The sequence below is a fragment of the Nocardioides zeicaulis genome (genome assembly GCF_042432345.1).
Lineage (GTDB): Bacteria > Actinomycetota > Actinomycetes > Propionibacteriales > Nocardioidaceae > Nocardioides > Nocardioides zeicaulis.
The window spans coordinates 1,416,481-1,464,388 of record NZ_JBHLXH010000001.1; the positions used below are offsets into that span (position 1 = coordinate 1,416,481).

Consider the following 47,908-nt stretch of genomic DNA (forward strand, 5'->3'; position numbering starts at 1 on the left):
ACGGGTGCGTCTCGTGCTGCTCCTCGCCGGCTCCCTCGCGATCGCGGTGGCCGAGGCCCTCGCCGTGGTGGCCGTCCTGCCCCTGATGGCGCTCGCCACGGGCGCCTCCGCTGAGGACAACAAGGAGCTGCGGATCCTGTCCGGCCTCGTCGGGGACCCGCCCACGTCCACGCTGGCGATCTACGTCGCAGGCCTCGTGCTCGCTGGTTTCGTGGTCAAGGGCCTCGGCTCGATGGCGTTCCGATGGTGGTCCATCGGGTTCATCATGCGTCAGTCGATCCGTACGTCGACAGGGTTGCTGAACTACTACCTCAAGGCGCCCTACGCCATGCACGTCCGGCGAGGCGCGCCGGACCTCCTGCGAGTCCTCAACGAGGGCGCCGGCGGCGTCTACACGGCCGTCGTGCTCGGCTCGGTCTCGGCCGCCACCGAGGCCATCACACTGCTGGCGCTCACCGTCACCCTGCTCGTGGTCAACCCACTCGCGACGCTGCTGGTAGGGGCCTACTTCGCGCTGGCCGCCTGGTTGCTGCAGCGCAGCCTGAAGCGGCGCATCAGGACCGCTGCCACGGTGCTGCTGGAGGAGGCCCGGGTCTCGACCAAGATCACCCTCCAGTCGCTCGGCGGGATCAAGGAGATCCAGCTCCGGCACGAGCAGGACATGATGGTCGACGCCTACCGCGCCAGCCGCACCCGTGCTGCTGCCGCCCAACGGACCAGCTCGTTCCTCGGCGAGCTGCCGAAGTACGTCCTCGAGATCCTCTTCGTCGCCGGCATCGGCCTGATGACGGTGCTGGCCTACGCCCAGAACGACCCGCAGCAGGCCCTCGGCACGATCGCCCTCTTCGGCGTGGCCGGCTTCCGGATCCTGCCGAGCATGGTGCGCTGCCTCGCCTCGCTGACGCTGGTGCGCTCCGGGATCCCGGCGCTCGACCTCGTCGAGGCCGACCTCGCGCTGGCCAACGAGGAGCCGGAGACCGAGCAGGCAGCGGCCTTGCGACTGCCGCTGACCCGCGACCTCGTTCTCGACCGGGTCAGCTTCCGCTACGACGGGTCCGCCCGCGACGTGCTGCGCGAGGTGTCACTGCGCATCCCGGCAGGTTCGTCGGTCGCGTTCGTCGGATCGAGCGGCGCGGGCAAGACCACCCTGGTGGACCTCGTCCTCGGCTTCCACCAGCCCACGAGCGGCGCGATCCTCGCCGACGGCGTCGACGTCCGCGGAGACCTGCCTCGCTGGCGCGCCGGGCTCGCGATGGTGCCGCAGGACGTCTACCTCCTCGACGAGTCGCTGCGCGACAACATCCGCTTCACCGCGGCACCCGCCCCGGAGCCTGACCACGACCTCGACCGCGCGGTGGCGCAGGCGGGCCTGGCCGACGTCGTCACAGGCCTCCCGGACGGGCTCGCGACCGAGGTGGGCGAGCGGGGCGCCCGCATCTCGGGCGGGCAACGGCAGCGCGTCGGGATCGCCCGCGCGCTCTACCGGCGCCCCTCGCTCCTGGTCCTGGACGAGGCGACGTCCGCGCTCGACAACGAGACCGAGCACAAGATCGCGCAGACCATGACAGCGCTGCGGGGCGAGGTGACGCTGCTCGTGGTCGCCCACCGGCTCTCCACGGTCAAGGACTGCGACCTCATCGTGTTCCTCGAGGACGGCCGGATCCGGGCGCAGGGCTCGTTCGCCGAGCTCCGCGAACGCGACGAGGGCTTCGCCCGGCTGGTGGCTCTGGGCTCACTCGACGGCTGAGCCGACCAGGTCGAGGAGGTGCTCCACCCGCGCAGCGAAGTCGTGCTCGAAGCAGTGCTCCTCCATGAAGGCGATGCCCGCCTCGCCGGCCCTCTGCAGCTCCTCCGGCCGCTCGGCCAGCTCCTGGACCTTCCTAGCCAGCAGGTCGTTCCGCCGCAGGGGGACCGTCCAGCCCAGCCCCGCCACGTCCACCAGGTGGCGGAGCGCGACGTTGTCGAAGCCGAGGACCGGCACCCCCATCCCGGCAGACTCGAGGTAGGTGCCCGCGGGGTCGGACTGCACGTGGGGAAGCAGCATCAGGTCGGTCGACCCACTGACCGCGGGGCACCACTCGCTGGCGAAGTCGAGGCTGCCGTGGAACGTGACGTCGGGGGCGTCGGCCCGCAGCCCGGCGAGCATGGGACCGTCGCCGTAGACGTCGAGGGCCACGTCGTGGCCCGCCGCGCGCAGGCGCCGGTGGACCTCGACGGCGTGCTCCGGCCCCTTGATGGGGAGCAGCCGCCCCGAGAAGGCCAGTCGCAGCGTCCCGTCCGGGGTCCGGCCGGCACGGCGCTGCCGGGCCTCCTGCACCTCGGCGAGCCTCAACCGGCTGTCGTAGACGCGCAGCGGAGCGCGGCTGTGCGGGGCGTACGCCTCCCAGGCGACCTGCCCGTTGCACTGCACGCCGTCGGCGCGCGAGACCAGGCGCTGCAGGCGCGGCGTGAGCCGTCGGAAGCCGACCTCGGCCCGCAGCCGGTCGACCGGGCCCACCGGCGAGGCGAGCAGCATCTCCAGGCGGGATCGACCGGTGTGCTCGGCCGCGAGGACGGTCCGGTGCGCGGCCCCGATGAGGTCGGCGTGCCGCTCGTCCAGCGGGAGCACGGCGGCGTCGGTCGCGCGGGACCGCAGCGTCCCGGCGACGTCCGAGGTGGTCACCACGTCGTAGGGGAGGGCGTCCAGGTCGAGGGCCACGGCGCCGAGGTTGGAGTCGTCCGCGACGTCAGCCGGGGTGCCGACGACCGCGACCTCGCCCGGCCACAGCTCGGCATACATCGCCATGCCGTCGGCGAACTTGGCGGTGGTGCGGAACAGGCCGTCGCGCAGGTCCACCGGACCGGGAGGGACCACGACCAGCAGCGGCACCGGGCGAGTGTAGCCGTCAGGACAGGGGCGGGCCGGCCAAGCGGCGGGCGCGCAGCTCACGGTCCAGGGCCCGCCAGAGGTGGACGTGGTCGAAGTGCTCGAGGGCGTGCGCGGTGGACCGTGCGGCCAGCGCGCCCCGACGACCCGGGTCGTCCAGGAGCGCCCGCACGCGCGCCCGCAGACCGTCGGCGTCACCGACCTCGGGCATCTCGGCGGTGACGGTGTCGGTGAAGTAGTCCTCCATCGCTGCCGTGCGGCTGACGACCACGGCGCATCCGGCTGCCGCGGCCTCCATCGCAACGGTCTGGCCCGTGGGGTAGGCGAGGTCGTGGGTCGGGACGACGACGACGCGGGCACGGGCGAGCAGGTCGCGGTACTCCGCGTGCGGGACCGTCCCGAGCACGGTCACCTCCCCGGGGAGGACCTGGTCGGCGAAGCGGTCGGGCGGGGCGACGACCTGCGCCCGGGTGCCCGTTCCGGCCAGGGCGCGCAGGAGCGTCGGGTAGTCGCGTCCGCGGTCCCACCCGACGGACAGGACGTCGATGTCGCGCTCGCGCCCGGCGGCGGTGGCGAGCGCCGTGGTGTCGATGCCGAACGGGAGGAGGGCGAGCCGCGCACGGGGCACCCCGTGAGCGACCAGCACGTCGGCCTGGTTGCTGCTGAAGAAGCCGACGACGTCGCAGGCTGCGAGCATCCGCTGCAGCCGACGGCGGCGCACCTTGTCGGCCGTGCGGAGCTCCTCGGCGGCCCAGCAGAAGATGCCGACGAGCGGGCGCCGGGCCAGGGGGGACCCCGGGACCCGGGATGCCAGCGCGGGGTAGGCGATGTTCGGCTCGAGGTAGGCCAGCACCACATCTGCGCCCCGTGCCGCGCGGAGACCGGGCTGCCCCACCTGCACGCCCCACCGGTGGTGGACCACGTCGCGCACCTTGCCAGGGACGCGGCCGGGCGGCGGGACGACGAGCTCGTAGCCGAGGCCCTCCATCGTCTCGAGCCCGTAGGGCTGCGGCTCGGAGCGTGCAGCGGTGCCGTTGAAGACGAGCAGCCTGGTGGTCACTGGTAGTTCCGCAGCTCGGGCAGGACGCGCTCGTCGTGGAGGACGTGCTGCTGGTGCTTCCAGGTCAGCGGCGCGACGACGTGGGCCAGCACCTCGGTCCACCCGAGCGGGTAGCCCGGGTTGTCCCCGCGCACGTTGCCCGGGTGGGCGGCCAACGCCGCGTCGTTCTCCTCGAGCACCTCGCAGACGCGGTCCCACCACTCCTGGGTGATCGGCGTGCGGCTCCGCGCGACGAGCCCCCCGTAGCCCAGCAGCTGGCGCGACGCCGAGCGCAGGTCCTGCTGCAGGCACCCGCCGACCAGCGGGACGTTGAGACGGTGGCGCTCGGTGTAGCCGAGGAGCCACGCGTCCGAGGCCTCGAGGCGGTCGAAGGCACCGGCCCACGCGTGGAGCGGACGCTTCACGTCGCTGTAGCCGCCACCATGGACGTGCAGGAGGTAGGCCCGCAGCACGTCCGAGCGGTGCACCAGCGACAGGTTCTCGTACTGCGGCGGCAGGGCGAGGTCGGGCACGAGCCACTCGCCCGTGTTCTGGGGCGTCACCAGCACGACCTCGAGGTCGGCGTTGACCCGCCGGATCTCGGCCAGGCTCCTGGCTCGTTGCTCCGACATGTCGTTGTCGCCGGTCCACACGACGAAGATCCGACGCGGCACCGGCTCGCCCAGCTCGACGGGTCGCGCCGGGACCGTCCGTCCGAGCCACGTGTCGGCGTAGTCGTCGGAGGGGAAGGCGCGCGGGCGTCGCTGCCGCCACGCGTGGAGCGGCTCCAGGAGCGGACCGCGCCACTGCGGGAACCCCCAGCGCGCCCGCTTCGCGAACACCGCCGCGTGGTGCTTCGCCGACTGCAGACGACGCACCGTGCCGGGTGGCAGGGCGGACCTCGTGCGCGCAGCGATCCGCGGGACAGGGCTGGGCATGCGCCGATCGTAGTGATCGGGGCTCCGGCCCGGGCTAGGCTGCGCGGCACTCCCGCCGACCAACTCGAGGCCATGACCCCGTCGCACGCCGCACCTGCCAGCCTCCCGACTGCGTCCTCCGACGTCTCGGTGGTCGTCCCGCACTACGGCGACCCGGCTGGCGTGACGGCCCTGGTCGCCCGGCTGCGCGACGAGCCCGGCGTCGCCGAGGTGGTCGTGGTCGACGACTGCTCCCCCGAGCCTCTGGGCCGACTGGAGGGAGCGCAGGTCGTCCGGCGGGCGACCAACGGCGGGTTCGGCGCCGCGGTCAACACCGGCGTCGCCGCCACCCGCGGCGACCTGCTGCTGGTGCTCAACAGCGACGTGGACTTCGAGCCCGGCTTCGTGCGACGACTCGCCACTGCCGCAGCGCCGTGGCAGCCGGCGCTGGCGGGGCCGGCCGTCCGCACCGGTGGCGCCGTCGAGCACACCGCGCGCCGGTTCCCGGCCGCTCGCTACCAGGCCGTCGAGCGGGTCCGCGTGCTCGGCCGCTTCCAGGGCGCCGACTGGTGGGCGCGGTCGATCGGGCAGGACCTCCGTGCCCGTCCCGGCAGCGACCGCCCCGTCGACTGGGTCGCCGGGGTCTGCCTGTTGCTGCCGCGCTCCGCCTTCGACCTCGTCGGAGGGTTCGACGAGCGCTACTTCATGTACGCCGAGGAGGTCGACCTGCAGCGCCGGCTCGCCGACGTCGGGATCCGACGGGTCTACCTCGGCAGCGTCGTTCTCGACCACGTCGGCGGGGCGTCGTCCGACCCCGCGCGTGCGCGCACGTGGCTCGCGCAGTCGCGCACGACGTACGCCGCCAAGTGGGGCGGGCTGGGTCGGTTGAGGGCGCTGCTGACCGGCGTCGCGCTGGTCAACGCCGCCACCGCGGCCGTCCGCCGCGCGGCCGGACGTCCGGTGCACCCGGCACGAGAGCTGGCCGCCGACCTCCGGGACGCGTGGGAGCGACCTCAGCGCGCGAGGTAGTGGCGCCAGACCGAGCGCTCGTCGCGCTCCCCCGGCTCGCCCCACTGGTCGAAGCACTCGACGACGGTGAAGCCGGCGTCACGCAGCTGGGCGACCTGGTCGGGCGGGGAGACGTAGTAGGTGAGCAGGGACCAGTCGTGCGCGTTGTCGTTGACGAGCACGTGGTCGGGCCCGACCACCTCGCGCCGCCGCATGCGGCGCCGCCGCCGGGTGTGGAGCAGGGCGTGAGCGCTCTGCTTGAGCATCGCGCGTCCGGGCCTGCCCGTCTGCCAGGGCAGCTTGCCGAGCAGCGCGTAGTCGCGGTTGTGCGAGGAGAACACGAACGTGCCGCCCGGCACCAGGACGCGGCGCACCTCCGCGAGCACCCGGCGACGACCCTCGTCGGAGACGTAGTCGATGCCGTTGAACGAGAAGAGGACCAGGTCGAAGGACGCGTCACCGAACCGCGACAGGTCGCGCGCGTCGCCCACCGAGACGTCCACCCCGGGGTGACGGGCGCGGCAGGCCCCCACGAGCTCGGGCGAGTAGTCGATGCCGGCGTAGGAGGCGACCCGCGGCGCGAGGTGGCCGGTGGTGCGCCCGGCGCCGACGCCGATGTCGAGCAGCCGCACGCCGGAGAGGTCCCCGACCCGCTCCAGCACCCGGACCTCGCCCTCGTGCAGCTCGTCGTGGGCGGCGTACTCCTCGACGATGCCGGCCCGGCGGTAGGTCGCCTCGTTCAGCCCCTCGAAGTCGCTCACCGGGCCGACCCTATCCGCGTTCCGCCCTACCGTCCGGGCGCCCGCCGATAGAGTCACGCTCCATGACCCGGGCATCGATCGTCGTCCCCTCGCGCGGCGGGTCGGAGCGTCTGCCCGTCCTCATGGAGTCGTTGCGCGCACAGACCGAGCAGGACGTGGAGATGGTCGTCGTGCTCGACGGCGACATCGACGACTCGGCCGCCGTCGTCGCCCGCCACGCCGCCGACCTCCCGGTCCGCTCGATCGTGTTTCCGGAGAACCGCGGTCGTGCGGCCGCGCTCAACGCCGGCTTCTTCGACAGCCGCGGCGACGTGCTGATCCGGGCCGACGACGACCTCGAGCTCGAGCCGGACTTCGTCGCGCACCACGTCCGCCTCCACGAGGAGGCGCGGCGCGGGGTGATCGCGATGTGCCGCGACGTCTTCCCGCCCACCCCGTACGCCCGCGCGTACGGCATCGAGGCCGACGAGGCGATCCGCTCCACCGCGTTCGCCACGCCTCCCGAGCGCACCTGGCAGTGGTGGTCGGGCAACGTGTCGACGACGGCCGACGACTTCCACCGCGTCGGTGGCTACGACGAGGACTTCCGGGCCTACGGCTGGGAGGACATCGAGTGGGGCTACCGGCTGCACCTGCTGGGCCGCGAGATCCTCGTCGCGCCCGGCTTCACGACCCTCCACCACGGACCGGTGACCAGCACGGTCGAGCGTCTCGAGCGTGCCTACGCGTCAGGCGCGGCCTTCGCGAAGTTCGTCGAGAAGCACGGCGACGTGTGGCCGGACTCCACCTCCGAGCGCTCGGTGTGGAACACCCTCGTCGCGGGCGGCGCGCGCCTGGCCACGGCCCGCTCGGTCTCCGCCACCGGCCGAACCCTCGACCGGGTGCTGGACCGACTCCCCCACTACGTCGCGCACAAGCTCGTCGCGCTCGCGCTCCAGGCGTCTGCCCGCGGCGGTCGCACCCGCGGCGGCCGCTGAGTCATGCGGGTCCTCCTCGTCAGCCCGCGCTTCCACGGCTACCACGACGCCATCGCGACGTCCCTCGCCGAGCGCGGGCACCTTGTCACCACCCACCTCTACGACCACCACGGCGGCGTGGCGGGGCGCGGCTGGCACCAGCTGCGCCACCAGCTCCCCCAGAGGCTCGGCGCCGGGAGCCAGGCGCTGGTCCGGGAGCAGACCACCCGTGCGGTCGAGGCGGTGCGCGGGTCCCGCGCCCAGGTCGTCGTGGTCGTCAAGGGCGACACCCTCGGCCCCGACTTCTGGGACGCGATCGACGGTCTGCCGCGGGTGACGTGGCTCTACGACGAGATCCGCCGCACGCAGTGGACCCCCGAGCGCCTCGCCGCCATCGGACCCGTCGCGACGTACTCGGGGCACGACACGACCGACCTGCGGGCGTGCGGTCTCGACGTCCGCCACCTGCCGCTGGCCTTCGACCACCGCCTGGTCCCTGAGCCGACCGCCCTCCGCACCCCCCAGGTCACCTTCGTGGGCGCCCTCTACCCGTCCCGCGAGGCGATCCTCGCGCTCCTGCACGAACGCGGCGTGCCGGTCCGCGCCTACGGCCGGGACTGGTCCTCCCACCCGGTCGACCGCCTGCGCACGTGGCGGGTCGCCACGCCCGACCTCCCGGCGGAGCGTGACGTGTCGCGGGCCCGGGCCTACGACGTGATGACGGCGTCGGCCGCGACCCTCAACCTCCACGGCGACCAGGACGGCTTCACGATGCGCACGTTCGAGGCGGCGGGTGTCGGCGCCGTCGAGCTGGTCGACCGCGACGACGTCGGCAAGCTCTACGAGCCGGGCACCGAGGTGCTCACCTTCTCCGGCGGCGAGGAGCTCGTCGAGCTCTGCCAGCGGGTGCGGGCCGACCGCGACTGGACCGCCGCGATCCGCCGCGCCGCGCGGGCGCGGACCCTGGCCGACCACACCTTCGACCGGCGCGTGGCCGTCCTGGAGGACCTGTGGGCGACGGCCTGAGGCACCCCGCCGACCTCGTCGCCTGGCGTCGCTGGCACGAGTCGCGGCACGCCGTGCGCTTCGCGGTGCGCAGCGCCCGGGCACGTCTACGGCCCCGGGGACCCGAGCTCGTCGAGCTCCACGTCCCGGCCGAGGGGGCGGACCTCCTGGTCGCGGTCGAGGCCACTCACGCGAGCTTCGCCGGCGCTGTCGTCGCCCCCCTGGCCCACCTCCCGGCCGACCGTACGGCCGTCGTGGCACCGGCGGGCTGGACCCCGCCCGACGGGTACGACGGGCACCGGCGGAGCACCGTCTCGCTCGACCGCCTCGCCGGCCTCGTCTCCCCGCGCGCCGTGCTCGCCGCCGGGCACTACACGCCCATCGGTGAGGCGGCGTTCGCGCTCTCCGAGGCGCGGGGGCTGCCGTTCCTGGTGTCGCAGCACGGCGCGCTGACGCCGCACGCCCCTCCCCTGCCACGCGCCGCCCACCTGCTCGCGTGGACCGAGGCCGACGCCGGCTTCTGGACGACGGGGCGCCACGACATCGACGTGACGGTGACGGGCAGCCAGCTGCTGTGGAACGCCGGGCTCGCGACAGCTGCCGAGGCTGCGCCGCCGACCGGCGGAGCCCCCGGACCGCTCACCTACCTCGGCCAGGGCCACGCCGCCGAGGTCTCCCGCGCCCGGCTCGCCCGGGCGGCGCTGTCCACCTGCCGCGAGCACGGCGCGGTCTACCGACCGCACCCCTCCGAGCGCGACGTGACCTCGCGCGCCGTGCTGCGTGCGTTCGATCGCGCTGGCGTCCGGGTGGTCACCGACGGGCCGCCGCTCGTGGAGCTGGTGGCCCCCGTCGTGAGCGTGTTCTCCACCGGCGTGCTCGAGGCGGCGGCCCGCGGACGCGACGCGTGGGTGGACTTCCCGCGACCTCCCGCGTGGCTCGGCGAGTTCTGGGAGCGTTACGGCATGCACCCTCTCGGCGACTCCCCCACGCCCGCGCCCGCCCGCCCGGAGGTCGAGCCGGCACGCCGGGTGGCGCAGGCCGTCGTGGAGGCGGCGTCATGACCCTCTGCGTGATCCCCGCCCGTGGCGGCTCGAAGGGCGTGCCGCGCAAGAACCTGCTCGACGTCGGCGGCAAGCCGCTCATCGCGTGGACGATCGAGCAGGCGCTCGCGACCCCCGGCCTCGACGTCCTGGTCTCGACCGACGACGAGGAGATCGCCGAGGTCGCCCGGTCCGCCGGAGCCTGGGTGCCGTGGCTGCGCCCCGCGGAGCTGGCGCAGGACACCACCCCCACCGAGCCGGTGGTGCGCCACGCCATCGGGGCGGTGACGGCCGAGCGCGGCCGCCCCGACGCCGTGATGCTGCTGCAGGCCACGTCGCCCGTGCGCCACGACGACACCCTGGCGCGGGCGCTCGCGGAGTTCGCCGACACGGGCGTCGACTCGATGGTCGGGGTGGTGGAGCAGCCGCCGTTCATCTGGCAGGCCGGCGACCCGCCCACCGCGGCGTACGACGTCGCCGCCCGCCCCCGGCGCCAGGACCTCACGGACGCCACCCGGCGCTACCGCGAGACCGGTTCGCTCTACGTCACCCGCACCGAGGTCTACGAGCAGCACGACAACCGTCTCGGCGGGCGGATCGGGCTGTTCGTGATGGCTGAGGACGAGGGGATCGACATCGACACCGAGCTCGACGTGGCGCTCGCGGTGCGCCTGCTGACGGGACGTTGAGCCGACTTCCCACGCCCGACGCGCAGGCTGGTTACGGTGGTACACGTACGTACACCGAAGGAAGGCCCCCGCCTTGATCATCGAGCGTGACCTCACGCCGTACGTCGTCTACTCGGGCGACCCGGTCCTGCGCGCCCTGGAGAAGATCACGGCCAACAAGGCCCGCGTCATCTTCCTGGTCGACTCCCACGGTCACCTCGACGGCGTGCTGTCCGACGGTGACTTCCGGCGCTGGGTGAGCAGCGCGGCGAGCCTCACCACCGACGTGCCCGCGATCGAGGCGGCCAACACCGCCCCGCGCAGCCTCCCGGTCGGCAGCAGCCCCGCGGAGATCGCCCACGCGTTCGGCTCGGGCATCGACCACGTCGCGCTCGTCGTCGAGCGCGGCCACCTGGTCGCCGTCGCGATCAACCGCGCCGACGAGCTGCGCATCGGCAGGCACGTCGTCGCGCCCGACGCTCCCGCGCTGCTGATCTCCGAGATCGGCATCAACCACCAGGGCGAGGTGTCGCTGGCCAAGCAGCTCGTCGACCTCTCGGTCGAGGCGGGCGCCGACGTCGTGAAGTTCCAGCTGCGCGACATGGACTCGCTCTACCGCCAGGGGTCCTCGGGCTCGGGCGGGGAGGACCTCGGCCCGCAGTACACCCTCGACCTGCTCGCGAAGTACAACCTCGACGCCGACGGCCTCTTCGAGGTCTTCGACCACTGCAAGGACGTCGGCATCGAGGTCATGTGCACCGCGTGGGACCCGGTGAGCGTCGACCGCCTCGTCGACTACGGCATCACCTCGCTCAAGGTCGCCTCGGCCGACATGACCAACCACGCCCTGCTGCGCCACATGGCCGCCACCGGCACGCCGATGGTGATCTCCACCGGCATGTCCACCGAGGGCGAGATCCGCGAGACCGTCGAGGTCGTGCGCAGCACCGGCGTCGCGCACGCCTTCCTGCACTGCCAGTCGACCTACCCCGCGCCGTTCAAGGACATCAACCTCGCCTACCTGACCCGGCTCGCCGAGCTCACCCAGGCGCCGGTCGGCTACTCCGGCCACGAGCGCGGGTTCCACGTGCCGGTCGCCGCGGTCGCGCTGGGCGCGCGGATCATCGAGAAGCACTTCACCATCGACCGCGGGCTCGAGGGCAACGACCACAAGGTCAGCCTGCTGCCCGAGGAGTTCAAGGAGATGGTGCAGCGGGTCCGCGAGGTCGAGGAGGCGCTCGGGACCAACGCCCCGCGTGCGGTGTCCACCGGCGAGATGATGAACCGCGTCAACCTCGCCAAGTCGCTGGTCGCCGCCCGCCGCATCGAGGTCGGCGAGGTGCTCACCGACGCCGACGTCGACATCAAGAGCCCCGGCCGCGGCCTCCAGCCCAACGCGTACGACCGGCTCGTGGGCCGCACGACGACCCGCGCGCTCGACGCGGGCGACTTCTTCTACGCCACCGACCTCGGCGACGCGGCGCCGAGGGGTCGCGCCTACGACTTCCGCCGCCCGTGGGGCCTGGCCGTCCGCTACCACGACATCGACGCGATGACGAAGGACACCACCCCCGACTTCCTCGAGTTCCACTTCTCCTACAAGGACCTCGACCTCCCGGTCGCCGACGTGTTCGCGAAGTACGACGGCGGCCTCCCGATGGGCTTCACCACCCACTCGCCCGACCTGTTCGCCGGCGACTTCCTGCTCAACCTCGCCTCCGAGGACGATGTCCACTGGGAACGCTCGATCCGCGAGCTCCAGCGGGTCGTCGACACGACGCGGGAGATGCAGCAGCACTTCACCAGGCACGCCGACGCGAAGGGCGCCACCGAGGGTCCGGTGATCGTCGCCAGCCTCGGCGGCTTCACCACCGACGCCTTCGTGGCCCCCGCGGAGCGCGAGCGGATGTACGCCCGGGTGGCCGAGGGCCTGGCCCGCGTCGACGACTCCGGCGTGCGCCTGTGTGCCCAGACCCTGCCGCCGTACCCCTGGTACATGGGCGGCCAGCTCTACTGCAACCTCTTCGTCGACCCGCGCGACACCGCGGCCTTCGCGGAGCAGTTCGACCGGCGCCTGTGCTTCGACGTCTCCCACTCCAAGCTGTCGGCCAACTACCTCGGCATGTCCTTCGCCGAGGCGACCGACCTCCTCGCACCCCACACCGAGCACCTCCACCTCGTGGACGCGACCGGCGTCGACGGCGAGGGCGTCCAGGTCGGCGACGGCGAGATCGACTGGGCGGTCCTGGCCCAGCAGCTCGACGCCATGTCGCCGGGGGTGAGCTTCATCCCGGAGATCTGGCAGGGCCACGTCAACGACGGCGAGGGCTTCTGGATCGCCCTGGAGCGGTTGGAGCAATGGTTCTGACCGCACCCACGGCCCTGTGGGTCGTCCCGGTCAGCAACCTGGCCGGGGTCGCGCGCCACGTCCTCGACGTGGCGGGCGCCGGCATCCCCGGCTGGCAGCTCGTGTTCCTCACGCCGCCCGGCGACCTGCCGCAGGCGCTGCGCGAGCGGGGCGCCGCCGTCGTCGAGGAGCCGTTCGGTCCCGACCACGGCACCCGGGCGTCGGTCGCCTCCCTGCGCCACGCCGTACGCACCCTCCGGCCGGCGGTCGTGCACAGCCACCTCTCGCACGCCGACGTCGTGGCGGCGCTGGCCGTCGGACCCCGCGGGCCCCGCCTGGTGACCACCGAGCACGGCATCGCGCGCGACGACCTCGTCTACCACCGCTCGGCCGCGAAGGCCCGGGCGATGGCGGCGGTGCACGCGGCGCGGCTCAGGCGGTTCGACGCCGTCATCGCCGTGAGCCGGGCGACCGCAGCGGCGATGCATGACAAGTGGCACCCGCGCACCCCGGTCACGGTCATCCCGAACGGTGTCGACCCCGTCGAGGTGGCCACCCCGCCCCGCGACGGGCTACGGATCCTGTCGCTGGCGCGCCTGGCTCCGGAGAAGCGCCTGCCGGCGCTCGTCGACGGGTTCGCCGTCCTGCACGAGCGTCATCCCGAGGCACGCCTGACCCTCGCGGGGACGGGCGAGGAGGAGCGGGCGCTGCGTGCGCACGTCACCTCGCGCGGCCTCGACGACGTCGTCACCCTGCCCGGCTTCGCCGACCCCGGCGCGGCCATGGCCGAGCACGACGTCGTCGCCATGCTCTCGGTGTGGGAGAACTGCTCCTACGCCCTGCTCGACGCGGCCGCACGCGGCCTCGGCGTGGTCGCCAGCGACGTCGGCGGCAACCCCGAGCTGCTGCCGTCGCGCTGCCTGGTCGACCCCGGCGACGCGGGTGCCGTCGCGACGGCGCTCGAGCAGCAGGGACTGGCCCGTGCGACCCGGCCCGGCCTGGTGGGATGGCCGACGGTCGCGGACATGTGCGAGCGGATCGCCGATGTCTACGCCCCGTTCGAGGCCCGCCGGTGAAGCGCGTCGAGTCCCCGTGGGACCTGCCCGACCGCACCGTCGAGCGGGCCGACGAGGCGGACCGCGAGATCCGGCTCTCCGACTTCCTGCTGATGGCCGTGCTGCCGTTCCGCGCGTTGGAGGTGGCCGGGTTCCCGGTCAACGAGCTCGCCATGGCCGCCCTCGTCGGGCTGTGCCTGTTCCGTCCGGCGCGGGGCAGCGCCAAGGTGCCCGAGGCGGTCATCCTCCTCCTCGGCTTCCTCGTCACGCTGCTCGTCTACTCCGGTGTCGCCAACCAGGTCGACTGGACCCGTCGGGTCGGCCACGTCGTCATCCTGTGCGGCCTGGTCTGGGCCGGGAGCACCGGGCGCCTGTCGCTGCGCTCGACGGGCGCCGGCCTGGGCGCAGGGCTCGTCGCCGCGGTCGCGCTGGCCGTCACCGGCATCGGCGGCGGCGGCTACTCCGGGCGGCTCACCGGCTACCTCGCCGACCCCAACGCCGGGGCGTACTTCCTCGCGGTGCTGGGCGTGCTCGCGGTCTTCCTCGCCGACGAGCGCTGGAAGGTGCGCGCCGCGATCGCGGCACCGATCGTGCTCGGCCTGGTGCTCACCTACTCCCGCACGGGGCTCCTCGCCGCGGCCTTCGCGCTCGCCTGGATGGCCTTCGGCCGGCGCCTCGGCATCGCGGGCGGGGGCCTCGCGGTCGCCGGTCTCGTCTGGCTCGTCGGCAACATCCCCGACGACGTGCAGACCTTCGGCCCGTTCTCCAACCGCTCCGGCAGCGACGCGCTCCGCGAGCGGATCATCTCCCAGGAGCGCGTCGAGATCGCGGGTGCGCCGTGGTACGGCCACGGTCCCGGCACGGCGAAGGTCCGGATCCAGGACCTCGAGTTCTTCTTCCACAACAGCTACCTCGCGACCCGGCAGGAGGGCGGCTGGGGCGCGCTCCTCCTGGTGCTCGCGCTGCTGGCCTTCGCCTTCCTCCGGCTGTCGGCGCGCTCGCGGCGCGGCGACCTCGTCGCGGCCGCCGCCCAGGCCGCCATCATCGGCGTCGCCGTGATGGCCGTGACCCTCGGCGAGGTCCTGCTCGACACCCCGATGGCGATCGCGGTCGCCGTCGCGCTCGGCCGTGCGCTGCGCGACGGACCGGAAGGCGCGCCCGATGGCTGAGCCTGTGCACCTCGTGGCGAACAACCCCGACCTCGGCGGCGGCGAACGGATGCTCCTTCGGCACGCGGAGGCGTTGAGCGCGCTCGGGCGGGAGGTCGACGTCGTGACCGCCGAGGGCGAGCTCGCCGCCACGGCGAGGGCGGAGGGCTTCGACGTACGCCTCGTCGGTGCGCCGGCCCGACCGGCCTACATCCGCGCACTGCGGGCCTGGGACCGGGGACGCAGCGGCCTGCTGTGGTGCCACGGCCTCGTGCCGGCCCTCGCGACCGCCGGGCACCGGCGCCGGATCGTCCATCTGCACCAGCAGCCCCAGTCGCACCCCCAGGCCGTCGCGCTGCTCCTCGCCCGACGCCCGGCTCTCAGCGTCGTCGTCCCCTCCGTCGCGATGACCCGCGACGTCCGGGGCTCCCGGGCCCACCTGAACTGGACCGAGGACCTGCCGCTGCTGCCGCGCCCGGACGCCTCGGGGTCGCTTCGCCTCGGCTTCCTGGGCCGTCTGACGACCGAGAAGGGCCTCCACCTGCTCGCCCGCGCCGCCGGCCGGCTGGCCGAAGGCGGACACGAGGTGGAGCTGATCGTGGGCGGCGACGACCGGCACGTGCCGCAGGAGCGCCGCGACGCCGTGCTCCGCGCCCTGGACGACACCTCGGCCCGGGTCACGATGCTCGGCCACGTCGAGCGCGCCGACGTGCTCGCCCATGTCGACCTCGTCGTCTTCCCCAGCGTGGCCGCCGAGCCGTTCGGTCTGGTCATCGCGGAAGCGATGGCCAGCGGCGTGCCGTTCGTGATCTCCGACGCCGGCGCGATGCCCGAGGTGGCCGGGCCCGACCACCCCTGGATCGCGCGCCACGGCGACGTCGACGACCTGGCGAGGGTCCTGGAGGCCGCCCTGTCGACCGACGCCGATGCAGTACGGGCCGTGACCGATCGAGCACGACGGCGTTGGGAGGCCGAGTACTCCCCGCGGGCCGGCCGCGAGCGCGTACGCCGCCTTCTCGAGGAGCTGGACCGATGACCCGCGCACACGTGGCGATCGCCCACGACTACCTCACGCAGCGGGGTGGCGCCGAGCGCGTGGTCCTCACCCTGATGCGCGCCTTCCCGGAGGCCGCGGTGCACACGACGCTCTACGACCCCAAGGGCACCTACCCCGAGTTCGCACAGGCCGACGTGCGGGTCTCGCCCCTCAACCGGGTCAGCGCCTTCCGTCGCGACCACCGGCTGGCGCTCCCGCTCCTCGCCCCTGCGGCGTCCCGGCTGCGGATCGACGCAGACGTCGTCGTGGCATCCAGCAGTGGCTGGGCTCACGGGTTCGAGACCGCGGACCGCACGCGCACGGTGGTCTACTGCCACAACCCCGCGCGCTGGCTCTACCAGACCGACGAGTACCTCGGCGGGCGCGCGTGGCGCTCACCGCTCGGGCCGCCGGTCATGGCGATGCGCCCCTTCCTCAAGCGCTGGGACCGTGAGCGGGCCGACCGCGTCGATGTCTATCTCGCCAACAGCCGCGTCGTGCAGCGCCGGATCCGCGAGACCTATGGTCGCGACGCCGAGCTGCTGCCGCCCCCGCACGGGATGGACGCCTCCGCACCCCGGGAACCGGTTCCCGAGCTGGACGGGTGGGAGCCCGGCTACGCCCTCGTCGTGTCGCGTCTGCTGCCCTACAAGAACGTCGATGCCGTGATCGAGGCAGTCCGCGGGACCGGGCGGCGACTCGTCGTGGTCGGCCGGGGTCCTGAAGAGGCGCGACTTCGCGCAACCCTGCCCGACAACGCCCGCCTCCTCGGCGGGCTCAGCGACGCCCAGCTGCGCGCGGTGTACGGCGACGCCGGCGTTCTCGTCGCTGCCAGCCACGAGGACTTCGGCCTGGCCCCGCTCGAGGCCGCGGCCTTCGGGGTGCCGGCCGTGGCCCTGCGCGGGGGCGGCTTCCTCGAGACGGTCATCGAGGAGGAGACCGGCGTGTTCTTCGACCGCCCCGACCCCGACCTCATTGCCGCTGGACTGGCCAGGGCGGACCAGGTCACGTGGGACCCCGCCCGGCTGCGGGCTCGGTCGGAGGAGTTCGGTGAGGGTCGCTTCATCGAGCGGATCCGCACCGTCGCACTCGAGGAAGGTGGGACGGGGTGACCATGCGACCCGAGGGCAAGCGCCTGCACCCGTGGCTCGTCGGGGTGGTCGACCTGCTGATGATCAGCATCGCCACCGTGCTGGCGCTGCGCTTCCGCCTCACGTTGTCGGTGTTCTCCGCGGCCGGCGACGTGCTCGAGAACACCGCGCTGGCCAGCCTGTTCTTCGTCGCGACGTGGCTGGTCATGCTGGCCTTCTTCGGGGCCTACGAGCGCGACGTCTTCGGGGCCGGCACCGAGGAGTTCAAGCTCGTCGTCAACGCCTCCTTCTTCACCGGTGCGCTCGTCGCGACGATGGCCTTCCTGATGCAGTACCCGCTCTCGCGCGGGTTCTTCGTGCTGTTCTTCACGATCGGCGTCGCCCTGCTCCTCGTCGGGCGGCTGTTCACCCGCCGGGTGATCCAGCGGCTGCGCAACGCAGGCCACTTCACCGAGAAGGTGCTGCTCGTGGGCAGCCCGATCTACATCGCCGAGGTCAGCCAGGTGCTGGCCCGCGAGTCGTGGCTCGGCTACGAGGTCATGGGGTGCCTGGTGCCGGGGGTCCACGCGGAGACGGCGAGCACCACCACGGGCGTGCCGGTCCTCGGGCTCATCGAGGACGTCCGCTCGGTGGTCGACGAGGTCTCCCCCGACATCGTCTTCTTCACCGCCGGGGCGGTGAAGTCGTCCACGCAGCTGCGCCGCCTGGCGTGGGAGCTCGAGGACAACGCCCACGTGCAGATCATCGTGGCCCCCAACGTCACCGACGTCTCCAGCGAGCGGGTCCGGATCCGGCCCGTCGCCGGCCTCCCGCTGATGCACCTGGGTCGGTCGCGCTCGCAGCTGGCCTCCAACGACGCGAAGCGCGCGTTCGACGTCGTGGGCGCCCTGCTGGTGCTGCTGCTCGTGTGGCCCGTCCTGCTCGGGCTGATGATCTGGATCCGGCGCGACGACGGTGGCCCGGCCCTGTTCCGCCAGACCCGCGTGGGCCGCGAGGGCCGCGAGTTCACCTGCCTCAAGCTGCGCTCGATGGCGGTGGACGCCGAGGCACGCCTGGCCGCGATGGAGGCGCGCGACCACGTGCTCTTCAAGAGCACCGACGACCCGCGCATCACCCGGCCCGGCCGCTTCATCCGGCGCTTCTCGCTCGACGAGCTGCCCCAGCTGGTCAACGTGCTCCGCGGCGACATGAGCCTGGTCGGTCCGCGCCCGCCGCTTCCGACCGAGGTCGAGCAGTACGAGGACGACATGCTGCGCCGCCTCAACGTGCTGCCCGGCATGACCGGCCTGTGGCAGGTCTCGGGGCGCTCCGACCTCTCGTGGGAGGACACGGTGCGCCTCGACCTCTACTACGTCGACAACTGGTCGATGGTGCAGGACCTGCTGATCCTGGCGCGCACGGTCACCGCGGTGCTCGCCAGCCGCGGGGCGTACTGACCCCGCACCGGGCGCAGCGGCTCAGCCCTTGAGGGACTTCACGAGCTTGCGGCGGCCCTTGCCGGCGGTGGAGTACTTCTGGCGGGTCTCCTCCTCGGCCCTGTAGCCGCCGTAGCCGCCGTAGCCCCCGTAGCCGCCGTAGGCGATCGCGGTGGCGCCCTTGACCGGGGCCTTGTTGAGCACGACGCCGAGCAGCCGGCTGCCGACCTGGTCGAGGATGCGCCGGCAGTGCTGGCTCTGCTCGATCTGGGTCTTGCCGGCGGCCTGCACGAGCAGCGCGCCGTCGCAGAACGCCGACAGCAGCCCGGCGTCGGTGACCGGCAGCAGCGGCGGCGCGTCGAGGATCACGAGGTGGTCCTGGGCGAGGTCGTCGATGAACTGCTTCATCCGCAGCGAGCCCAGGAGCTCGCTGGGGTTGGGCGGGATGCGACCGGCGGGCAGCAGCCGCAGGTTGGCCAGGCCGGAGTCGACGATCACGTCGCGCACCTCGACGTCGCCGGCGAGCGCCTGGGTCAGGCCCACCGCGCCGTCGATCTCGAACGTGCTGGCGATCATCGGGCGACGCAGGTCGGCGTCGACGAGCAGCACGGGCGTGCCGGCCTGCGCGACCAGGCGCGCGATGTTGGAGGAGACGGTGGACTTGCCCTCACCGGCGAGGGCGGAGGTCACCACGATCTTGCGCGGCTCGTTGTCGACGTCGACGAAGCGCAGGTTGGTGCGGAGCTGGCGGAACGCCTCGGCCGCGCGGCCCAGGTCGCCGCGCACCCCGCGGTGGCCGCGGTCGAGCGCGTCCTCCTTGGGGATGATGCCGAGCACGGAGGCCCCGGTGGCGTCCTCGACGTGCTTGACCGAGCGGACCCGTCGGTCGATGAGGCGGCGTGCGATGAGGAAGGCGTAGGCCAGGCCGAGGCCGCCCGCAGCGCCCTTCATCGCAGCCTTGCGGTAGTCGGGGGTGAAGGGTGCGCCGGGCAGCTGGGCCGGCGAGACCGGCACGATGCGGGTCAGCGGGTCCTGCTTGGGGTTCGCCTCGCCCGTGTCGACCTCCTGGGCGTACTCGACGACGGCGTCGACGACGCTGGTCGCGAGGTCGCGCGCCTCTTCGGGGGTGCTGCCGATGGCGGTGACGGTGAGGGCGTTGACGTCGGCGTTGACCGTGGCGGAGAAGCGGCCGGCGATCTCCGCGGGCGGGACGTCGAGGCCGAGGTCCTCCACGACCTTCTCGGCCACGGGCTCGGAGTTGACGAGGAAGGCGTAGAGCCCCGCCTTCTCCTCCGCCAGCGCCGAGTTGCCCTGCTCCTCGCCGGCGCTGGTCGCGTTGCCGACGACGACGAGGCCCGACGAGGTCGCGGAGTAGAGCACCGGGTCGCGGGTGGTCTTGGCCATCATGAGCAGCGCGCCGAGGACCGTGCAGCCGACCAGCACCCACACGTAGGCGCGGGTCAGCCGCACGAAGTCCGCGAACGTCATGCCCGCGAGTCTAGGGCGTGCGACGCGCGTGCGGCCGCGTTCGACGACACCCGCGGAGGTCGGCTGGCACGATGGTCGACATGACGGAGGAGGCCGGTCAGCGGGACGCCCCGATCGCCGCCCGCGTCCACCTGGCCCACGCCATCGCCCAGAAGCTCGCCGAGGACGCGGGCGTGGACCTGCTCCACCTCAAGGGTCCGGCCGTCCTCCCCGGGCTGCGCGCCGAGGGCCGCCACTCCAGCGACGTCGACGTGCTCGTGCGCCCCAGCCACCTGCCCCGGCTGGTCGCGGCGCTGGAGTCGGTGGGCTGGGAGCAGCGCACCGACTTCGCCACCGGGTCGGCGTTCGCCCACGCCGCCAACTGGTGGCACGACGACTGGGGCTGGATCGACGTCCACACGATGTGGCCCGGGGTCGGCCTCGACCCGGAGGCGGCCTTCGACGTCCTCCAGCGCGACCGCGTGTGGCGCGAGATCGCCCACTGGGGCTGCCCGGTCCCCGACCGCACCGCCCAGCGGCTCGTCCTGGTGCTGCACGCCGCTCGCTCGCGCGGCAGCGGCGACGTCGACCGGGCCTGGACCGCCGCGACGCCCGAGGAGCAGGACGCCGTGCGCGCCCTCGCCGTCGAGCTGGACGCCGTGGTGGCGCTGGCCGCGGGCATCGGCGAGCTCGAGCAGCACCGCGGCGACCCGTCCTACCGGCTCTGGCGGCACTTCTCCCAGGGCGGCAGCCGGCTCGACGAGTGGGTCGCGCGGATGGCGGCCGCACGGACGCTGCGCGCCCGCCTCGACCTCGTCACGTCGGCGCTGCGGGTCAACCGCGACCACCTCCGCATGGAGCTCGGGCGTCCGCCCACCAAGGGAGATTTGCGCGCACGCCAGCGGGTACGCGTACGTCGCGCGGCCGAGGAGGTCGGCAAGCGGGTGAGGCGCGGATGACGCACACCTACCGGATCGCCGACGACGTGGCGTGGGTCAGCCTCGAGGACCTCGACGTCGGTGACCAGCCCACCGCCTACCTCACCCGCGTGCCGAAGGGCCTGCCGATCATGCTCGAGGGCTCGGCGTGCCTGGTGTGGCTCGCGCTGGCCGAGGGCGGGACGCTGGAGGAGGTGACGGCGGCGACCGCGGCGATGGCCGACCTGGCGGTCGAGGACGTCCGCAACGACGTGTCGGCGCTGGTCGACCAGCTCGTGGTCATCCGCGTCGTCGACGAGGAGTGAGCAGCAGCGCGCCGACCAGCGCGCCGAGGGTGTTGGCCACGACGTCCGCGACCGAGCCGACGCGGTCGAGCCAGAGCCCCTGCGCGACCTCGACGGCCGTCGAGCCGAGCAGCGCCAGCAGCGTCGCGACCCACCACGGCCGGCGCGTCAGCACCACCAGGACCGCCCCGAGCGGCACGAACAGCACGACGTTGAGGACGAAGCCGTAGTGGTGCGGCAGCGCCCAGTCGGGCGCGACCGGCCAGTCGTAGCGGAAGAACGTGTAGAGCCCGACGGTCAGCCGGTTCAGCTCCAGGCCCCACGGCCCGGTCAGCAGCACGACCAGACCGACGAGGTAGGCCGCGGCGAGCGCCCACGCCGTACGGCGACCGCGTGACCTCCCCACGGGCCCACCCTAGAGTTGGCCGGGTGAGCGACGACGGGCAGACGCGCGGGCTGGTCGTCGACGCGATGGGCGTCCCGATCGGCATCCCTGCCACCGGTGACGCCGCCGAGCGGCTCGCGCGCCAGTGGAGCCGCGCGCTCACCCACCTGCCGCCGGCCAGCTCGGTCGACCTCGACCAGCTCGCCGGCCTCGACGACCACGCCCACGACTACGCCGTCACCACCCGCGTCACCCTCGCCGCGCTCACCGCGACCGCCGGGCGCCGCGTCAACGTCCACGCCGGCGCCGTGGCCGACCCGGCCGGTCGGGCGCTGGCGGTGGTCGGGCCGTCGGGCGCCGGCAAGACCACGGCGATCCTGCGCCTGGCCCGCGACCTGGGCTACCTCTCCGACGAGACGGTCTCCCTCGACCACCGCCTCGGCGTGCACGCCCACGCCAAGCCGCTGTCGGTCGTCGCCGACCCGGGCTCCCCCCGCACCAAGGACTCTGTCTCCCCCGACGACCTCGGGCTGGTCGTCGCCCCGACGAGCGCGCGGCTGCACCGCATCGTGGTCCTCCAGCGCGGCGACGACGACGCCGGCCTCGTGCCGCTGCCGGCCGCGCGAGCGATCGCCACGATCGTCGCGCAGACCTCCTCGCTGGTGCACCTCGACCACCCGATGCTCCGGCTGGCCTCGGCGATCGAGGAGTGCGGCGGCGTGTGGGCACTGCACTACCGCGAGTTCGACGACTGGGCCGACGACGTCGTCGGGCTCCTCGACCGCGCGCCCCAGCCGGCCGCGCCCTACGTCCACCACCCGCGCGACCGCGCGAGCCTCGTCGACGGCGGCCCCGGCACCTGGTCGCGCACCGGCTGGAAGGACGCGGTCGAGTACGCCGACGAGCTCGTCGTCATGGTCGACGACCAGGTGCGGGTGCTGGCCGGCCTCGGGGTCGGGCTGTGGCTGTCGCTGGACCAGCCGCGCACCGAGGCGGAGCTGGTCGAGGCGTCCCGGGAGCGGTGGGGCGAGCACCCCGACGCGCCCGCGCTGGTCGCCGACGCGCTCGCCGTGCTGGCCGCGCAGGGAGTGGTCCGGGGCCCGGCCTGACGGTGCACCCCTCGCGGGTAACGTGCGCCACATGACAGCCCGCCGCCAGCTCCCCACCGACGAGGCCCGCGACCTGCTCGCCCTGACCCGCGAGGTCGCGACGAAGGAGCTCTCCCCGCGCTCGGCCGAGGCGGAGGCCACCGAGACGTTCCCGCGCGACGTCTTCCGGCTGCTCGGTCGCGCCGGCCTGCTCGGCCTGCCCTACCCCGAGGAGCACGGCGGCGGCGAGCAGCCCTACGAGGTCTACCTCCAGGTGCTCGAGGAGATCGGCGCCGTGTGGTCGTCGGTGGGCGTCGGCGTCTCGGTCCACGCCCTGTCGTGCTTCGGCCTGGCCGAGTTCGGCACGGAGGAGCAGAAGGCGCGCTGGCTGCCCGACATGCTCGGCGGCGAGCTGCTCGGTGCGTACTGCCTCTCCGAGCCCCACGCCGGCTCCGACCCGGCTGCGATGCGCACCACCGCGCGACGCGACGGCGACTCCTACGTCCTCGACGGCGCCAAGGCCTGGACCACCCACGGCGGCCACGCCGACTTCTACAAGGTGATGGCCCGCACGTCCGACGACCGCAACGGCATCTCCTGCTTCCTCGTGCCGGCCGACGCCGAGGGCCTGTCCGCCGACCCGCCGGAGCGCAAGATGGGACTCACCGGCTCCGCCACTGCGACGATGCGCTTCGACGGCGTGCGCGTCGACGCCTCGCGCCGCCTCGGCGAGGAGGGCGACGGCCTGCGGATCGCGCTCGCCGGCCTCGACGCCGGCCGCCTCGGGATCGCCGCCGTCGCGGTCGGCCTGGCCCAGGGCGCCCTCGACTCGGCCGTGGCCTACGCCCGCGAGCGGGAGACCTTCGGCAAGCCGATCATCGACCACCAGGGCCTGGCGTTCGTGCTCGCCGACATGGAGGCCGCGATCGTCTCCGCCCGCGCCACGATGCTCCACGCCGCGCGCCTCAAGGACGCCGGCCTGCCCTTCGGCCGCGAGGCCTCCATCGCCAAGCTCGTCGCCACCGACAACGCGATGAAGGTGACCACCGACGCCGTCCAGGTCCTCGGCGGCTACGGCTACACCCGTGACTTCCCCGTCGAGCGCTACATGCGCGAGGCCAAGGTCATGCAGATCTTCGAGGGCACCAACCAGATCCAGCGGATGGTCATCTCCCGCTCGCTGGCCAAGGACAACGCCGGCGCGATCGGCTGACCTGCCTGACGTCCCCCGAAGTCCCCGGATATCCGGGGAACTTGCCGCTTCGAGGCCGAAGCATCGCGTACGAAGCGGCAGCTTCGACCGCGAAGTCCGGCCGTTCCGCGCCGGTGGACGGGCCCAGCCCCCTGGTCGTACGTCGCGCAGCAACGCCGGCACGGCACGTGTCACCCCTCGGTGGGTGTTCGGGGCGTGCCCGGCGAGCAACCGTGGGGTCATGGCTACCAACAAGCGCATCGCGTTCCTGACCGCCGGCGAGGGCATCGAGGAGGTCGAGCTGACCGAACCCTGGAAGGCCGTGACCGACGCCGGCCACACCGCCGAGCTGCTCTCCCTCGAGGAGGGTGAGGTGCAGCTGTTCCAGCACCTCGACAAGTCCACCACCCAGAAGGTCGACCGGCTCGTGTCCGCCGCGTCGGTCGAGGACTACGACGCCCTGGTCCTGCCGGGCGGCGTGGCCAACCCCGACGCACTCCGCACCGACGAGGGCGCGGTCGCCTTCGTCCGCGACTTCGTCGGCTCGGGCCGCCCCGTCGCGGCGATCTGCCACGCCCCGTGGACCCTCGTCGAGGCCGACGCCGTGCGCGGGCGCCGGGTCACGAGCTGGCCGAGCCTGCAGACCGACGTGCGCAACGCCGGCGGCGACTGGGTCGACGAGGAGGTCGTCGTCGACGGGAACCTCATCACCAGCCGCAACCCCGACGACATCCCCGCCTTCAACCGCGAGCTGCTCTCCGCGCTCGACGGCTGAGCCGGTCCGTCCACGACGGGGACGGGGGTGTGGCGCACGTCACATCCATGCGGCATGCTTCGTGGGAGCGCTCTCACACTCGGGAAGGCCCCACGATGACACGTCCACACCCCCGCACCCGCCGTACGCCGCTGCGCACCGCCGCAGCCGCCCTCCTCCTCGCCGTCGCCGGGCTCGTCCCGGCGGCGCTCGCCGCACCAGCCGGCGCCGCGGCGCCGCACTCGCGGCCGGCTCCCCCTGCTCCTCCCGCCACCGCCCTCGGCGACCACGTCGTCGTCTTCGACCCCTCGATGCCCACCGCGGAGATCGAGCAGCGGGCCGACGCGATCTGGCAGCAGCAGGTCGACGCCGAGATGTCGTCCGGGAGGTGGAGCCTGCTGTTCCGACCGGGCACCTACGGCTCCGCCGACGACCCGTTGCAGATCAAGGTCGGCTACTACACCGAGGTCGCCGGGCTCGGCGCGTCACCCTCCAACACGGTCGTCAACGGCAAGGTCGAGGTCTACAACCGCTGCCTCACCGACGGCCCCACCCAGCCCTACTGCGTCGCCCTCAACAACTTCTGGCGCTCGCTGTCCAACCTCACCATCCAGGTCAACGGCACCGGGCAGGACGGCTGCCGCGCGTCCGCGAACTTCTGGGCGGCCAGCCAGGCCTCGGCCCTGCGCCGCGTCGACGTCCGCGGCGGCAACCTGTCGCTGATGGACTACTGCACCGAGGGGCCCCAGTACGCCAGCGGCGGCTACCTCGCCGACTCCCGCGCGGAGACCGTGGTCAACGGCTCGCAGCAGCAGTGGCTGACCCGCAACTCCCAGGTCGGGTCGTGGTCGAACGGCGTGTGGAACCAGGTCTTCGCCGGCACGGTCGGAGCGCCGTCCGAGGCGAACTTCCCCACGGAGCCCTACACCACGCTCGACCGCACGCCGGTCAGCCGGGAGAAGCCCTACCTCCACGTCGACACCACCGGCCGTTGGCTGGTCCGCGTCCCGGACCCACGCACCGACTCGCAGGGACCTGACTGGACGAGCGGCACCACCGCGGGCCGGGACCTCCCGCTCTCGTCCTTCCACGTCGCCTCCCCCGACCAGCCCGCCCGGGTGCTGGCTGCTGCCCTCTCCCGCGGCCAGAACCTGCTGCTCACCCCCGGTGTGTACGACGTCGACCGCAGCCTGGTGGTCCGCCGCAGCGGCACCGTCGTGCTCGGTCTCGGCCAGGCCACGCTCACCTCGGTGCGCGGCGCCACGCCCGTCGTCGTGGACGGCCACGCCTCCGACGTCGTCGTCGCCGGGGTGACCGTCGACGCCGGCGTGCAGGAGTCGCGCGCGCTGATGCACATCGAGGCGCAGCGCGGTCACGGCCGCCGCGGGACCACGCCCAGCACCACGCTCAACGACGTCTACTTCCGCGTCGGCGGACCCCACGTCGGACGCACCCGCGCGGCGCTGGTGATCGACGCGGACGACGTGCTCGTCGACCACACGTGGGTCTGGCGCGCCGACCACGGCGTCGAGGGCTTCACCGCCGGGGTCAGCGGTGACACCGACCGCTGGCGCACCAACACCGCGCCCGTCGGGGTGGTCGTCAACGGCGACCGCGTGCACGCCACCGGCCTGTTCGTCGAGCACTTCCAGCAGCACAGCACGATCTGGAACGGCGAGGACGGCCACGTCGTGCTCTACCAGAACGAGCTGCCCTACGACCCGCCGAGCCAGGCCGACTGGACCCGGCCCGACGGCACGCTCGGCTGGGCCGGCTACGAGGTCGGCGACCGCGTGCAGCGTCACCAGCTCTACGGCGGCGGCGTCTACGTCTTCAACCGCAACGACCCCTCCATCACGACGGCGCGCGGCTTCAAGGTGCCGGACCGGGCGGGTGTACGCCTGCACCACGTGATGACGGTCAACCTCGAGGCGGGCAGCATCGAGCACGTCGTCAACGACACCGGCGCCCGCGTCGACAGCAGCGCACCGGGCGTGCCGAGCTACCTCGCCGACTACCCGGCGTCGTAGGGCTCAGCCGACCAGCCAGCGGCCCAGGAGCGTCCCGTCCTGCTCCAGCAGCAGGGCGGGGCGCACGGCCACGTCCACGTCGGGTCCACCGGCGATGCGCGGGCCGTCGCCGGCCACCAGCCGGGGCGAGATCGTCCAGCACAGCTCGTCGACCACGCCGGCGGCGAGCAGGTCGCCGAACAGCGACGGCCCGCCCTCGCACAGCTGGTCCTTCCAGCCGCGGCTCAGCAGCTCGGCCTTGAGCGCGACGAGGTCGATCTCGTCCTCGCCCAGCACCAGCACCTGCTCGTGGCCGAGCAGCTCCCTGGCCTCCTCGAGCCCCTCGGCCGACGAGACGGTGGCGACCAGCACCCGGCCGCGCGGCGCCTCGCGGAGCGTCGGCGGGACGTCGGCGCGCCGGCTGACCACGACGACGGGGATCTTCGGGACGTCGTACTCCTCGTCGCGGATCGTGCCCGCGCCCACGACGAGGCAGTCGGCGTGCTTGCGCAGGGTGTCGAACACGCGCTTGTCGGCGTCGTCGTTGATGCTCGTGCTCAGCCCGTCGGCGCCGGTGGCGGAACCGTCGACGGTGCTCACGAAGTTCACCCGCATCCACGGCTCGCCGCGCGGCGCGTAGGCCTGCTGCAGCTGCTCGTCGGTCAGGTCGGCCAGGCGCTGCAGCTCGAAGGTCTCGCTCACCGTTCCATCCTCCCCTCTACCCTCGGCAGCGTGATCACCCTTGCGGACCTGGCCGCCCTGCACCACGCCCACGGGGACGCCTGGGGCAGCCCGGTCGCGCCCGTCGTGCTCGACGGCCCGCGCGGCCCCGTCACCATCGGCGACGGCCCGGTGACGCTGATGGGGTGCGTCAACCTCTCGCGCGACTCCACCTACCGCGAGAGCGTCGCCACCAGCCCGACCGACGCCGTCCGGATGGGCCGCATCCAGGCCGCGCAGGGGGCGGCGGTCATCGACCTCGGCGCCGAGTCGAGCAACGCCACCGCCGCCCGCGTCGGCGTCGACGACCAGCTGGCCCGGCTGCTGCCCGCCGTCGAGGGCCTGGCCGCCGAGGCGGTCGTCTCGGTCGAGACCTACGAGCCCGCCGTCGTGCGCGCCTGCCTCGAGGCCGGCGCCCGGGTCCTCAACATGACCGGCCGCGAGCACGAGGATGAGATGCTCGCCCTCGCCGCGGAGTACGACGCCGCGGTCGTGCTCTGCTTCGGCGAGACCGCCAACGTCCGCGAGATCTCCGACGTCCCGCCCGACGCCGATCCGATCCCGGTCCTGCTCGACCACTTCGCGCCGCGCATCGCCCACGCCCGCTCGCTCGGTGTCGACAAGGTCGTCATCGACCCCGGCATGGGCTTCTTCTACGGCAACCTGGTCGACCCGATGACCCGCGCCCGTCACCAGACGAAGGTGCTCGCCCAGGGCTTCCGGCTGCGCCCGCTCGGCGTGCCGACGTGCAACGCCGTGCCCCACAGCTTCGACGTCTTCGGCGACGAGTTCCGCAAGGCCGAGGGCTTCTACGCCGTCTTCGCGACCCTCGGCGGCACCCACCTGGTGCGCACCCACGAGGTCGCCCACCTCCGCGTGGTCCTGCGCGGCATGAGCGAGCTCGGCGTCGGCTGATCGGGGTCCGGGCAGACCCTGCGTCGGCCGGGCGCGGCGATCACCCGAGCTCGCGGTCAGCCGAGGAAGGCGCGGATCCCGGAGACCAGCGCGCGGGCGTAGCGGGCTCGACCGCGCGGTGACGTCATCACTCGCGCCTCGGCGGCGCTGCGCATGTTGCCGAGTTCGACCATCGCGGTCGGGACGTCGGAGAGGTTGAGGGTGCCGAGGTCGGAGCGGACGTCGAGCCCGTCGCCGCCGGCGACGTAGTTCGCGACCGGGAACCGCTTTGCGAGCAACCCAGCCTTCAGCGACCCCGCCAGCCGCAGCGAGGGCGCCGCGATGTCGTCGGTCCACGGCGCCCGGTCGGGCGGGACGATGACGTGGAACCCGCGCGCCCCGGCGGCGTACGAGCCGTCGGCGTGCACCGACACCTTGAGGTCGGCGCCGATCGCGTTGCCGGCCCGCCCACGCACGTCGACGCACGGCCCCCAGCGGTCCTCGCGGTTGCTGTGCCGGGTCATCCGCACGGTCGCGCCGAGCGCGCGCAACCGCTTCGCGACCAGCCGCGAGACCTGCCAGGCGAACGTGGCCTCGGGGTAGCCCCCGTCGGTGGCGGTGCCGGTGGTGTTGCAGGGCTTGGTGAAGCCCCCCGCCGGCACCGGGCGGCCGATCTCCTCGGGGAAGTGGTGGTTGCCGAGCTGGTGGCCGGGGTCGATGACCACGACCCGTCCGGCGAGCGGATCGGTGGACTTGTCGACCGCCGTTGACGCTGGACGCACGCTATTGCGTGCGTCGAGCGGAGATATCTCCGCTCGAGTCGCGCCGGCGACGCCGCCGCCGACCCCCGCGAGCGCGAGCGCGAGGACGAGGGGGACGAGCAGCCGGCGGAGCATCAGCCGCCGAAGCCCTGGGGGTTCTGCGACTGCCAGCGCCAGGTGTCGGCGGCCATGTCGTCGATCGTGCGCTGGGTGCTCCAGCCGAGCTCGGCGTTGGCCTTGGAGGGGTCGGCGTAGGACGTCGCGACGTCGCCGGGGCGGCGGTCGACGACCTCGTAGGGCAGCTCGCGGCCCACCGCGCGCTCGAAGGCGTGGAGCAGCTCGAGGACGCTGGTGCCGTGGCCGGAGCCGAGGTTCCAGGTGCTGACCGGCTCGTCGGTGACGGTCAGCTTCTCGAGCGCGGCGACGTGGCCGGCAGCGAGGTCCTCGACGTGGATGTAGTCGCGCACGCCGGTGCCGTCGACGGTGTCGTAGTCGTCGCCGAAGACCGACAGCTTGTCGCGCTTGCCGACCGCGACCTGGGCGATGAACGGCATCAGGTTGTTGGGGATGCCCGAGGGGTCCTCGCCGATCGTGCCGGAGGCGTGGGCGCCGACCGGGTTGAAGTAGCGCAGCAGCGCGATGCGCATGTGGGGCGCGGCGACGGCGACGTCGCGCAGGATCTGCTCCTGCATGACCTTGGTCCAGCCGTAGGGGTTGGTGGCGAAGGTGCGCTGGTCCTCGGTGGCGCCGGCCTGGTCGGTGCCGTAGACGGTGGCGCTGGAGGAGAAGACCAGCCTGTCGACGTCGTGGCGCTGCATCGCGCGCACCAGCGAGAAGGTCGAGCCGAGGTTGTTCTCGTAGTAGTCCAGCGGCTTCGCGACGCTCTCGCCGACGGCCTTGTAGCCGGCGAAGTGGATGACGGCGTCGAACGCCTCGGCGGCGAAGAGGTGCTCGGTCTTGTCGTAGTCGCACAGGTCGAACGAGTGCAACGTGAGCGCGGTCCCGGTCAGCGCCTCCATGCGGCCGAGCACCGTCGGGTGCGCGTTGCTGAAGTTGTCGACGATGACGACGTCGTGGCCGGCGGCGACGAGCTGGATGACGGTGTGCGAGCCGATGTAGCCGGCACCGCCGCTGACGAGGATCTTCATGACGTCACCCTAACGATTCCCGCGGCTGACAGACTGTGACCATGCCCAGCGCTCTGATCACCGGAATCACCGGCCAGGACGGCCTCTACCTCGCCGAGCTGCTGCTCGAGAAGGGGTACGACGTGCACGGGCTGATCCGCGGCCAGAACAACCCCCGCCGCGAGCTCGTGCAGAAGGTCGTCCCCGACGTCACCCTCCACAACGGCGACCTCACCGACCTGTCGAGCCTGATGCGCGCGATGCGCGACTCCGAGCCCGACGAGGTCTACAACCTCGGCGCGATCTCGTTCGTGGCGTACTCGTGGGAGAACGCCTTCGTCACCAGCGACGTGACCGGCATGGGCGTGCTCAACATGCTCGAGGCCGTGCGCCTGCACGCCGGCGACGACCCGGGGAGCATCCGGTTCTACCAGGCGTCGAGCTCGGAGATGTTCGGCAAGGTGCAGGAGGTGCCCCAGTCGGAGAGCACCCTGCTGTGGCCGCGCTCGCCCTACGGCGTGAGCAAGGTCTACGGCCACTACATGACCATCAACTACCGCGAGTCCTACGGCATGCACGCCTCGTCGGGGATCCTGTTCAACCACGAGTCGCCGCGCCGCGGGCCGGAGTTCGTGACCCGCAAGATCAGCCAGGCCGTCGCCCGGATCAGCCTGGGCCTGCAGGACGACATCACCCTCGGCAACCTCGACGCCCGCCGCGACTGGGGCTACGCCGGGGACTACGTCGAGGCGATGTGGCGGATGCTCCAGCAGGACTCCGCCGACGACTACGTCATCGCCACCGGCGAGACGTGGTCGATCCGCGACTACCTCGACCTGGCGTTCCAGCACATCGGCATCGACGACTGGGCCCACCTGGTCAAGCAGGATCCGCGCTTCATGCGGCCCGCCGAGGTCGAGCTGCTCATCGGCGACGCCACCAAGGCGAAGGAGAAGCTCGGCTGGACGCCCACCGTGTCGTTCGCCGAGCTCGTGGCGATGATGGTCGACAGCGACATCGCCGCCGCCAAGGCCGGCTGGTGACCGCGAGGGCCTTCATCACGGGGATCGGCGGCCAGGACGGCACCTACCTCGCCGAGCGCCTGCTCGCCGACGGGCTCGAGGTGCACGCGCTGGTGCTCGCCGCCGACGGCCATCCCGCCCACTGCCCGGAGGCCGTCGTGCTGCACCGCGGCGACCTCGCCGACGTCGACGGCACCCGGCGGCTGCTCCTCGAGGTCGCGCCGAGCGAGGTCTACAACCTCGCGGCGATCAGCTCGGTGGCCCAGTCGTGGGACGAGCCCGACCTCACCGCGCGGGTCAACGGGCAGGCGGCGGTGGCGCTGATGGAGTCGGCGCGCCAGGTCGGCGGCGTCCGCTTCGTGCAGGCCTCCAGCGCCGAGATCTTCGGCGAGCCGGCCGAGTCGCCGCAGACCGAGGCGACCGCCGTACGTCCGGTCAACCCCTACGGCGCGGCCAAGGCCTACGCCCACCTCACCGCCGGCGTGCTCCGCCAGCGCGACGAGCACGTGTCGAGCGTCGTGCTCTACAACCACGAGTCGCCCCGCCGGCCCGCGCGCTTCGTGACCCGCAAGATCACCTCGACGGTCGCCGCCATCGCGCGCGGCGACGCCGACCGCCTCGCGCTCGGCAACCTCGAGGCACGCCGCGACTGGGGCTGGGCGCCCGACTACGTCGACGCGATGGTGCGCGCCGCACGAGCGGAGGTGCCCGGCGACTACGTCGTGGCGACCGGCGTCGCGCACTCGGTGCGCGAGCTCGTCGCCGCCGCCTTCAGCGCCGCCGGGATCGACGACTGGGAGCCGCTGGTCCACCAGGACCCCGCGTTCTTCCGTCCCGCCGACCCCACCGAGCTCGTCGGCGACGCCACCCGCGCCCGCGAGGTGCTCGGCTGGGAGCCCACCGTCGGGTTCGAGGAGATCGTGCGCCGCATGGTCGAGGCCGACCTCACGCTCCCCGCTGGTTGAGGTGCGAGGTGCCTCAGCCGTGCTGCAGCAGCCCGAGGAGGTACTCCCCGTAGCCGGACTTGCGGAGCGGCTCGGCGCGGGCGACGAGCTCGTCGTCGGAGAGGAAGCCCATCCGCCAGGCGACCTCCTCCGGCGCACCGACCTTGAATCCCTGGCGGCCCTCGATGGTGCGCACGAAGTTGGAGGCGTCGTTGAGGGAGTCGAACGTGCCGGTGTCGAGCCAGGCGGTGCCGCGGGGCAGGACCTCGACGTGCAGCCGGCCCTCCTCGAGGTAGCGCCGGTTGAGGTCGGTGATCTCGAGCTCGCCGCGCGCCGACGGCTCCAGCTCGGCGGCGTACTGCACGACGTCGTTGTCGTAGAAGTAGAGACCCGGCACGGCGTAGTCGCTCTTGGGGTTCTCCGGCTTCTCCTCCAGCGACAGGGCCCGGCCCTGGTCGTCGAACTCGACCACGCCGTACGCCCGGGGGTCGGCGACGTGGTAGCCGAAGACGGCCGCACCGTCGAGCTCGGAGAAGCGCAGCAGCTGGCTGCCGAGGCCGGAGCCGTAGAAGATGTTGTCGCCCAGGACGAGGGCGGACCGCTGGTCGCCGATGTGGTCGGCACCGATGATGAACGCCTGCGCGAGCCCGTCGGGCGAGGGCTGCGTGGCGAAGGTCAGGTTGATCCCGAACTGCGAGCCGTCACCGAGCAGCCGGTGGAAGGCCTCGGCCTCGTGGGGCGTGGTGATGATGAGGACGTCGCGGATGCCGGCGAGCATCAGCGTCGAGAGCGGGTAGTAGATCATCGGCTTGTCGTAGACCGGGACCAGCTGCTTGCTGATGCCCTGGGTGATCGGGTGCAGCCGGGAGCCGGTGCCACCGGCCAGGATGATTCCGCGCATGGCCTCACCCTAGAGGTCCGGTTCCGCAGGTGCTGCTCCACACCGTTTGGCACCATGTGCGCATGCCGTCCTCCCGTCGCCGTACGCCGCGACGGCTGGTCCGGCCGGCCACCGTCATCGGCGGCCTGCTGCTCCTGCTCGTGGTCCTGGCCCTCCTCGCGATCCCGTTCCGCACGGCGCCCGCCAGCGCCGAGCACGCCCGGACCGACCTCGAGGCGGCCCGTGACGCGCTCTCGGCGGGCGACCTCGACGCCGCCCGCACCAGCATCGCCGGGGCGCGGGCCCACACCGACGACCTGCAGGGCGCGATCCAGGGCATCGGCGGCGACGTCTGGAGCCTGGTCCCGGTCGTGGGCGCACCGGTGTCCGACGTGCGGCACCTCGGCAACGCGCTCGACCGGCTGACCTCCACGGCCGAGCTGGCCGTGGAGGCGTGGCCGACGGTCAACGGCAAGGACGCGACGCTGCTGCGCGGGGGGTCGGTCGACGTCGACGCCCTGCGGGTGCTGGTCGACGCGGTGTCGACCGCGAGCGCGAACCTCGACGCCGCCCAGGTCGAGCTGGGCGCGGTGCACGACTCCGCGCTCGGCGTCGGCACCCGCCTCGCCGACGCCCGCGACCAGGCGGAGGAGGTCGTCACCCCGCTGGCCTCGACCGCCCGCGCCACGAAGCCGCTGACCGACGCGCTGCCCGACCTGTTCGGCGCGGGCGAGCCCCGGTCGTACCTGCTGGCCCTGCTCAACCCCAGCGAGCAGCGCTTCTCCGGCGGCGCCCCGCTGACCCTCGCCCCGCTCACCGTCTCCGACGGGCGGCTCACCGTCGGCGAGGCCCGTGACACCACCGACCGCGACCTCTACAAGGTCGGGCGCTGGCCGCGCGTCGACGGCAACCCGTTCCACACCGGCAAGCTGCGTATCTCCACCTCCACCTACGCCCCCGACTGGTCGGTCTCCGGCGAGGAGCTGCTGCGCGGCTGGGAGCGCCGCGGCGGTGCTCCGCAGGACGGCCTGGTGGCGGTCGACGTGGTCGCGCTGGCCGACCTGCTGCGCATCACGGGCCCGGTCGACGTCCCGGTCTACGGCACCATCGACTCCTCCAACTTCGTCCAGAAGCTGGTCGGCGACTACGACGCCTACCCCTCCAACGCCGCACGGCACGACCTCAACCTCGCCCTCGTCCCGGTGTTCTCCGACCGCCTGTTCTCCCCCGGCCAGGGCCGCCAGAAGATCGAGTCGATCCGCGACTCCGCGCGCGGACGCCACTTCGCGCTGTGGATGCGCGACCCCGACGTGCAGGCCGCGATCACCGACGTCGGTCTCTCCGGGGAGCTCTCCGACACCGACCACGACTACCTCGCGGTGTTCAACCAGAACACCAACGCCAGCAAGTCCGACTACTGGCAGCGGCGCTCGGTCACCAGCGACGTGCGGCTGCGCGAGGACGGGTCGGCGAAGGTGCGGATGACCGTCACCGTGCACAACGACTCGCCGCCCTACATCGCGCCGTTCGGCGACCCCCGCGGCGGCACCAGCCTCACCCGCTGGAACGGCATGACCCTCGGGGTGTTCCTGCCCGAGGGCGTCGAGGTCGGCTCGGCCACGGTCGCCGGCAAGGCGGTGGGCACCGACGTCTTCGACTACTACGGCCGCCCCTACAAGCTGCTGCGCCTGACCCTGCCGCCCACCGAGACCCGCACGGTGGAGCTGGAGTACGTCGTCCCCGAGGCGGCGACGGCGCCCGGCGACGGCACGCTGGCCTACCGGCTCGACGCGACGCCGCAGGGGATGGTCGTGCCCCAATCGGTCTCGGTGACCGTGCACTGGCCCGCCGGCTACGACGTCTCGGACCTGCCCGAGGGCTGGACCCGGAGCGCCGCGGGCACCGCCACGTGGGCCGACCCGGGCCTGGTCACCCAGCCGAGCTTCACCGTGGTGGGATCGTCCGGCGCCCGCCCGGCACCCTAGACTCCGGCGCATGGAACGCCTTCTCGTGACCGGGGGCGCGGGGTTCATCGGGTCGAACTTCGTGCACCACATCGTCGCCCACACCGACCTGCGGGTCACCGTCCTCGACAAGCTGACCTACGCCTCCTCGCAGGAGTCGCTGGCCGGGCTGCCGGAGGACCGGGTGCAGCTCGTGGTCGGCGACATCGCCGACGAGGACGTCGTCGACCCGCTGGTCGCGGCCCACGACGCGGTCGTCCACTACGCGGCGGAGTCGCACAACGACAACTCGTTGAACGACCCCAGCCCGTTCATCCGGACCAACATCCTCGGCACCTACACGATCCTCGAGGCGGTCCGCAAGCACGACAAGCGCCTGCACCACGTCTCCACCGACGAGGTCTACGGCGACCTCGAGCTCGACGACCCGAAGCGCTTCACCGAGGACACCCCCTACAACCCGTCCTCCCCCTACTCCGCCTCCAAGGCCGGCTCGGACCACCTCGTGCGCGCGTGGGTGCGCAGCTTCGGCCTGCGCGCCACCGTGTCGAACTGCTCGAACAACTACGGCCCCTGGCAGCACGTCGAGAAGTTCATCCCGCGCCAGATCACCAACGTCATCGACGGCGTGCGGCCCAAGCTCTACGGCTCCGGCGAGAACGTCCGCGACTGGATCCACGCCGAGGACCACTCCTCGGCCGTCCTGGCGATCCTCGAGCGCGGCCGCATCGGCGAGACCTACCTCATCGGCGCCGACGGGGAGAAGAACAACCTCGAGGTCGTCCGCCTGATCCTGACCCTCATGGGCCAGCCCGAGGACGCCTTCGACCACGTCAACGACCGCGCCGGCCACGACCTCCGCTACGCGATCGAGTCGGGCAAGCTGCGCCAGGAGCTCGGCTGGCAGCCGCAGTTCCAGGACTTCGAGGCAGGGCTCGCCGACACCATCGCGTGGTACCGCGAGCACGAGGACTGGTGGCGCCCCCACAAGGACGCGACCGAGGCGAAGTACGCGCAGAAGGGCCAGTGAGCCGCCGCCGCTGGTCGAGGAGGGACCCCGTCCCCTCACGAGACAGAGGACCCCGATGACCGACCTCTCCGTCGAGACCACGCCCATCCCGGGCCTCCTCGTGGTGCGCATGCCCGTGCACGGCGACGCCCGCGGCTGGTTCAAGGAGAACTGGCAGCGCGAGAAGATGGTGGCGCTGGGCCTGCCCGACTTCGGGCCGGTGCAGAACAACATCTCCTTCAACGCCTCGCGCGGCGCCACCCGCGGCATCCACACCGAGCCGTGGGACAAGTTCGTCTCCTTGGCGACCGGCCGGATCTTCGGCGCGTGGGTCGACATGCGCGAGGGCGAGAGCTTCGGCACGACGTTCCACCTCGAGGCCGACCCGTCGGTCGCGATCTTCGTGCCCCGCGGGGTGGGCAACTCCTACCAGGCGCTCGAGGACGGCACGGCCTACACCTACCTGGTCAACGACCACTGGCGTCCCGGGGTGGCCTACCCCGCCCTCCACCTCGGCGACGAGACCGCCGCGATCCCGTGGCCGATCCCGCTCGAGGAGGCCGAGCTCTCCGAGAAGGACCGCGCCAACCCGCGCCTGGGAGACGTGGTGCCGATGCCGCCCAGGCGCACCCTGGTGCTGGGCGCCGGCGGCCAGCTGGGGCGCGCCCTGTCGGCCGCGCTCCCCTCGGCGCACGCCGTCACCCGCGCCGAGCTCGACCTCACCGACGCCGAGGCCGTCGCCGCCTGGCCGTGGCACGAGTACGGCACGGTGCTCAACGCCGCGGCCTACACCGCGGTCGACGCCGCCGAGACGCCCGAGGGCCGCGTCGCCGCCTGGGCCGCCAACGCGACCGGGCCGGCCACCCTGGCACGGCTCTCGCGCGAGCACGGCTTCACGCTCGTGCACTTCTCCTCCGAGTACGTCTTCGACGGCACCGCCCCTGTCGACCCGGGCCACGTCGAGGACGAGCCGCTCTCGCCGCTCGGGGTCTACGCCCAGACCAAGGCGGCCGGCGACGTCGCGGTCGGCCTCGCGCCGCGGCACTACGTGCTGCGCACGTCGTGGGTGATCGGCGACGGCAAGAACTTCGTCCGCACGATGCAGGAGCTCGCCGGCAAGGGCGTCTCACCCAGCGTCGTCGACGACCAGGTGGGTCGGCTCACCTTCACCGACGAGCTGGTCCGCGCCACGCGCCACCTGCTCGACTCCACGGCCCCCTACGGGACCTACCACGTCTCCAACGGCGGCCCCGCGATGTCGTGGCGCGAGGTGGCGCAGGCGGTCTTCGAGCGCTCGGGCCGCAGCCGCGACGACGTGTCCGGGACGACGACGCAGGAGTACGCCGACGGCGTGCTCGCGCAGGGCCGGCCGTTCGCGCCGCGGCCGCTGGGCTCGGCGATGTCGCTGGAGAAGATCCGCGCCACCGGCTTCGAGCCCGAGGACGCCCTGGTCGCGCTCGACCGCTACCTCGCCTGACCCGCGGGGCTCACCTCCGGTAGGAGGTGACCTCCTTCAGCGCGGGACGCACGTCGGCGAGGTACACGAGCGCGGCAATCGTGAAGGCGAGGTGGATGATGCCGAGCGGCGACGAGCTGATCAGGATCAGCTGAGCGGCGAAGCCGAGGCCGGTGATGGCGCACCACGCCGGCTTGGTGAGCTTGCCGGCGGCGTCGTAGGCCTCGGCCCGGTAGGTCAGCGCGTTGACGAACGCGAAGCCCTTGATCGCGAGGAGCACGACGAGCACCACCAGCATCGTGGTGCTCTGGACGGCGTAGAAGGACACGCCCCCAGCGTAGTCGCCGGCGCCACCCCCGGCCGGGGACGCACGAGGGCCCCGTCCGGATGGACGGGGCCCTCGGCCGACGACAGGCGTCAGAACAGCGTCAGCTGCTCGTCGTCCCTTCAGTCACCGACCTTCTCGGCGGCGTCGACGACGGCCTGCACCGCGTGGGCCGCGGTCTTCTGGGCGGAGGTGGCGGTGGCCTTGGCGCTGGCCTGCGCGACCTCGGTCTGACGGGTCGGCGCCGTGCGGGCCGGCGCCTTCCTGGCCGGGGCCTTCTTGGCGGTCTTCGCCGCGGTGGTCTTCGTGGCGGTGGTCTTCGTGGCGGTGGTCTTCGTGGCGGTGGACTTCGTGGCGGCGGACTTCGTGGCGGCGGCCGACTTCTTGGCGGTGGACTTCGTGGCGGCGGCCGACTTCTTGGCGGCGGTCTTCGTGGCCGGCGACTTCCTGGCCGCGCCGGTGCGGGCGGTGGCGACCTTCCTGGTCGCGGTCGTCTCGGCCTCGGCGGCCTTCTCGGCCTGGGTCGCGGTGGTCTTCGCCTTGGCGACGGTGGTCCTCGCGGACTTCACCGTGGCCTGCGTCGACTCCTGGCGACGGATGCGACCCACGAGGGTCTCGCCGCGCTTGACCAGCTCGGCGTACGCGGCGTTGGCAGCGGCGACGTTCTCGTCGACCAGCGAGGAGACCCTGGCGGGGTAGGCGCGCGCCTCGGCCTGCAGCTCGGCGACGCGGGCCTCGACGGCGGCGCGACGGGACTGGGCGTCCTTGGCGAGGGCGTCGACGCGGGCGCTCACGACGGTGACGGCCTGCTCGCGCAGGGCCTTCGGGTCGGCGGCGGTGCGCTGGACGTCGGACACGCGGGCGGTCACGTCCTTCTGCACGGCGGCGACGCGCTTCTGCACGTCGGCGACGGCCTCACGGACGGCGCCCACGGCGAGGTCGGTGACACCGACCCCGGCGAGGACGGGCTTGAGGGCCTCGGACTTGATGGTGTCGAGCGTGGCGGTGGCCATGTCGGGTCTCCTAGGTGATGGCGGGTGGTGGCGGGGTGGTGGCGGGGTGGTCTCAGAGCTCGTCGGGACCCGGTTGGTCCCGGTCGTTGAGGGCGAGGAAGGAGGCGTACACGTCGAGCAGCGACTGCTTCTGCCGCTCGGTGAGCCCCGCGTCGGCGAGCACGGCGAGCTCGACGGAGCCCGCCTGCCCCGGGTCGGGGTGCACGATGCCGGCGCGCACGTAGAGCTGCTCCGCGGACACCCGCAGCGCCTTGGCCAGCTGTTGCAGCACCTCGGCCGAGGGCCTGCGCAGGCCGCGCTCGATCTGGCTGAGGTAGGGGTTGCTCACGCCGACCTGGTCGGCCAGCTGGCGCAGCGACAGGCTCGCCCCGAGGCGCTGCTCCTTGAGGTAGTCGCCGAGGGAACCGAGCGACCCGGCCACGGCCTTCGTCGTCGATCCCATGGCGCCCTGCTTGGCGCCCTTCTCCTTCGCCATGCCTCCAGTGTGCTAACAAGAGTTAGCAAACTCAAGTCGTGGGCGGGTGACTGCGCTCACAAGTCCAAGAGAACCGTGCCTTCCGCCTGCTAGCTAGAAGGCAGCACGGATCTCGCCGACCGGGCGACCGCCGCCCAGCAGCGTGTGCCGGCCGGTCGCCTCGACGGCCTCGGCGTCCACGCCGTCCTCCTCCAGCAGGCCCGAGCGGCGCAGCGCCTCGGCCATCAGCACCGGGCGGACGCGAGGCGCCCCGTCGTCGGTCTTCAGCGCCCACGCGCGCCCGTCGGGGAGCGCCACGGCGTAGCAGGACTCCGCCCCGGCCTTGCCGATGAGGCCCGGCACCGCGCGGTGCAGCGCCAGCTCGTCGCGCGTGGTGCCGCTGACGAGCTCGGGGTGGCGGCGGATCGCCTCGGCCACGCGGCGCTCTGGTCCGCCGCCGGCCGAGGCGAGCGTGGCAAAGGCGCGCGCGAGGCCGACCAGCGAGGTGGACAGCAGCGGGGCACCGCACCCGTCGATCGCGACGGTGTCGACGGGCTCGCCGGTGAGGCGCGAGAAGGTGGCGAGCACGGCCTGCTGCAGGGGGTGCTGGGGATCGAGGTAGGTCGCGGTGTCCCAGCCGTTGACCACGCAGGTCGCGAGCATGGCGGCGTGCTTGCCCGAGCAGTTCATCAGCACCGGCGCCCGCGTGCCGCCGGCCCGGAGGACGTCCTCGCGGGCCCCGTCGTCGAGCGGGTAGTCGGCAGGGGTCTGCAGCGCGGACTCGTCCAGCCCCGCGCCGGCCAGGATCCGGCGTACACCCTCGACGTGGAACGGCTCGCCCGAGTGGGACGCGCAGGCCAGGGCCAGCAGGTCGTCCGGGAGGTCGAGCCCGTGCTCCACCATCGCGAGCGCCTGGACCGGCTTGTTGCTCGAGCGCGGCAGGACCGGCACGTCGACCGCGCCGACGGACCAGTCGACCGACCCGTCGGCGCCCAGCGCGACCAGGGAGCCGTAGTGGTGGCCCTCGACGAATCCGGAGCGGACGATCTCCGCCACGATCGGACGTGCGGCGGCGGACGTGTCTGCAGCAGGCATGCGGGCAGGCTACCGAGCGCCGGTCTGAGAGGATGCGCGGGTGATCCAGCACTGCCCGACGCCGACCGAGCTCGACGACCTGGAGCTCCTCGTCTCCGGCGCGTACGCCCCCCTGACCCGCTTCAACGAGCCCGGCAGCCCGGTCACCCTGGAGCTGCCGGAGGCGGCAGGCCCCGACCCGGTGGAGCTGGTCGACCCCGAGGGGCTGCCCCTCGCGCGCGTCGCCCCCGACGGCTCGCTCGAGCCGCTGACCCACGCGCAGTACGGCCCCTTCCGCCGCTTGCACCTCACGCCCGCCCAGGTGCGCGAGCAGCACGCCGGCGCCACGTTCGTCCCGGTCGCCGACGCCCTCACCCAGCGCGAGCTCGACGGGCTGCGCGGCCTGGGCCGGGTCGTGCTGGTCGCGCTGACCGGCACCGGCACGGCGTCGCTGTCCCCCGTCGCGCTCGTGCGCGCCACCCTCGCCGCCGCCGCCGAGCTGGGCGACGCGACGGTGGTCGCGGTCCCGCTGCCCTCCCACGGCGACGCGGCCGCCGACCACGAGCTGGGCGCCCGGGTCGTGGCGACCTACGCCGGCCCCGACCCGGTCCACGCCCTGCCCGACGGTGGGCCGGACGCCGACCACCCCGACGAGCCGTCGTACCCCGCCGCGATCGCGGACGTCGTGGCGGAGGACCGTCCCGCTCCCGAGGAGCAGGGGCTGGTGCTGTTCTTCACCGGCCTGTCGGGCAGCGGCAAGTCGACCCTGGCCCGCGCCCTGATGGACCTCCTGCTCGAGCAGGGCGGGCGCTCGGTGACCAGCCTCGACGGCGACGTCGTGCGCCGGCACCTGTCGGCCGGGCTGACGTTCTCCAAGGCCGACCGCGAGACCAACATCCGCCGCATCGGCTGGGTGGCCGCCGAGATCGCCCGACACGGTGGCGTCGCGGTCTGCTCCCCCATCGCGCCCTTCGCCGAGACGCGCGAGCAGGTGCGGCAGATGGTCGAGGACGCGGGCGGCGCCTTCTTCCTCGTGCACGTCGCGACCCCGCTCGAGGAGTGCGAACGCCGCGACCGCAAGGGCCTCTACGCCAAGGCGCGCGCCGGCGAGATCCCCGAGTTCACCGGCATCTCCTCCCCCTACGAGGAGCCGGTCGACCCGGCGGTGCGCGTGGACACCACGGGCCGCACGATCGAGGACGCCCTCGACGACGTCCTCGTGGCGCTCGACGACGCGGGCTACCTCCACCTCGCGCAGGCGGGCCGCGCGGACGCATGAGCGCCCCGCTGCGGGTGCTCTTCGTGTGCACCGCCAACATCTGCCGCTCGCCCACCATGGAGCTCCTCGCCCGTGACCTCGTCGGCGGCGCCGCCGTCGAGGTGGCGAGCGCCGGCACCCACGCGCGCGACGGCCAGCCGATGAACCCCGAGATGGTCGAGACCCTGCCCACCGGCCCGGCGGCGTACGTCGACTCGTTCCGCAGCCGCCACCTCACCCCCGACCTGCTGGCCGGCTCCGACCTGGTGCTGACCGCCGAGGACGTCCACCGCCGCCACGTGCTCGACGACTTCCCGGCGCTGCACCGCAAGGTCTTCACGCTCGGTCAGTTCGCCGCGACCATCGACGACCTGCCCGGCCTTTCCGGCGCGGAGCTGGTCCGCGAGGCCGGCGCGCGGCGCGCCCGCGCCGTGCCGGAGCACGACGTGCCCGACCCCTACCGGCGGGGCACGGCGGCCGCCCGCGCCGCGACCGGCACAATCACTGCCATGCTCAGCGCGATCGTCCCCCGCCTGACCGGCACCCCCCAGGAGAGCTGATGGACTGGATCACTGCCACCTTCTTCTCGATCCTCGCCGCCGGCTTCTTCGTCGGCGTGGTGGTCGGGCTCACCGGCATGGGCGGCGGCGCGCTGATGACGCCCGCACTCATCTTCCTCGGCGTCGGCGAGGCCGCCACGGTCGTCACCGCCGACCTCACCGCCGCGGCGATCTACAAGACCGGCGGGGCGATCGTGCACAAGCGCGAGGGCTCGCCCAACATGCAGCTCGCGAAGTGGCTGATGATCGGGTCGATCCCGATGGCGCTGCTCGGCCCCCACCTCGTCTCGTGGGTGGTCGACCCCGAGGACATCGACGACACCCTCAAGCTCTGCATCGGCTTCGCGCTGCTCCTCGCGGCCGCGACCTACGCGCTGCGCCTCTACATCAACCTCGTCCGCGTCCGCGGCGGCGCCCGCCCCGACGACAACCCGCCGGTCCGCCCGCTGCCCACCGTGCTCGTCGGCGCCCTCGGCGGGCTCCTGGTCGGCATCACGAGCGTCGGGTCGGGCTCGGTCATCATGATCGCCCTGCTGATGCTCTACCCGGGCCTGTCGGCGGTGAAGCTCGTCGGCACCGACCTCGTCCAGGCCGTCCCGCTGGTGCTCGCCGCCGCCGTCTCCAACATCGCCCTGCACGGGCTCGACTGGGGCATCCTCGTGCCCCTCGTCATCGGCTCCGTGCCCGGCACCCTGATCGGCTCCGCCATCGCCCCGCGCGTCCCGCAGTCGTTCATCCGCCGCGGCATCGTGGTGGTGCTGACGATGAGCGGCGTCGCGCTGCTCGACAAGGCCGGCTGGGCGCCGCTCGGCGCCGGCGAGGACGACACCCACCCGATGCTGATCGCCGGCGTCGGCCTGGTCGTGCTGCTGGTGCTCCCGATCGTGTGGGGCGTCATCCGCAAGACCCAGGGCCTGCCGATGTTCGGCTCGCCCACGATCGCCCAGCTCGAGGACCCCTCCTACCGCCCCGGCGTCGTCGGGATGAAGAAGGTCGACGACTCGTAGGCCGAGCGCCACCCTGGCGGCATACGACACGCCAGACGGCCGACACGATGTCGTACCCCGCCACCCTCACCCCGGGGGCCGCCACCCTGGCGGCATCCGACACGCCAGACGGCCGACACGATGTCGTATCCCGCCACCCTCACCCCGGCGAGCCGACGCAATCCCTCAGGAGAGACCGAGGAGCTCCCGGCACCCGGCGGGCGTCATGGGCGTGCGCTGGGCGATGCGGCCGAGGTCGACGGCGCGGGAGACCAGCTGGGCGTTGGACTCCACGGGCACGCCGCGTCTGATCGTGAGCACGTCCTCCATGCCGACACGCAGGTGGCCGCCCATCGACAGCGACGCCATCGCGACCGACAGCGTGGAGCGCCCGATGCCGGTGGCCGACCACGACGTCACCTCGGGCGGCAGGGCCGCGACCCCGGCGACGAGCGCGGGGGCGGTGCCGGGCATGCCGCCGGGCACGCCCATCACGAAGTCGACGTGGACCTTGCCGCCGGCGGGGGTGCCGTGCTCGCGGATGAGGCGGCCGAGCGCGTGGACCTGGCCGAGGTCGAAGAGCTCGAACTCCGGCGCGACGCCGCGCTCGAGGGCGAGCTGGTAGAGGTCCTTCACGAACGGCCACGGGTTGAGGAACACGTCGTCGCCGAAGTTGGTGGTGCCCATCGTCAGGCTGCAGGAGTCGGGCTCGGCGTCGAGGACCTTCAGGCGCTCGTCGAGCGGGTCGTGCACCGAGCCGCCGGTGGAGAGCTGGACGACCAGCGACGAGGACTCCCGCACGGCCGCCACCCACTCGCGCAGCAGGGGCTGCTCGAGCGTGGGGGCGTGCTCGCCGTCGCGCACGTGCAGGTGGATCATCGCCGCGCCCGCGGCCTCGCACTCGGCGGCGGTGCGCGCGATCTCCTCCGGGGTGGTGGGGAGCTGCGGGCAGTCGGACTTCGCGGTCTCGGCCCCGGTGGGGGCGACCGTGATGAGCAGGGCGTCTGCCGTGATCTGGGAGGGCATGGCGGCATCCTTGCACCATGCGCGCCGTGATCCAGAGGGTCCTCTCCGCCAGCGTCCGGGTCGAGGGGGAGGTCGTCGGCGCGCTCGACGGTCCGGGCCTGCTGGTCTACCTCGGCGTGACCCACGACGACGGCGCGCCGGAGGTGTCGTGGACCGCGCGCAAGATCTGGGACCTGCGCCTGCTGCGCGAGGAGAGGAGTGCCAGCGACGTCGGGGCGCCGGTGCTGGTGGTCAGCCAGTTCACGCTGTACGGCGACGCGCGCAAGGGCCGGCGACCGACGTGGCAGGCCGCGGCTCCCGGCTCGGTCAGCGAGCCGCTCTACGACGCGGTGTGCGACGCCCTCGAGCAGCTGGGCGCCCACGTCGAGCGGGGCAGGTTCGGTGCGGACATGCGGGTGGAGAGCGTCAACGACGGCCCGATCACCCTCGTGCTCGACAGCCCGTGATCAGCCCTTCGGGCCGGTCTCCCAGACCCGCGCCCAGTCGACGTCCATGTGCTCGGGCAGCTCGCCGTTGAAGCGCGGCAGCTCGTAGTCCGACGACAGCAGGCTGAGGATCAGGAACTCGGGCTGGCCCGAGGTCACGCCCTCCAGGCGCTGCGTCACCCGCCCGTCGATGCGGAAGACGTACTCGGTGGGCGTCCACTCCACCGAGAACACGTGGTACTGCTCCGACCAGTCGTCGCCGAGGTCCTCGACGTCGGGCAGCCAGCCGCCCACGGTCTGCTTCTTGCCGGCCTTGTCGAGGAAGTAGGTGAAGCTGGTCAGGCCGCCCTCGGGGTGGTCGTCGCCGAAGTACTCCATCACGTCGATCTCGGCGCCGCCCTCCTTCGCGCCGAGCGGCTCCTGGCCGTCGACGCTCTGCATCCAGAACGCCGCGTGCTGGCCGCGGGCGGACTGGGTGCGGATGCGGGCGGCGGCGTAGCCGTAGGTGAACCCGTAGGTGCCCTGCGTGCCGACGTGACCGTTGACCCGGAACGGGTAGCGCTTGCGCCGTCCGGGCAGCTGGCACGTGTCGCCCTCGCGGGTCGGGTCCTCGGCCACCGTCAGCCGCAGCACGCCGCCGGCGACCTCGGTCGCGTCGGCGTCCGCGCGCGAGCAGGTGCGCACCCCGGTGTAGCCCTGGTCGCGGGTGTGCCACGCGGAGCCCGGCTCGTCGACGGTGTCCTCGTCGAAGTCGTCGGTGAACGTCGCCTCGGGAGCGTCAGCGGTCGAGGCCTCCGCGCCGCGCGCGTCGTCGCCGGAGCCGACCACGACCCGGAGGTCGCCCTCGTCGCGCGTGGTGAGCGACACCGTGCCCTCGTCGTCGGTCTCGGCCTCGTCGACGTCGTGCCAGCCGTCGTCGCCCTTCGACCACAGCGTCACGCCGGTGCCGGCGTCCGCGCCGTCGACCGTCGCCTCGACCACCCAGGCGGCGTCCGCCGCGGCCTCGGTGTCCTCGCCGTCGGCGGCGAGCTGCGGCAGCACGCGCACCGAGACGTCGTCGCTCGGCGTGAACGACGGCGGCCCCGAGCTGTCGGAGGAGGAGCACCCGGCGGCGACCAGCGACACGGCGAGCAGGCCGGCCGCGGGTGCTGCGACGAGGCGCAGGGCGGCGGGCCGGCGCAGGCGGGAGGTGCGTCGCAGCGGTCGGGTCTCACTCATTCGAGGGATTTTGGCGGACGCGCCCGTGACACGCGAATTCTCCGGGGGTCCCGGCGTGGCTACGATGTGGGCTGCTGTCACAAGAGAGGTCCCTGCTGCGACATGACCAACACCCACGCCGACTACCAGCTGAGTCAGCTCGACCAGCTCGAGGCGGAGTCGATCCACATCTTCCGTGAGGTCGCCGCCGAGTTCGAGAAGCCGGTCCTGATGTTCTCCGGTGGCAAGGACTCCATCGTCATGCTCCGCCTGGCGGAGAAGGCCTTCTACCCGGCCAAGATCCCGTTCCCGATCATGCAGGTCGACACCGGCCTGGACTTCCCCGAGGTGATGGAGACCCGCGACAACTGGGTCGACCGCCTCGGCGTGCGCCTGGTCGTCGCCTCGATCGACGACGCCATCGAGCGCGGTGTGGTCGTCGACGACGGCAAGACCAGCCGCAACCGGATGCAGACCGCCACGCTGCTCGACGCCATCGAGTCCAACGGCTTCACCGCCGCCTTCGGTGGCGGTCGCCGCGACGAGGAGAAGGCCCGCGCCAAGGAGCGCGTGTACTCCCACCGCGACGAGTTCGGCCAGTGGGACCCCAAGATGCAGCGTCCCGAGCTGTGGAGCCTCTACAACGGCCGCCTGCACGCCGGCGAGCACATGCGCATCTTCCCGATCTCCAACTGGACCGAGCTGGACATCTGGGACTACATCGGTCGCGAGGGCATCGAGATCCCCTCGATCTACTTCAGCCACCAGCGCCGCGTCTTCGAGCGCGACGGCATGCTGATGACCGAGACCCCGCTCAACCCGATGCGCGCCGGCGAGGTCGCCGAGGAGCGCACCGTGCGCTTCCGCACCTGCGGCGACATCACCCTCACCGGCTGCGTGGAGTCCACCGCCAGCACGATCGACGAGATCATCGCCGAGGTCGCGGCCGCCCGGGTGACCGAGCGCGGCGCGACCCGCGGCGACGACCGGTTCTCCGAGGCGGCCATGGAAGACCGCAAGAAGGAAGGCTACTTCTGATGGGCGCCACCGATGGCCAGATGGACCTGCTCCGCTTCGCGACCGCAGGCTCCGTCGACGACGGCAAGTCGACCCTGATCGGTCGCCTCCTCTTCGACAGCAAGTCGATCTTCGCCGACCAGCTCGAGGCGGTCGAGAAGACCTCCACCGACAAGGGCCACGGCTACGTCGACCTGTCGCTGCTCACCGACGGCCTGCGCTCCGAGCGCGAGCAGGGCATCACGATCGACGTGGCCTACCGCTACTTCGCCACCCCGACCCGCAAGTTCATCATCGCGGACACCCCCGGGCACGTGCAGTACACCCGCAACATGGTCACCGGCGCCTCCACCGCCGACCTCGGCCTGGTGCTGGTCGACGCGCGTCACGGGCTCACCGAGCAGTCGCGCCGCCACGCGGTGCTGCTCTCGCTGCTGCGCGTCCCGCACCTGGTCCTCTGCATCAACAAGATGGACCTGGTCGACTGGTCGGAGGAGACCTACGAGCGGATCCACGCGGAGTTCACGCAGTTCGCGACCAAGCTCAACATCCCCGACCTCGAGGTCATCCCGATCTCGGCGCTCAACGGCGACAACGTCGTGGACCGCTCCGAGAACACGCCCTGGTACCACGGCCCGACGCTCATGCACCACCTCGAGCACGTGCACGTGGCCTCCGACCGCGACCTGGTCGACACCCGCTTCCCCGTGCAGTACGTCGTGCGTCCCAAGTCCGACGAGCACCACGACTACCGCGGGTACGCCGGTCAGGTCGCCGGTGGCGTGCTGAAGAAGGGCGACGAGGTCATCGTGCTGCCCTCGGGCATGACCTCGAAGATCGAGGCCATCGACCTGTTCGACGAGGAGGTCGACGAGGCGTTCCCGCCCATGTCGGTCACGGTGCGCCTCGAGGACGACGTCGACGTCTCGCGCGGCGACATGATCGCCCGGGTGAAGAACGCGCCGAAGCCCAGCCAGGACATCGACGCGATGGTCTGCTGGATGACCAACGAGCCGCTGCGCCCGCGCCAGAAGCTCGCCATCAAGCACACCACCCGCACGGGTCGCGCGATGGTCAAGGACATCCAGTACCGCCTCGACGTCAACTCGCTGCACCGCGACCAGGACGCCGGCGAGCTCGGGCTCAACGAGATCGGCCGCGTCCAGCTGCGCACCACGGTGCCGCTGCTGTGCGACCCGTACTCCAAGAACCGCACCACGGGCTCGTTCATCCTGATCGACGAGGCCACTGGCGTCACCGTCGGCGCGGGCATGATCAACAGCGGCAGCTGACCCGGCTGACCCAGGGCACTGCGCTCCCCAGAGGC

The 47,908-nt window shown here is 72.9% G+C and carries 46 protein-coding genes; 30 read left to right on the forward strand and 16 right to left on the reverse strand.

All coding sequences use genetic code 11. The annotated features are described in order from the left end of the window. Nucleotides 1–1,747, forward strand: a 1,747-nt coding sequence (locus ACFFJG_RS07005; RefSeq protein WP_378517882.1) for an ABC transporter ATP-binding protein, incomplete at its 5' end; no start/stop codon positions are given. Here ACFFJG_RS07005 and ACFFJG_RS07010 read toward each other — a convergent pair. From ACFFJG_RS07010 to ACFFJG_RS07020, 3 genes are read right to left on the reverse strand one after another with little or no spacing between them, the layout of a single operon-like run. Further along, nucleotides 1,733–2,869 (reverse strand): glycosyltransferase family 4 protein, encoded by a 1,137-nt coding sequence (locus tag ACFFJG_RS07010; protein ID WP_378517883.1) that lies wholly within the window; start codon nt 2,867–2,869, stop codon nt 1,733–1,735. The two genes, ACFFJG_RS07005 and ACFFJG_RS07010, sit on opposite strands and share 15 nt — an antisense overlap. A 16-nt stretch (nt 2,870–2,885) precedes the next feature. Further along, the gene (locus ACFFJG_RS07015) at nt 2,886–3,926 is read right to left on the reverse strand and encodes a glycosyltransferase family protein (protein WP_378517884.1); all 1,041 of its coding nucleotides are present in this window, start codon (nt 3,924–3,926) and stop codon (nt 2,886–2,888) included. After that, a complete protein-coding gene (locus ACFFJG_RS07020; RefSeq protein ID WP_378517885.1) occupies nt 3,923–4,843 on the reverse strand; it encodes a glycosyltransferase family 32 protein in 921 nt (306 codons plus the stop codon). The genes ACFFJG_RS07015 and ACFFJG_RS07020 overlap by 4 nt, the downstream gene beginning before the upstream one ends. A 72-nt stretch (nt 4,844–4,915) precedes the next feature. On the opposite strand from ACFFJG_RS07020, the gene ACFFJG_RS07025 reads away from it, so the two are divergent. Further along, nucleotides 4,916–5,851, forward strand: a complete 936-nt coding sequence (locus ACFFJG_RS07025; protein WP_378517886.1) for a glycosyltransferase family 2 protein — start codon at nt 4,916–4,918, stop codon at nt 5,849–5,851. On the opposite strand, the gene ACFFJG_RS07030 is transcribed toward ACFFJG_RS07025, so the two are convergent. After that, nucleotides 5,836–6,591, reverse strand: coding sequence for a class I SAM-dependent methyltransferase (locus tag ACFFJG_RS07030; RefSeq protein WP_378517887.1), 756 nt, complete (start codon nt 6,589–6,591; stop codon nt 5,836–5,838). The two genes, ACFFJG_RS07025 and ACFFJG_RS07030, sit on opposite strands and share 16 nt — an antisense overlap. Before the next feature lie 62 nt (nt 6,592–6,653). On the opposite strand from ACFFJG_RS07030, the gene ACFFJG_RS07035 reads away from it, so the two are divergent. The 10 genes from ACFFJG_RS07035 to ACFFJG_RS07080 all read left to right on the forward strand — a co-directional run bounded on the left by ACFFJG_RS07035 (nt 6,654) and on the right by ACFFJG_RS07080 (nt 18,373). Continuing rightward, nucleotides 6,654–7,568 carry a glycosyltransferase family 2 protein gene (locus tag ACFFJG_RS07035; protein ID WP_378517888.1) on the forward strand — a complete coding sequence of 305 codons (915 nt, stop codon included), beginning with the start codon at nt 6,654–6,656 and terminating at the stop codon, nt 7,566–7,568. 3 nt (nt 7,569–7,571) lie between these two features. Further along, nucleotides 7,572–8,573, forward strand: a complete 1,002-nt coding sequence (locus tag ACFFJG_RS07040) for a CgeB family protein (protein WP_378517889.1) — start codon at nt 7,572–7,574, stop codon at nt 8,571–8,573. Then, nucleotides 8,558–9,613 (forward strand): prephenate dehydrogenase, encoded by a 1,056-nt coding sequence (locus tag ACFFJG_RS07045; protein ID WP_378517890.1) that lies wholly within the window; start codon nt 8,558–8,560, stop codon nt 9,611–9,613. Before ACFFJG_RS07040 ends, ACFFJG_RS07045 begins: the two co-directional genes overlap by 16 nt. Next, the gene (locus tag ACFFJG_RS07050) at nt 9,610–10,281 is read left to right on the forward strand and encodes an acylneuraminate cytidylyltransferase family protein (protein WP_378517891.1); all 672 of its coding nucleotides are present in this window, start codon (nt 9,610–9,612) and stop codon (nt 10,279–10,281) included. Before ACFFJG_RS07045 ends, ACFFJG_RS07050 begins: the two co-directional genes overlap by 4 nt. Before the next feature lie 73 nt (nt 10,282–10,354). Next, on the forward strand, nt 10,355–12,628 hold the full coding sequence (locus ACFFJG_RS07055) for an N-acetylneuraminate synthase family protein (protein ID WP_378517892.1): 2,274 nt from the start codon (nt 10,355–10,357) through the stop codon (nt 12,626–12,628). Then, the gene (locus ACFFJG_RS07060; RefSeq protein ID WP_378517893.1) at nt 12,619–13,683 is read left to right on the forward strand and encodes a glycosyltransferase family 4 protein; all 1,065 of its coding nucleotides are present in this window, start codon (nt 12,619–12,621) and stop codon (nt 13,681–13,683) included. Before ACFFJG_RS07055 ends, ACFFJG_RS07060 begins: the two co-directional genes overlap by 10 nt. Continuing rightward, entirely contained in the window at nt 13,680–14,831 is a 1,152-nt protein-coding gene (locus ACFFJG_RS07065; RefSeq protein WP_378517894.1) for an O-antigen ligase family protein, read from the forward strand. Before ACFFJG_RS07060 ends, ACFFJG_RS07065 begins: the two co-directional genes overlap by 4 nt. Next, nucleotides 14,824–15,846, forward strand: coding sequence for a glycosyltransferase family 4 protein (locus ACFFJG_RS07070; protein WP_378517895.1), 1,023 nt, complete (start codon nt 14,824–14,826; stop codon nt 15,844–15,846). Before ACFFJG_RS07065 ends, ACFFJG_RS07070 begins: the two co-directional genes overlap by 8 nt. After that, nucleotides 15,843–16,958: a glycosyltransferase gene (locus ACFFJG_RS07075; RefSeq protein WP_378517896.1), complete on the forward strand. Its 1,116-nt coding sequence runs from the start codon at nt 15,843–15,845 to the stop codon at nt 16,956–16,958. The genes ACFFJG_RS07070 and ACFFJG_RS07075 overlap by 4 nt, the downstream gene beginning before the upstream one ends. A 2-nt stretch (nt 16,959–16,960) precedes the next feature. Further along, nucleotides 16,961–18,373, forward strand: a complete 1,413-nt coding sequence (locus ACFFJG_RS07080) for a sugar transferase (RefSeq protein WP_378519462.1) — start codon at nt 16,961–16,963, stop codon at nt 18,371–18,373. A gap of 21 nt (nt 18,374–18,394) precedes the next feature. Here ACFFJG_RS07080 and ACFFJG_RS07085 read toward each other — a convergent pair whose 3' ends face one another. Continuing rightward, nucleotides 18,395–19,840 (reverse strand): tyrosine-protein kinase domain-containing protein, encoded by a 1,446-nt coding sequence (locus tag ACFFJG_RS07085; RefSeq protein ID WP_378517897.1) that lies wholly within the window; start codon nt 19,838–19,840, stop codon nt 18,395–18,397. Between the two features lie 71 nt (nt 19,841–19,911). Here ACFFJG_RS07085 and ACFFJG_RS07090 point away from each other — a divergent pair, with 71 nt between their 5' ends. Together ACFFJG_RS07090 and ACFFJG_RS07095 are read left to right on the forward strand one after the other, a co-directional pair. Beyond that, nucleotides 19,912–20,778 carry a nucleotidyltransferase family protein gene (locus tag ACFFJG_RS07090; RefSeq protein WP_378517898.1) on the forward strand — a complete coding sequence of 289 codons (867 nt, stop codon included), beginning with the start codon at nt 19,912–19,914 and terminating at the stop codon, nt 20,776–20,778. Next, nucleotides 20,775–21,062: a PqqD family peptide modification chaperone gene (locus tag ACFFJG_RS07095; RefSeq protein WP_378517899.1), complete on the forward strand. Its 288-nt coding sequence runs from the start codon at nt 20,775–20,777 to the stop codon at nt 21,060–21,062. Before ACFFJG_RS07090 ends, ACFFJG_RS07095 begins: the two co-directional genes overlap by 4 nt. Here the strand turns inward: ACFFJG_RS07095 and ACFFJG_RS07100 are convergent. Continuing rightward, nucleotides 21,037–21,447: a VanZ family protein gene (locus ACFFJG_RS07100; protein WP_378517900.1), complete on the reverse strand. Its 411-nt coding sequence runs from the start codon at nt 21,445–21,447 to the stop codon at nt 21,037–21,039. The two genes, ACFFJG_RS07095 and ACFFJG_RS07100, sit on opposite strands and share 26 nt — an antisense overlap. Nucleotides 21,448–21,470: 23 nt before the next feature. Between ACFFJG_RS07100 and ACFFJG_RS07105 the strand changes: the two genes are divergently transcribed. From ACFFJG_RS07105 to ACFFJG_RS07120, 4 genes are all read left to right on the forward strand, one after another. Then, a complete protein-coding gene (locus ACFFJG_RS07105; protein WP_378517901.1) occupies nt 21,471–22,535 on the forward strand; it encodes a hypothetical protein in 1,065 nt (354 codons plus the stop codon). Between the two features lie 31 nt (nt 22,536–22,566). Beyond that, a complete protein-coding gene (locus ACFFJG_RS07110) occupies nt 22,567–23,727 on the forward strand; it encodes an acyl-CoA dehydrogenase family protein (RefSeq protein WP_378517902.1) in 1,161 nt (386 codons plus the stop codon). 220 nt (nt 23,728–23,947) lie between these two features. Further along, nucleotides 23,948–24,481: a type 1 glutamine amidotransferase domain-containing protein gene (locus ACFFJG_RS07115; RefSeq protein ID WP_378517903.1), complete on the forward strand. Its 534-nt coding sequence runs from the start codon at nt 23,948–23,950 to the stop codon at nt 24,479–24,481. Nucleotides 24,482–24,576: 95 nt separating this feature from the next. Continuing rightward, complete coding sequence (locus ACFFJG_RS07120) at nt 24,577–26,490, forward strand: pectate lyase-like domain-containing protein (RefSeq protein ID WP_378517904.1); 1,914 nt, start codon at nt 24,577–24,579, stop codon at nt 26,488–26,490. A 3-nt stretch (nt 26,491–26,493) separates the two neighbouring features. Here ACFFJG_RS07120 and ACFFJG_RS07125 read toward each other — a convergent pair whose 3' ends face one another. Beyond that, nucleotides 26,494–27,171, reverse strand: a complete 678-nt coding sequence (locus ACFFJG_RS07125) for a dihydrofolate reductase family protein (RefSeq protein WP_378517905.1) — start codon at nt 27,169–27,171, stop codon at nt 26,494–26,496. Between the two features lie 30 nt (nt 27,172–27,201). On the opposite strand from ACFFJG_RS07125, the gene ACFFJG_RS07130 reads away from it, so the two are divergent. Next, entirely contained in the window at nt 27,202–28,104 is a 903-nt protein-coding gene (locus ACFFJG_RS07130) for a dihydropteroate synthase (protein ID WP_378517906.1), read from the forward strand. 56 nt (nt 28,105–28,160) lie between these two features. Here the strand turns inward: ACFFJG_RS07130 and ACFFJG_RS07135 are convergent, their stop codons facing one another. Together ACFFJG_RS07135 and galE are read right to left on the reverse strand one after the other, a co-directional pair. Then, complete coding sequence (locus ACFFJG_RS07135; protein ID WP_378517907.1) at nt 28,161–28,979, reverse strand: N-acetylmuramoyl-L-alanine amidase; 819 nt, start codon at nt 28,977–28,979, stop codon at nt 28,161–28,163. Continuing rightward, nucleotides 28,979–29,992 carry a UDP-glucose 4-epimerase GalE gene (galE, locus tag ACFFJG_RS07140; RefSeq protein ID WP_378517908.1) on the reverse strand — a complete coding sequence of 338 codons (1,014 nt, stop codon included), beginning with the start codon at nt 29,990–29,992 and terminating at the stop codon, nt 28,979–28,981. The genes ACFFJG_RS07135 and galE overlap by 1 nt, the downstream gene beginning before the upstream one ends. A 41-nt stretch (nt 29,993–30,033) precedes the next feature. On the opposite strand from galE, the gene gmd reads away from it, so the two are divergent. Together gmd and ACFFJG_RS07150 are read left to right on the forward strand one after the other, a co-directional pair. Beyond that, nucleotides 30,034–31,014 (forward strand): GDP-mannose 4,6-dehydratase, encoded by a 981-nt coding sequence (gene gmd, locus ACFFJG_RS07145; protein ID WP_378517909.1) that lies wholly within the window; start codon nt 30,034–30,036, stop codon nt 31,012–31,014. Continuing rightward, nucleotides 31,011–31,958, forward strand: a complete 948-nt coding sequence (locus tag ACFFJG_RS07150) for a GDP-mannose 4,6-dehydratase (RefSeq protein ID WP_378517910.1) — start codon at nt 31,011–31,013, stop codon at nt 31,956–31,958. Before gmd ends, ACFFJG_RS07150 begins: the two co-directional genes overlap by 4 nt. 13 nt (nt 31,959–31,971) lie before the next feature. Here ACFFJG_RS07150 and rfbA read toward each other — a convergent pair whose 3' ends face one another. Further along, a complete protein-coding gene (gene rfbA / locus ACFFJG_RS07155; RefSeq protein ID WP_378517911.1) occupies nt 31,972–32,838 on the reverse strand; it encodes a glucose-1-phosphate thymidylyltransferase RfbA in 867 nt (288 codons plus the stop codon). Between the two features lie 62 nt (nt 32,839–32,900). Between rfbA and ACFFJG_RS07160 the strand changes: the two genes are divergently transcribed. The 3 genes from ACFFJG_RS07160 to ACFFJG_RS07170 are packed head-to-tail and all read left to right on the forward strand — an operon-like array spanning nt 32,901 to nt 37,267. Continuing rightward, nucleotides 32,901–34,802: a DUF4012 domain-containing protein gene (locus ACFFJG_RS07160; protein ID WP_378517912.1), complete on the forward strand. Its 1,902-nt coding sequence runs from the start codon at nt 32,901–32,903 to the stop codon at nt 34,800–34,802. A gap of 10 nt (nt 34,803–34,812) precedes the next feature. After that, on the forward strand, nt 34,813–35,811 hold the full coding sequence (gene rfbB, locus ACFFJG_RS07165) for a dTDP-glucose 4,6-dehydratase (RefSeq protein ID WP_378517913.1): 999 nt from the start codon (nt 34,813–34,815) through the stop codon (nt 35,809–35,811). 55 nt (nt 35,812–35,866) lie between these two features. Then, nucleotides 35,867–37,267, forward strand: a complete 1,401-nt coding sequence (locus tag ACFFJG_RS07170) for a sugar nucleotide-binding protein (protein ID WP_378517914.1) — start codon at nt 35,867–35,869, stop codon at nt 37,265–37,267. Nucleotides 37,268–37,277: 10 nt separating this feature from the next. Here the strand turns inward: ACFFJG_RS07170 and ACFFJG_RS07175 are convergent, their stop codons facing one another. The 4 genes from ACFFJG_RS07175 to ACFFJG_RS07190 all read right to left on the reverse strand — a co-directional run bounded on the left by ACFFJG_RS07175 (nt 37,278) and on the right by ACFFJG_RS07190 (nt 40,133). Beyond that, the gene (locus ACFFJG_RS07175; protein ID WP_378517915.1) at nt 37,278–37,574 is read right to left on the reverse strand and encodes a DUF2516 family protein; all 297 of its coding nucleotides are present in this window, start codon (nt 37,572–37,574) and stop codon (nt 37,278–37,280) included. Between the two features lie 119 nt (nt 37,575–37,693). Beyond that, nucleotides 37,694–38,584, reverse strand: a complete 891-nt coding sequence (locus ACFFJG_RS07180) for a hypothetical protein (protein WP_378517916.1) — start codon at nt 38,582–38,584, stop codon at nt 37,694–37,696. Between the two features lie 52 nt (nt 38,585–38,636). Next, on the reverse strand, nt 38,637–39,059 hold the full coding sequence (locus ACFFJG_RS07185; protein WP_378517917.1) for a helix-turn-helix domain-containing protein: 423 nt from the start codon (nt 39,057–39,059) through the stop codon (nt 38,637–38,639). A gap of 93 nt (nt 39,060–39,152) precedes the next feature. Then, nucleotides 39,153–40,133, reverse strand: coding sequence for an asparaginase (locus tag ACFFJG_RS07190; protein WP_378517918.1), 981 nt, complete (start codon nt 40,131–40,133; stop codon nt 39,153–39,155). Nucleotides 40,134–40,173: 40 nt separating this feature from the next. Here ACFFJG_RS07190 and cysC point away from each other — a divergent pair, with 40 nt between their 5' ends. The 3 genes from cysC to ACFFJG_RS07205 are packed head-to-tail and all read left to right on the forward strand — an operon-like array spanning nt 40,174 to nt 42,937. Beyond that, nucleotides 40,174–41,391 carry an adenylyl-sulfate kinase gene (gene cysC / locus ACFFJG_RS07195; RefSeq protein ID WP_378517919.1) on the forward strand — a complete coding sequence of 406 codons (1,218 nt, stop codon included), beginning with the start codon at nt 40,174–40,176 and terminating at the stop codon, nt 41,389–41,391. After that, the gene (locus ACFFJG_RS07200; RefSeq protein WP_378517920.1) at nt 41,388–41,930 is read left to right on the forward strand and encodes an arsenate reductase/protein-tyrosine-phosphatase family protein; all 543 of its coding nucleotides are present in this window, start codon (nt 41,388–41,390) and stop codon (nt 41,928–41,930) included. Before cysC ends, ACFFJG_RS07200 begins: the two co-directional genes overlap by 4 nt. Continuing rightward, nucleotides 41,930–42,937, forward strand: coding sequence for a sulfite exporter TauE/SafE family protein (locus ACFFJG_RS07205; protein WP_378517921.1), 1,008 nt, complete (start codon nt 41,930–41,932; stop codon nt 42,935–42,937). Before ACFFJG_RS07200 ends, ACFFJG_RS07205 begins: the two co-directional genes overlap by 1 nt. A 165-nt stretch (nt 42,938–43,102) precedes the next feature. On the opposite strand, the gene ACFFJG_RS07210 is transcribed toward ACFFJG_RS07205, so the two are convergent. Continuing rightward, complete coding sequence (locus ACFFJG_RS07210) at nt 43,103–43,942, reverse strand: beta-keto acid cleavage family enzyme (protein WP_378517922.1); 840 nt, start codon at nt 43,940–43,942, stop codon at nt 43,103–43,105. 17 nt (nt 43,943–43,959) lie between these two features. Between ACFFJG_RS07210 and dtd the strand changes: the two genes are divergently transcribed. Then, nucleotides 43,960–44,388 carry a D-aminoacyl-tRNA deacylase gene (gene dtd / locus ACFFJG_RS07215; RefSeq protein WP_378517923.1) on the forward strand — a complete coding sequence of 143 codons (429 nt, stop codon included), beginning with the start codon at nt 43,960–43,962 and terminating at the stop codon, nt 44,386–44,388. On the opposite strand, the gene ACFFJG_RS07220 is transcribed toward dtd, so the two are convergent. After that, entirely contained in the window at nt 44,389–45,585 is a 1,197-nt protein-coding gene (locus ACFFJG_RS07220; protein ID WP_378517924.1) for a glycoside hydrolase family 16 protein, read from the reverse strand. Between the two features lie 102 nt (nt 45,586–45,687). Between ACFFJG_RS07220 and cysD the strand changes: the two genes are divergently transcribed. Then, nucleotides 45,688–46,602, forward strand: a complete 915-nt coding sequence (gene cysD / locus ACFFJG_RS07225) for a sulfate adenylyltransferase subunit CysD (protein WP_378517925.1) — start codon at nt 45,688–45,690, stop codon at nt 46,600–46,602. After that, nucleotides 46,602–47,873, forward strand: coding sequence for a sulfate adenylyltransferase subunit 1 (locus ACFFJG_RS07230; RefSeq protein ID WP_378517926.1), 1,272 nt, complete (start codon nt 46,602–46,604; stop codon nt 47,871–47,873). The genes cysD and ACFFJG_RS07230 overlap by 1 nt, the downstream gene beginning before the upstream one ends. Nucleotides 47,874–47,908: the final 35 nt, after the last annotated feature.

Coding starts and splice junctions, on each gene's coding strand:
- ACFFJG_RS07060 (WP_378517893.1), top strand. CDS start 12,619: ATGGTTCTGACCGCACCCACGGCCCTGTGGGTCGTCCCGGTCAGCAAC.
- ACFFJG_RS07080 (WP_378519462.1), top strand. CDS start 16,961: ATGCGACCCGAGGGCAAGCGCCTGCACCCGTGGCTCGTCGGGGTGGTC.
- ACFFJG_RS07035 (WP_378517888.1), top strand. CDS start 6,654: ATGACCCGGGCATCGATCGTCGTCCCCTCGCGCGGCGGGTCGGAGCGT.
- ACFFJG_RS07070 (WP_378517895.1), top strand. CDS start 14,824: ATGGCTGAGCCTGTGCACCTCGTGGCGAACAACCCCGACCTCGGCGGC.
- ACFFJG_RS07120 (WP_378517904.1), top strand. CDS start 24,577: ATGACACGTCCACACCCCCGCACCCGCCGTACGCCGCTGCGCACCGCC.
- ACFFJG_RS07190 (WP_378517918.1), bottom strand. CDS start 40,133: ATGCCTGCTGCAGACACGTCCGCCGCCGCACGTCCGATCGTGGCGGAG.
- gmd (WP_378517909.1), top strand. CDS start 30,034: ATGCCCAGCGCTCTGATCACCGGAATCACCGGCCAGGACGGCCTCTAC.
- ACFFJG_RS07020 (WP_378517885.1), bottom strand. CDS start 4,843: ATGCCCAGCCCTGTCCCGCGGATCGCTGCGCGCACGAGGTCCGCCCTG.
- dtd (WP_378517923.1), top strand. CDS start 43,960: ATGCGCGCCGTGATCCAGAGGGTCCTCTCCGCCAGCGTCCGGGTCGAG.
- rfbB (WP_378517913.1), top strand. CDS start 34,813: ATGGAACGCCTTCTCGTGACCGGGGGCGCGGGGTTCATCGGGTCGAAC.
- ACFFJG_RS07115 (WP_378517903.1), top strand. CDS start 23,948: ATGGCTACCAACAAGCGCATCGCGTTCCTGACCGCCGGCGAGGGCATC.
- ACFFJG_RS07090 (WP_378517898.1), top strand. CDS start 19,912: ATGGTCGACATGACGGAGGAGGCCGGTCAGCGGGACGCCCCGATCGCC.
- galE (WP_378517908.1), bottom strand. CDS start 29,992: ATGAAGATCCTCGTCAGCGGCGGTGCCGGCTACATCGGCTCGCACACC.
- rfbA (WP_378517911.1), bottom strand. CDS start 32,838: ATGCGCGGAATCATCCTGGCCGGTGGCACCGGCTCCCGGCTGCACCCG.
- ACFFJG_RS07095 (WP_378517899.1), top strand. CDS start 20,775: ATGACGCACACCTACCGGATCGCCGACGACGTGGCGTGGGTCAGCCTC.
- ACFFJG_RS07230 (WP_378517926.1), top strand. CDS start 46,602: ATGGGCGCCACCGATGGCCAGATGGACCTGCTCCGCTTCGCGACCGCA.
- ACFFJG_RS07210 (WP_378517922.1), bottom strand. CDS start 43,942: ATGCCCTCCCAGATCACGGCAGACGCCCTGCTCATCACGGTCGCCCCC.
- ACFFJG_RS07075 (WP_378517896.1), top strand. CDS start 15,843: ATGACCCGCGCACACGTGGCGATCGCCCACGACTACCTCACGCAGCGG.
- ACFFJG_RS07040 (WP_378517889.1), top strand. CDS start 7,572: ATGCGGGTCCTCCTCGTCAGCCCGCGCTTCCACGGCTACCACGACGCC.
- ACFFJG_RS07050 (WP_378517891.1), top strand. CDS start 9,610: ATGACCCTCTGCGTGATCCCCGCCCGTGGCGGCTCGAAGGGCGTGCCG.
- ACFFJG_RS07220 (WP_378517924.1), bottom strand. CDS start 45,585: ATGAGTGAGACCCGACCGCTGCGACGCACCTCCCGCCTGCGCCGGCCC.
- cysD (WP_378517925.1), top strand. CDS start 45,688: ATGACCAACACCCACGCCGACTACCAGCTGAGTCAGCTCGACCAGCTC.
- ACFFJG_RS07085 (WP_378517897.1), bottom strand. CDS start 19,840: ATGACGTTCGCGGACTTCGTGCGGCTGACCCGCGCCTACGTGTGGGTG.
- ACFFJG_RS07180 (WP_378517916.1), bottom strand. CDS start 38,584: ATGGCCACCGCCACGCTCGACACCATCAAGTCCGAGGCCCTCAAGCCC.
- ACFFJG_RS07135 (WP_378517907.1), bottom strand. CDS start 28,979: ATGCTCCGCCGGCTGCTCGTCCCCCTCGTCCTCGCGCTCGCGCTCGCG.
- ACFFJG_RS07170 (WP_378517914.1), top strand. CDS start 35,867: ATGACCGACCTCTCCGTCGAGACCACGCCCATCCCGGGCCTCCTCGTG.
- ACFFJG_RS07110 (WP_378517902.1), top strand. CDS start 22,567: ATGACAGCCCGCCGCCAGCTCCCCACCGACGAGGCCCGCGACCTGCTC.
- ACFFJG_RS07200 (WP_378517920.1), top strand. CDS start 41,388: ATGAGCGCCCCGCTGCGGGTGCTCTTCGTGTGCACCGCCAACATCTGC.
- ACFFJG_RS07160 (WP_378517912.1), top strand. CDS start 32,901: ATGCCGTCCTCCCGTCGCCGTACGCCGCGACGGCTGGTCCGGCCGGCC.
- ACFFJG_RS07185 (WP_378517917.1), bottom strand. CDS start 39,059: ATGGCGAAGGAGAAGGGCGCCAAGCAGGGCGCCATGGGATCGACGACG.
- ACFFJG_RS07025 (WP_378517886.1), top strand. CDS start 4,916: ATGACCCCGTCGCACGCCGCACCTGCCAGCCTCCCGACTGCGTCCTCC.
- ACFFJG_RS07205 (WP_378517921.1), top strand. CDS start 41,930: ATGGACTGGATCACTGCCACCTTCTTCTCGATCCTCGCCGCCGGCTTC.